This window comes from Pseudomonas sp. B20, from assembly GCF_020515755.1.
GTDB lineage: Bacteria > Pseudomonadota > Gammaproteobacteria > Pseudomonadales > Pseudomonadaceae > Aquipseudomonas > Aquipseudomonas syringae.
Genome location: NZ_JAHPJG010000021.1, coordinates 57,672 through 113,863, shown reverse-complemented (window position 1 = coordinate 113,863; position 56,192 = coordinate 57,672). Strand labels below are relative to the sequence as shown.

The window sequence follows — 56,192 nt, the reverse complement described above, 5'->3', positions numbered from 1 at the left end:
GGCCGGATGCCTATCTGTTCATCAGCACGCCACTGTGGTTCTACCCACAAGAAACTCAACAGACCGGCGATCTTGAGGAACACCTGATCGGCGTGCCTGCTTCGTCGATGATGGCGCTGTGTCCGCACCTGTATGCAGTCAATCAGCCGCTCATCGGCGGGTTCGTGTTCAGTCGCCGCAGCCTGGATTTCGTGGAGTTCTTCCAGCCCACAGCAGATAAATCGTTTTCGTATGAAAAAGGCATGCACGTCGCAAAGGCCGTCGGTATGAAACTCGACCCTAACGTTGCGTTCACTATGGATTGACCCTGTAACGTTTCCGCCGCCTGCGGGCGGCATGTCGGGTGAACAGCCATGAGGCACGTGCGACGGGTCCATGGCGAATGCCCGAGCGATATCAAAATACTGATTTATGACACTTTTATTTCAATGAAATCCGCGCTGTGCGATGCTGGCGCCAAGGCCCGTGGCCGACTAAAAGCTTAGGCTCTGTACGAAAAGTCGGCGAGCGAAGGTCAGGCGAGGCAAAAACAGGCGAGGAAGCGGAGTCTACGTGTTGTAAATGAGCATTCCGAGCCTGTTTTTAACGAAGCATCACCGAGCGCAGCCACTTTTCGTACAGAGCCTAGTAGAGCGCTACACCCATCCCCGCTCTCTACACGCTGCATCTTTCAATTCATCGCCTGTATGGGCAAACCTCAGGGGGCTTTTCGCATGCTGACCCTGCTCGATTTGCTATCTGCCGTCGCCCTGCTGATCTGGGGCACGCATATCGTGCGCACTGGCATCCTTCGTGTTTACGGTACACAACTTCGTCGTGTGCTCAGCCAGAACATGTCCAAACGACCGCTCGCGTTCATCGCCGGCATTCTGGTGACAGCGCTGGTACAGAGCAGTAACGCCACCGCCATGCTGGTGACATCGTTTGTCGGCCAGGGGCTGATGACGCTGACGCCTGCGCTGGTGATCATGCTTGGCGCCGATGTCGGCACCGCCTTGATGTCTCGCGTGCTGACTTTCGATCTGTCATGGCTGTCGCCGTTGCTGATCTTCCTTGGCGTAGTGTTTTTTCTGTCGCGCAAGCAGACCCGTGCCGGTCAACTGGGGCGGGTCGGTATCGGCCTGGGCCTGATCGTGCTGGCCTTGCAGTTGATCGTCGAGGCTGCCGCACCGATCACCCAGGCCGCAGGGGTCAAGGTGCTGTTCGCCTCGCTGACCGGCGACCTGCTGCTGGATGCGCTGGTGGGCGCCATGTTCGCGCTGATCTCCTATTCCAGTCTGGCGGCAGTGCTGCTGACGGCGACACTGGCGGGCACCGAAGTCATTGGCTTGCCGGTGGCGATCGGACTGGTGATCGGCGCCAACATCGGCAGCGGTCTGCTGGCCTTCCTCAGTACCAGCATGCAGAACGTTGCCGGTCGGCAGGTGGCGCTGGGCAGTCTGCTGTACAAGCTGTTCGGCCTGCTGCTGATATTTCCGGTGCTCGACCCGCTGGTTGCCTGGATCGACACGCTGGGCTTTCGCCCGCAGGAACTGGTCATCGGTTTTCACCTGCTCTACAACACGGTGCGCTGCCTGATCATGCTGCCAACCGTAGCCCCGATGGCGCGGTTGTGCTCGTATCTGCTGCCGCAGCAGAACGAAGTCGGCGGCCTGGCCAAGCCGCGTCACCTGGACCTGACCGCACTGTCGACACCCAGCCTCGCGCTGGCCAACGCGGTGCGTGAAACCCTGCGGATGGGCGATCTGATCGAGAGCATGCTCGCCTCTATGCTGGCGGTGCTGCGTGGCACACAGACGGCGGTGACTCAGGAAGTGCGCCGCCTCAACGACGACGTCGAAGCGCTGTACAGCGCAATCAAGCTGTACCTGGCGCAGATGCCGCGTGAAGACCTCGGCGAGCACGATAACCGGCGCTGGGCCGAGATCATCGAGCTGACCATCAACCTGGAACTGGCCAGCGGCCTGATCGAACGCATGCTGCGCAAGATCCAGCAGCAGAAGACGGCGCATCGCCGGTCGTTCTCTGAAGTTGGACTTGAAGAACTTGCCGATCTGCAGATTCAATTACAGTCGAACCTGCGCCTGGGCCTTTCGGTGTTCCTCAGCGGCGATCACGAAAGCGCGCGTCAGTTGTTGCGCGAAAAACGCCAGTTCAGGGCCGAGGAGCGACGCCTGGCGCACGCGCATGTCAGCCGCCTGCGCAACAAGGTGGTCCAGAGCATCGAAACCAGTTCGCTGCACCTGGAACTGATTGCCGACATGAAGCGTCTGAACTCGCTGTTTTGCAGCAGCGCCTACGTGGTGCTGGAAACCGCTGACACAGGTGCCTTGTCGAGCGAGGTCGAGGCCGACCGATCACTATGAACGTAAGGGCCGAGGTGAAGTCTGTTAAACATACCGGCCCGCCAGGAAAGCTGTTTTATGCGTTGCCTGCTGTTCGCTTGTCTGCTCCTCGGTTCACTCCCCTCATTCGCCCTTGACCGTCTTCAGGTCGAGGGCTACCTGCTGCCCAATGGTTTGCAAGTCATTCTCAAACCCGGTTACGACAAGGGTCACGTCGCCATCCGCCTGGTGGTGGGTATCGGCTTCGATGACTTCCCGTGCCAGGACAAGGAACTGCCGCATCTTCTGGAACACCTGCTGTTCAGCGGCGTGGATGACAGCGGTGAAGGGGGGCTGGAAGAGCGTATGCAGGCGCTGGGCGGCGAGTGGAATGCCTTCACCAGCAACGCCGACACCACCTTCGTCATCGAAGCGCCTGCGCGCAACCAGCGCAAGGTGCTCGACCTGCTGCTGGAGATCATGACCAAAACCGAGCTGAACCAGGCGCGGCTGGACGGCGTCAAACGCGTGGTCGAGCGTGAAGATGGCGGGCACTTCTCGCACTTGCAGCGCCTGCTTGACCGGCGTGATTCCGGGCGCAGCGCCAGCAGCCAGCTGGCGGTGGAAATGGGCCTCAAATGCGCCGAGCGTCCCGAGGTGGACGGCATCAAGCTGGAACACATCGAAGACATCTTCGCCAACTGGTACGCACCCAACAACATGACGCTGATTGTGGTGGGTGATCTGGACAAGCTGCTGCCAGCCTATCTGGAGCGCACCTACGGCAAGCTCGCACCCACCGACCCGATCGACCACCCGCCACTGGCGCAGGGCAGCGGCTCGGCCGAACCACGCCGCGAGCTTGAACGCGGCGGGCTGGGCGAGAGTGCCAAGCTGCACCTGATCTACCCCGAGCCGCAGCTCGACGACCAGCACGACGAAACCTGGGATCTGGTCAAAGCCTATCTGGACTGGACGCTCTACACTGAGCTGCGTCTGAAACATAGTTTGTCCTATGGCCCCTCCGCAGAGCGCGAAGTGTTCGGCGATGTCGGTTTTCTGAGCCTGAACGCCGATGTCGAGCGTGACGATGCCGATGAAGCCGAGCGCGACGTTCGCGCTCTGGTCGAGCGCCTGCAAAAAGACGGCATGCAGCCCGCTACGTTTGCGCGGCTGCAACAGCTCGCCATAGACCGGCAATCTTGGGCCACTCAAGGCAATAGTGCGCTGGCCGACTACTATTGGAGCGCGCTCAACGATTATGAAAACGGGCGCTTCGAGGATCCGGCCAAACGGATCAAGGCGGTGAAGCTGGAAACCGCCAATCAGGCGATGCGCCAGTTGCTTGCCCAGCCGGGTTACATGCGCATTGAAAAGCCGCTGTTCAGTTATGACGGTTTGTATTGGCTGATTGGCGGGGTACTGGGTTTCATCGCATTGCTGGCCCTGTGGCGCTGGCGTGCACGCAGCAAATAGAATCCTGACGCCGAACTGCACCCAGGGTGCAGGCTCCGCGCCGCGTTGTTACGCTGCGCGTTTTTTTGTATGAACAGAACCGAGTGACCCCTCCGATGCTTGACGTGAATCGCTATGTGACACCCGTGCTCAACTTGATGCAGCGCTATCCGGGGCTCATTGCAGCGTTTGGTTTCGTTTCCGGTATCGCCAGTTTCATTCTGGTCGATCGCCAGGCGGGGCTGGCCACCTGGATCGCGGTGGTGATGCTGATCAGCTGGCTGTGGCTGATGGTCGAAAACACCATGGTCGGGTTACTCAACAAGGCGCTGGGGCGCGAGATCCCGCAGGGTTTGCTGCGCTACGGCACGCAGATGATCCACCAGGAAAGCCTGTTCTTCGTGCTGCCATTCTTTTTCATCACCACCACCTGGAACAGTGGTCAGGCAGTGTTCACTGCGGTGCTCGGGGCCGCCGGGTTGATCTCGATCATCGACCCTCTCTACTACAAATGGCTGGCGCCCAGGCGCTGGCTGTTCATGACGCTGCACACACTGACGCTGTTCGCCGCACTGCTGACGGCGCTGCCGATCATCCTGCACCTGACCACCGCCGAGAGTTACAAGCTGGCCCTGGGCGTGGCGATGCTGCTGTCGGCGCCCAGCCTGATGTCGAACTTTCCGCTCAACACCTGGCGCAGCGCACTGGCCGTGATCAGCATCATCCTGGCCATCGGCGCGGCGGGCTGGTTGCTGCGCTCCTGGGTGCCGCCTGCGACGCTGTGGTTGACCGAAGTGGCGGTGAGCCCGGACTTCGATAACAAGAACCGTACGCCGGGCGACAGTATTTCGCTGATCAGCGCCAAGCAGCTGCGCAACGGCGGCCTGTATGCGTACACCGCCATCAATGCGCCGCGTGGCCTGGATGAGCGTATCTACCATGTGTGGTGGCATGAAGGCGAAGAGATGGACCGCATCGCGCTGGATATCCACGGCGGCCGCAAGGAAGGCTATCGCGCCTGGACACGCAAGCAGAACTTCCCGGAGGACGTGACAGGACGCTGGCAGGTGAGGGTGCTGACCGAGGACGGCCAGATGATCGGTGTGCTGCGTTTTGTCGTCACTGACGATGACCAGCCAGCAGTCAAGCGGCCTACCGGGCGGATAATCAAGCTCAAGCCGGGCGGCGACTCGGCCGACGAGACCACACCTGAGTCCGCACCGGCTGATGAGCCGAAGCAGGAGAAGCAGGAGGCTGCGCCGGCACCTGAGCAGCCTGCCCCCGCTGAGTCTGTGCCTCAGGCTCCGGCGCAGTAATATTTCAGGAGGCGGTCGCGCCGAAGAACCAGTAGCAGACGAAGATCGCGGCCACGACGCCGGAAAACTCGGCCAGCAGCGCGCAGCCCACCGCATGGCGAGCGCGCTGAATGCCCACGGCGCCGAAGTACACGGCAAGCACGTAGAACGTGGTCTCGGTGCTGCCCTGAATCGTGGCAGCGGCCAATGCAGCGAAGCTGTCCACGCCTTGGGTCTGCATGGTTTCGATCAACAGGGCACGGGCGGCGCTGCCCGAGAAGGGTTTGACCATCGCGGTCGGCAACGCATCGACGAAGCGCGTGTCCAGCCCCAGCCACTGCACCAGATGCCGAATGCCTTCCAGACCGAAGTCCAGCGCGCCGGATGCGCGCAGAACGCCCACCGCACAGAGCATGGCGACCAGATAAGGCAACAGGCTCTTGGCGACGTCGAAACCTTCCTTCGCACCTTCGACGAAGGCCTCGTAGACCAGCACCTTGCGCAGCGTGCCAATGATCAGAAACATCATGATCAGGCCGAACAGCGTGAGGTTGCCCAGAATCGACGACAGACCCGCAAGCGCAGCTGCCGACAACGTGCCGAGAAAGGCCATGAAGGTGCCCAGCAGCAGGGCGCCGGGGATGAGGTAGGCGAGCACCACCGGGTCCCACAGACGCAGACGCTGCATGAACGCGACCGACAGCAGGCCTACGATGGTCGAGACACTGGTGGCCAGCAGGATCGGCAGGAATACCAGGGTTGGGTCAGGCGCACCTTGCTGGGCGCGGTACATGAAGATCGTTACCGGCAGCAGGGTCAGGGATGAGGCGTTGAGCACCAGAAACAGGATCTGCGCGTTACTGGCGACGGTCTTGCTGGGGTTGAGCTCCTGCAGCGAGCGCATGGCCTTCAGGCCGATCGGCGTGGCGGCGTTGTCGAGCCCCAGCGCATTGGCGGCGAAGTTGAGGGTGATCAGCCCCAGCGCAGGGTGGCCGGGCGGCACTTCCGGCATCAAGCGCAGAAACAGCGGCCCGAGGACCTTGGCCAGCCAGTCGACGATGCCGGCCTTCTCGGCGATGCGCAAAAAGCCCAGCCATAGGGTCAGTGTGCCGAACAGCAGCACCATGACCTCGACCGACAGCTTGGCCATGGCAAAGATACTTTCGACCATCGCGGCAAAAATGCCGGCGTTGCCGCCTACCAGCCACTGCACCAGAGCGGAAATCGTCGCCACGACAAAAAAACCAAGCCACAGGCCATTGAGCATCGGATAAGTCCCCCACAAGAAGCGGGGATGATAGCGGCGGGGTGCGCTGGAGGGAAATCGGCAGGTGCTGAAAGAGTTGTAGGAACGAACGATAGGTGCACGAGAACACGGTCGTTTTGTGACGCTCTGCGGCGCACATTCAGGATAGGACGCAGAGCGTCCAGAACAGCATTCCCACGCGGAGCATGGGAACGATGAAACCTTGAGATCACTATCGTGCCAATGCTCTGCGTTGGCATGCAGGTCGTGACGCTCTGCGTCAAATATCCGTTGCGCTACGCACGCTCAGGACAGGACGCGGAGCGTCCAGAACGGCATTCCCACGCGGAGCATGGGAACGATGAAACCTTGAGATCACTATCGTGCCAATGCTCTGCGTTGGCATGCAGGTCGTGACGCTCTGCGTCACATATCCGTTGCGCTACGCACGCTCAGGACAGGACGCGGAGCGTCCAGAACGGCATTCCCACGCGGAGCATGGGAACGATGAAAACCTTGAGATTTCTATCGTGCCAATGCTCCGCGTCATCAGGGGCTGTGCGGGGTATGTTCAGCGCCCGGCCAGCAGTTCCTGGCCGCGAACGACGGCGGCGCGGACCTGTTCGGGGGCGGTGCCGCCGATGTGGTTACGGGCATTCACCGAGCCTTCCAGGGTCAGCACGGCGAAGACGTCCTGTTCGATCTGGTTGCTGAACTGACGCAGCTCTTCCAGGCTCATCTCTGCCAGGTCCTTGCCGGTTTCCACACCGTATTTCACCGCGTGACCAACGATTTCATGGCAGTCACGGAACGGCAGACCACGGCGGACCAGGTAGTCGGCCAGATCGGTGGCGGTCGAGAAACCGCGCAGCGCCGCTTCACGCATCATTGCGTGCCTGGGCTTGATCGCAGGGATCATGTCGGCGAACGCACGCAACGAATCACGCAGGGTGTCGGCGGCGTCGAACAGCGGTTCCTTGTCTTCCTGGTTGTCCTTGTTGTAAGCCAGCGGCTGGCCTTTCATCAGGGTCAGCAGGCCCATCAAGGCACCGAACACACGGCCGCTCTTGCCGCGAACCAGCTCAGGGACATCGGGGTTTTTCTTTTGCGGCATGATCGAGCTGCCGGTGCAGAAGCGGTCCGGCAGGTCGATGAACTGGAACTGCGCACTGGTCCACAGCACCAGCTCTTCCGAAAAGCGCGACAGGTGCATCATCGCGATGGACGCAGCCGAGCAGAATTCGATGGCGAAGTCGCGATCCGATACGCCGTCCAGCGAGTTGCCGCCCACCACGTCGAAGCCCAGCAGTGTGCAGGTCAGCTCGCGGTCGATCGGGTAGGTGGTGCCCGCCAGTGCCGCGCTGCCCAGAGGCATGCGGTTGAGACGCTTGCGGCAGTCGACCAGACGCTCGTAGTCGCGGCTGAGCATTTCGAACCAGGCCAGCATATGGTGACCGAATGTTACCGGCTGGGCCGTCTGCAAGTGGGTGAAACCGGGCATGATGGTTTCAGCTTCACGCTCGGCCTGGCCCAGCAGGCCTTGCTGCAGACGGGTGATTTCGCTGAGGATCAGGTCGATTTCGTCGCGCAGCCACAGACGGATATCGGTGGCGACCTGATCATTGCGGCTGCGACCGGTGTGCAGCTTCTTGCCGGTGATACCGATGCGGTCGGTCAGGCGTGCTTCAATGTTCATGTGCACGTCTTCCAGATCGACGCGCCAGTCGAACTGGCCAGCCTCGATCTCGGCCTGGATGGTGTTCAGGCCGTCAACGATGGTATCGCGCTCGGCGTCGGTCAGTACGCCCACCTTGGCCAGCATTGTGGCGTGGGCGATGGAGCCCATGATGTCGTGGCGATACAGGCGTTGATCGAAGGTGACGGAGGCGGTGAAACGCGCGACAAACGCGTCGACGGGTTCACTGAAGCGGCCGCCCCAGGACTGGTTGGTCTTGTCGGTGCTCATGGATTCGCTCGTTGCTGACTGAAAGTGACGTGCCCGATACCTGGCACAAGAACGAACGCGATGATAACAGGGTTGATGCATTTTTATCCCCGGACAGCTTGCCGCTGACAAGGCCAGGGCAGAGACTGGAGCCATGCGAATCGAACCTGTGAAACACGATGCCCGGCCCGCGCCCGGCAAAGACTTTTTCCTCCCTGAACTGTGCCTGCCGCAGGCATTGCTGGTGCTCGTCGTGCTGGCGGAGCTGCTGGTACTGGTTCTGGTGCTGGTAGAACCGATGCGCAGCGGCTTCGACTGGGTACGCCTGGCGTTGATGTCGCTGTTCGTGCAATGGATCGTGCTACTGTCCGCGGCGCTGCTGTGCGGGTTGCGGCCCTGGCTGGCGCGATTGACGCCGGGCCTGGCGGGCATGCTCAGCTGCCTTTTGGTGGTCGGCCTGACGCTGCTGTGCACAGCCGTCACCGATGTCTGTCAGCTTACCGGGCGAATTTCGGTCAGTGGCATGGTCGAGCGCTACCTGCGCTACTCGACGATCGCCCTGATCATGTCCGCCCTGATGCTGCGCTACTTCTATCTGCAGAGTCAGTGGCGCAAGCAGCAACAGGGCGAACTGCGCGCCAGGATCGAATCGCTGCAGGCGCGCATCCGCCCGCATTTCCTCTTCAACACACTCAACAGTATCGCCAGTCTGGTGGCCAGCAACCCGGTCAAGGCCGAGCAGGCGGTGCTGGATCTTTCGGACCTTTTTCGTGCCAGTCTGGCCAAGCCGGGCAGCCTGGTGACATGGGGTGAAGAGCTGGCATTGGCAAAACGATATTTATCGATTGAGCAATATCGTCTTGGCGAGCGTCTACAGTTGGACTGGAGGGTGAGCGCAATTCCCGATGACTTGCCAATCCCCCAGCTAACCTTGCAGCCATTACTTGAAAACGCTTTGATTTATGGCATTGCTCCGCGGGTCGAAGGGGGCGTTGTAACAGTCGAAGCGAACTATGAAGGGGGAGAGTTCATATTGAGCGTCAGCAATCCCTATGAAGAAGTTGCCAATCGGCAGACTTCCAACGGTACTCAGCAGGCTTTGACGAATATAGGCGCACGAATTGCGGCACTTTTTGGCCCGCACGCCAGTCTGAGCGTGGAGCGCCGTGACGGTCGTCACTACACCTGTCTACGCTATCCTTGTGCGAGACTCACGCAGGAAGCCAGAGCTATATGAATGTCCTGATCGTTGATGACGAACCCCTGGCCCGCGAGCGATTGAGCCGCATGGTCAATGAAATCGAGGGTTATCGAGTACTGGAACCCAGCGCTTCCAATGGCGAAGAAGCCTTGGCGCTGATCGAAACCCACAAACCGGACGTAGTGCTGCTCGATATCCGCATGCCGGGTCTCGATGGCCTCCAGGTCGCAGCGCGGCTGTGCGAGCGCGAAGCACCGCCTGCAGTGGTCTTTTGCACCGCCCATGATGAGTTCGCTCTGGAAGCTTTCCAGGTCAGTGCGGTGGGCTATCTGGTCAAGCCTGTGCGTTCCGAGCACCTTGTCGAAGCGTTGCGCAAAGCCGAGCGGCCGAACCGTGTGCAACTGGCGGCGTTGACCCGCCCGGCTGCCGAAAGCGGATCAGGGCCACGCAGCCACATCAGCGCGCGTACCCGCAAAGGCATCGAGCTGATTCCCCTGGATCAGGTGATCTACTTTATCGCCGATCACAAGTACGTGACCTTGCGCCACGAGGGCGGCGAAGTGCTGCTGGACGAACCGCTCAAGGCGCTGGAAGACGAGTTCGGCGACCGCTTCGTGCGCATTCACCGCAATGCGCTGGTGGCCCGCGAGCGAATAGAACGGTTGCAGCGCACCCCGCTGGGGCATTTCCAGCTGTTCCTCAGAGGGCTCAATGGCGATGCGTTGATCGTCAGCCGCCGCCACGTCGCCGGTGTCCGCAAAATGATGCAGCAGCTCTAGCGCTTCATCGCGCTGGAGCCTCTGCGCCCAGGCCGATGCATGGAACGGGGAGAATCCCGGATGCATGTGTTTTTCGGCGGGCCTGCGGGCAGCCTTTCCCATGCGCCCCTCAGGCACTGCCGATTGATTGATCGGCTTGGTGTCTGACGCAAGTTCCAATCAGCGCCGAAGCCGCCCTGACCAGGATTGAGCTGTTATTATCCGTGGCATTCACTCAGTACGGATTGTTCAATGTCCTCTCGCGAAATCCGCATCGCCACTCGCAAAAGCGCGCTGGCACTCTGGCAGGCAGAATACGTCAAGGCCCGCCTGGAACAGGCCCACCCCGGCCTGCTCGTGACGCTGGTGCCCATGGTCAGCCGTGGCGACAAACTGCTCGACTCCCCGCTGTCGAAAATCGGTGGCAAAGGCCTGTTCGTCAAGGAGCTGGAAACCGCGCTCCTGGAAAACAACGCCGACATCGCCGTGCACTCGATGAAAGACGTGCCAATGGACTTTCCACAAGGCCTGGGCCTGTTCTGCATCTGCGAGCGTGAAGACCCGCGCGATGCATTCGTTTCAAACACCTTTGCCAGCCTGGACCAGTTGCCGGCGGGCAGCATTGTCGGCACCTCCAGCCTGCGCCGTCAGGCCCAGTTGCTCGCGCGTCGACCCGATCTGCAGATCCGTTTCCTGCGCGGCAACGTCAATACCCGTCTGGCCAAGCTGGATGCCGGCGAATACGACGCCATCATCCTCGCTGCCGCTGGCCTGATCCGCCTGGGTTTCGAAGACCGCATCACCTCGGCGATCAGCGTCGATGACAGCCTGCCAGCCGGTGGCCAGGGCGCGGTGGGTATCGAATGCCGCAGCGTCGACGCCGAAATTCATGCGCTGCTTGCCCCTCTGCATCACGAAGACACCGCCGTGCGCGTAATTGCCGAGCGTTCGCTGAACAAGCACCTCAACGGTGGCTGTCAGGTGCCGATTGCCTGCTACGCCGTGCTGGAAGGCGATGACGTCTGGCTGCGCGGCCTGGTGGGCGATCCGTCCGGCAGCGTGTTGCTGCACGCGGATGCCCGGGCGCCTCAGACCTCCGCCCAGGCGTTGGGTGTGCAGGTGGCCGAAGCGCTGCTGGAGCAGGGCGCCGCCGACATCCTGAAAGCGGTCTACGGCGAGGCCAATAACGAATGAATGGCTGGCGTCTGCTGCTGACCCGCCCGGCCGAAGAGTCGGCAGGGCTGGCCAGGGTGCTGGCCGAGGACGGTATCTTCAGCAGCAGTCTGCCCTTGCTTGAAACCGAGCCGTTGCCCTTGACGCCTGCACAGCGTTCGATCATTTTCGAGCTGCTCAATTATTGTGCAGTGATCGTGGTCAGCAAACCTGCCGCGCGACTGGCCATCGAACTGATCGACGAAGTATGGCCGCAACCGCCCTTGCAACCCTGGTTCAGTGTGGGTTCAGCAACCGGGCAGATACTGCTCGATTACGGGCTTGATGCGAGCTGGCCGGAGCAGGGCGACGACAGCGAAGCCTTGCTTGAACTGCCGCGCCTCAAACAGGCGATTGCCGTACCGGGAAGCCGTGTGTTGATCATGCGCGGCGACGAGGGGCGCGAGCTGTTGGCCGAGCAACTGCGCGCGCTGGGGGTGGGCGTTGATTACCTGCCGCTGTATCGTCGCTATCTGCCGCAGCATGCGCCCGGCGCCCTGGCGCAACGTGTCGCGGTGGAACGCTTGAACGGGCTGGTGGTCAGCAGTGGGCAGGGTTTTGAACATTTGCTTCAGTTGGCGGGGGATTCATGGCCGGACCTGGCCGATCTGCCGCTGTTTGTACCGAGCCCCCGGGTTGCCAGCATTGCGCGGGCAGCCGGAGCAAGGACCGTTATTGATTGTCGTGGCGCCAGCGCCACGGCATTGCTGGCAGCGTTGCGGGAACAACCTCAGCCTGCCGTCAAGGCGTAATGATCGACACCCGTCGTTTACGCTATTACGCCAAAATGCAAAGGATGGGATACGTGAGCGAAACAGCCTTGCCTAAAGACGAAGAATCGGTGTTGAAAACGCCTGCATCCAAGCCTGAGCCAGTCCGCACCGAGCGCACCGGCAGCCGCAACAGTGGCCTGGTGTTCCTGGCCTTGCTGCTGGCAATTGCCGGTATCGCCGTCGCCGGCTGGGGAGTCTGGCAACTGCGCATGTTGCAGGCCGGGCACCAGCAACAGCGCGGACAGGTCGAGGACATCGCCGAGCAGACCCTGGTGCTGGCGCAGAATGACCAGCAACTGAGCGCACGCATCGCGCAATTCCCGCCCGCCAATCAGCTGGAAGACAGTCGACGTCTGGTCGCGCAACTGCAAGGCGATCAGCAACGCCTCAGCCAGCGACTCGAAACCGTACTGGGGGCGAGCCGCAAGGACTGGCGTCTGGCCGAGGCCGAGCATCTGCTGCGTCTGGCCAGCCTGCGCCTGTCAGCGCTGCAGGACATCAACAGTGCGCAGGCGCTGGTTCAGGGTGCAGACGAAATTCTGCGCGAGCAGGACGATCCGGGCTCCTTCGCGGCCCGCGAGCAACTGGCCAAGAGCCTTGCCGCCCTGCGCAGCGTCGAGCAACCGGACCGCACCGGGCTGTTTCTGCAACTGGCCGCTCTTCGTGAGCAGGCTGTGCAGCTCAACAAGCTGGCTCCCGAATACGAAGACAAGGGCGAGTCACTGTTGGGGCTGACCGCCGACAAGACCGAAACCAGCCGCTGGTCACAGTGGTGGAACGAGATCTCCCATTACTTCCGCATTGATTTCAACGCCGACAAGGACATCCGCCCGGTACTCGCCGGCCAGAGCCTTTCGCAGGTGCGTCTGGCCCTGAGCCTGGCGTTGGAGCAGGCGCAGTGGGCAGCGCTTAACGGCGAGCCCGAGGTTTATTCCAAGGCCATCACCGAAGCGCAGAGCGTTCTGAAAGCCAACTTCGATCAGGACGACCCACAGGGCAAGGCGCTCGGCCAAGGGCTTGATGCCGTTGCCAGCCAGCCGGTATCGGTGAAGACACCGGATCTGGCACCGACCCTGAGCGCCGTGCAGGCCTACCTTGAACGCCGTCACGCTGCCGGCCAGCCAGCCGAGGCGCAACAGGGGACCAGCCGATGAAGCGCTTCTATGTGCTGTTATTCATCGCGATCGCCGCTGCGGCGCTGATCGGGGTCGCCATCGCCGAGCATTCCGGCTATGTCCTGATCGCCTACCAGAACTTCCGCTATGAATCGAGCCTGTGGGCAACCTTGGCGTTGCTGGTCGTTGCACTGCTGGTGATCGCGCTGCTGAGGCTGCTGATCACCCTGTTGACGACCTCAGGCCGCGTGGTCAACCCATGGTCGCGCCGCAACCGTCGCCGTCGCGTGCAAATAGCTATCGAGCAAGGCCAGATGGATCTTGCCGAAGGCCGCTGGTCCAGCGCCCAGCGTCATCTGCAACGCGCGGCCGAAGCCGACACTCATCCGCTGCTCTACTACATCGGCGCCGCACGTGCTGCCAACGAGCAGGGTCGTTACGAAGATTGCGACGCGTTGCTGGAACGCGCGCTCGAGCGTCAGCCACAAGCCGAGCTGGCGATTGCACTGAATCACGCTCAACTGCAGCAGGACCGTGGCGACACTGAGGGTGCGCTGACCACACTGCTGGCCATGAAAGAGCGTCATCCGCACAACCCACAGGTGCTTCGTCAGCTGCAACGCTTGTATCAGCAACGTGGTGACTGGTCCGATGTGGTGCGCCTGATGCCGGAGCTGCGCAAGGACAAGGTCCTGCCACCCAAGGAACTGGCCGAGCTGGAACGCCGCGCCTGGGGCGAGAACCTGAGCCTGGCGGCGTACCGCGAAGGCATCGAAGGCGCACCGACCGGTCTGCCTTCACTGGAAAGCGCCTGGCAGGGACTGGGTTCTGCGCAACGCCAGGAGCCGCAACTGGTGCTGGCGTATGCCGATCAACTGCGCCGTCTGGGTGCCGAAGCCCAGGCTGAAGAGGTGCTTCGCAGCGCCCTCAAGCGCGAGTACAACAGCCATCTGGCGCGTCTGTACGGGCTGGTTCGCGGCAGTGACCCGCTGAAGCAGCTGCAAACGGCAGAAGGCTGGCTCAAGCACCATCCGGCTGATCCAAGCCTGTTGCTGAGCCTGGGACGTATCTGTCTGCAAGGCCGCCTGTGGGGCAAGGCGCGGGATTATCTGGAGAGCAGTCTGCGCATGGAACGCAATCCCGAAACCTGCGCCGAGCTGGCTCGTCTGCTGGGCCAACTGGGTGAGACGGATCGCAGCAATAAGCTGTTTCAGGAAGGCCTGGGCCTGCTCGACGAGCGACTCCTGTCGCGGCCCTTGCCGGTGCTGACCAAGACGTGAATCCGGCGGAGAGTCCTCGGTGAGGGCTCTCCGTGCTGCCTCGCCAGCCCGTCAGATCAATGCGTGAGAATCGTCCTACATATATGTGTAAAAGAACCACGCAGCGGTGTGTTCTTTTTCCTCGGTAAACAGCGACGCATCCGTACGCCGCCACCTTGAATGCGCCGCACCCTTTCCTCTACCGTAATCGTCTCGTCCTTTGTTACGGATTTGCCATGTATCTGGCTCGCACACGCTTCCTGTTTTTCCTGGCATCGCTGGCCTGTGCATCAATCATTGGCGTCGCCTTTTACCTGCAGCAAACTGTCGGTCTCGACCCTTGCGCCCTGTGCATGGTGCAACGGGCTGCATTCATCGTCTGTGGCGTGCTGGCGCTCTGTGCTGCCTGCCACGCCCCTGGCCCCATTGGCACGCGGCGCTACAGCCTGGCGCTTCTGCTGGTCGCCCTGGCCGGGCTTGCCACAGCAGGCGTACAAGTGTGGTTGCAAACCGCTTCGGCCGATCAATTGATACCTGTTATTACCAGACTGGAGCATGTATTGAGCCTGCTCTCTCTGGACATGTGCATCGACCGGCTGCGAAGCGACGCGCTGTTTTGCGCCGAAATCACCTGGACACTGTTCGGTATCAGCCTGCCGGAGTGGAGTCTGCTGGGATTTACGGGTCTGGCGCTGTTGCCGCTGTATCCTCTTTTCAGCGAATTCAGCCACTGGGTGGCGACCAGAGATCGGGGCGGCTATTAAACGCTTGTATGAACTTTATCTCCTGCGTACCTTGATGGCCTTGTCGAGCGGGCATAATCTGGGCCGCACGCGTCACTGGAAATATGCTGTCCTGACGCATTTATCAGGCCTGGTCCCGGCCAATCACCCGGACCGGCACAGGACTGCATGCCCCTGAAGGGAAGAGAGAAGACCATGCTGGAAAGTTGTCAGAATGCTCAGGAACGCTGGGGCGGAGTGAACAAGCTGATCGATCGCTGGCTTCAAAGCCGTCTCGAACTGGTCGAAGCCTACGATGCGCTGGGCGACACGCCCGAAGCGCTGGCAGCCGACCTCGAGGGCCTGCAGAACTTCTGCGGGATTCTTGTGGATTACGTCTCTGCCGGGCACTTTGAAGTCTACGAACAACTGGGTGATGAAGCCCGGGCGTTCAATGACGAGCGTGGGCTCGAACTGGCAGACACGATCTATCCACGTCTGGACGTCATCACCAAGTTTGCCCTGACGTTCAATGATCGCTGCGAAAAGGGCGACTGCTCGGATGCGGCAGTGGTAGCCCGGGAATTCAATCAGCTGGGGCAACTGCTGCACGAGCGTTTCGAGCTGGAAGACTGCCTGATCGAAGTGCTGCACAACTCGCACAAGGAAGAGATCGCCGCTCAGGCGTGACCTTGTTGGTGCAAGCGCGACACGCCAAGGGTGCTTATTGCACCCTTTCGCATGTCTGAACGCCGGCTTTACGCCCGCTTACTGTGAAACCGCAACCAGCTCGATTTCAAATACCAGCGGGGTAAACGGGTCGATCAGATCGCCAGCACCCTCGGCACCATAGGCTTGATCCGATGGGATCACCAGCCGCCACTTCGCGCCGGTCGGCATGTTCTGCAAGGCGCTGGTCCAGCCGCTGATCACACTGTCGAGTCGGAACCACTGGGGCTGGGTGCTCTGATCGAAGATCGTGCCGTCCGGCAAACGACCGACATAACGCACTTCAACCCGGCCATCGGCACTGGGCTTGGGGCCGGTACCCGGGGTCAGCTCGGTCATGAGAATGCCGTCAGCCAGCACCTTCACACCCGGTTTGGCCTTCTCGCTGTCCATGAACGTGCGCTCGGCCTTGAGGGCCGCCTCGGTCGGCGCGTCCGTACCGGCAGTCTCGGCCTGGGCGATAGCGGCGTCATGCTCGCGCAGAATCTGGTCGATGCGGTCCTGCTTGAGCGCCAGCGGCTTGCCCTGGTAAGCCTGCTGCAAGCCTTCTACCAACGCCTTGAGGTCCAGGTCAGGGACTTCCTGATGCAACCGTTCGCCAAGGCTTGCACCCAGACTGTAGGCAAGGTCATGGCCGTCACTGGACGCAGGTGGCGCCTCGGCGGCCTGAGCCAGGGGTAGCAAGAGGAACAACGACGTTAACAGGTAGCGCGACATTAATGCTCTCCGGCCTGGGAAGGCAGCGATTATGCCTGCGCCAGCGCGAGTAGTGACGAGTCTTGTGACGTGAATTTCACAATGCCTTTGCATCGTGTCGAGCAATCATTTCTCTCAGTATGCAACAGGGACCCATGGATGCTGTCAAGATGCCCTAGCGGCGATGCGCGCAGAAGCCTAGTATGAGCCGCAATTTCGTCACCCAGGAGGTAAGTCATGTCGGCCAAAAAGAAGCCAGTAAATACTCCGTTGCATTTGCTCCAACAATTATCGGGCAGCTTGCTTGAACATCTGGAAGACGCCTGTTCCCAAGCCTTGGCTGATGCAGAGAAACTGCTCGCCAAGCTCGAGAAACAACGCGGCAAGGCGCAGGAAAAACTGCACAACTCCCGCATCAAGCTGCAGGATGCTGCCACCGCCGGAAAATCCAAGGCGCAGGCCAAGGCCAAAGGTGCCGTGTCCGAGCTGGAAGAGTTGCTGGACGCTCTCAAGGATCGTCAGACCGAAACCCGCACTTACATCCTGCACCTCAAGCGTGATGCCCAGGAAAGCCTGAAACTGGCCCAGGGTATTGGCCGCGTGAAAGAGGCGGTCGGCAAGATCCTGACCACTCGCGACGCCAAGCCTGTCGCGCCTAAAGCCGCCGCCAAGGCACCTGTTGCCAAGACACCCGCTGCCAAAGCTCCCGCAAAAACCGCAGCCAAAGCGCCGGTTAAAGCGGCCGCCGCCAAGCCAGTCGCCAAAGCCGCAGCCAAGCCTTCCGCAGTTGCCAAGCCAGCGGTCAAAACCGCTGCTGCCAAGGCCCCGGCAAAAGCCGCCGCCAAACCGGCCGCTCGCACGACTGCAGCAGCCAAGCCTGTCGCAGCGAAGACAACTGCCGCCAAACCGGTTGCGGCCAAGCCTGCTGCAACCAAGGCGCCGGTTGCCAAGACCACCGCCAGCAGCGCTGCCAAACCAGCAGCAGCTAAAGCGGCGACCGCCAAACCTGCGGCAAAAGCGCCTGTGAAAGCGCCCGTCAAGGCCCCGGCCAAAGCACCTGCCAAGGCGCCTGTGAAAGCAGCAGCCAAGCCTGTCGCCAAACCTGCGGCCAAGCCTGCCGTGAAGCCAGCCGCCGCCAAACCGGCCACGCCAGCACCTGCGGCTGCTGCCAAGCCGACAACGCCTGCACCTGCTGCGCCAGCCGCCGCACCGGCAACACCTGCCAACGGCGCAACGCCAACCAGCGCTTCCTAAGTCTGGTCGACGGCAAGTCCAACCGCGATGCGCAGCACATGCAGCGCATCGCGGTTTTTTTCTGCATCCCCTTCGGCAAGTTCGAGCAGCCACTCCTCTGCATTCCTCGCCTCACCTGCCGGCCAATCCCCGGTCAGGGCCTCAAGCTTCATCATCAGACCCTGTTCGGCCTCCAGTTCCAGCGCCTTGACCTTCATCCGTAATGGGGTCAGCGACGCATCTTCAAGCGCCGCATTACGCCATTGGTTACGCAAATCCCGCAGCGGACGCACCACATCGTCATGCCAGGGTGTCGCCAACTGTTTTATTTGCGCAACTCGCTGAGCGTCGCATGCCACGTCGCGCGTGCCCAGCCACACCCCGCAAAGCACCATGCACACGTTGGCCCCGTTGGCTTGCAGCGTCAGACAAGCCTGTTCCACACCCGGCCGGGCGTAGAAATCGAGGGTGAAACTCCAGAGCGCTGAAGGCATAGTGATCCACCTGTTCAGGACGAAGCTGGTAGACTCCGCCGCCATTATGATTCGACTTCAAAGCCTTACCTTACAGCGTGGTCCGCAACGTCTGCTAGAAGACGCCGAGCTGACTCTGCACGCCGGCCATAAAGCCGGTCTGATCGGTGCCAATGGCGCCGGTAAATCCAGCCTGTTTGCCCTGCTGCGTGGAGAGCTGACGCCGGATGCCGGCGACTGCCTGCTGCCCGCCGACTGGCGTATCGCGCACATGCGCCAGGAGGTCGACACACTCGAACGCCTGGCCGTGGATTACGTGCTCGATGGCGACGAGCGCCTGCGGGAAGTACAGAGCTCGCTGGCCGAGGCCGAAGCCGCGCAGGACGGCGCCGCTCAGGCACGTCTGCATTCAGAGCTCGACAGCGCCGACGGTTACACCGCCGACGCACGCGCTCGCAAGCTGCTGGCCGGGCTGGGCTTCACCAACGAGCAGATGGAACGTCAGGTCGGCAGTTTCTCCGGTGGCTGGCGTATGCGCCTGAACCTGGCGCAGGCATTGATGTGCCCCTCGGACCTGCTGCTGCTCGACGAACCGACCAACCACTTGGACCTCGACGCCATTCTGTGGCTTGAAGACTGGCTCAAGAGTTACCCCGGCACCTTGCTGCTGATTTCCCACGACCGGGATTTTCTGGATGCCGTGGTCGATCACATCGCCCATGTCGAGCAACGCAAAATCACCCTCTATCGCGGCGGCTACAGCGCATTCGAGCGGGCCCGTGCCGAACGTCTGGCCCAGCAGCAACAGGCCTACGAGAAGCAGCAGGTGCAACGTGCGCACATGGAAAAGTACATCGCGCGCTTCAAGGCCCAGGCCACCAAGGCCCGTCAGGCACAAAGCCGGATCAAGGCGCTGGAGCGCATGGAAGAGCTGTCCGCCGCGCATGTCGACTCGCCGTTCAACTTCGTTTTCCGTGAGTCCGACAAGATCTCCAGCCCATTGCTGGACCTGTCCGACGCGCGCCTGGGTTACGGCGACAAGACCATCCTCGAGAAGGTCAAGCTGCAACTCACGCCCGGTGCACGCATCGGCCTGCTGGGTCCGAACGGCGCAGGCAAGTCGACGCTGATCAAAAACCTTGCCGGCGAGCTTGAGCCGCAAAGCGGCCGTCTGGTGCGTGGCGAAAACCTCACCGTGGGCTATTTTGCCCAGCATCAGCTCGACTCACTGGACGCCAAGGCGACGCCGTTGCTGCACTTGCAGCGCCTGGCACCGACCGAGCGTGAACAGACGCTGCGCGATTTCCTTGGCGGTTTCGACTTCCGTGGCGCGCGCCTGGATGAGCCGGTGCTGAATTTCTCCGGTGGCGAGAAAGCCCGCTTGGCGCTGGCACTGATCGCCTGGGAAAAGCCCAACCTGTTGCTGCTCGACGAACCGACCAACCACCTCGACCTGGAGATGCGCCTGGCGCTGACCATGGCCTTGCAGGAGTTCGGTGGCGCGGTACTGGTGGTGTCTCACGATCGGCACTTGCTCAAGAGCACGACCGATGACTTCCTGCTGGTGGCCGACGGCCGCGTACAGGAGTTCGACGGCGATCTGGATGACTACACGCGCTGGCTGGCCGATTACCGGCTGCGCAACGCGCCGGTCAGCAACACGCCCGTCAACGCCGACAAGACCGACAAGAAAGCCCAGCGCCAGCAGGCAGCGGCCTTGCGTCAGCAACTGGCGCCGCACAAGCGCGAAGCCGACAAGCTGGAGCGTGATCTGGGGCTGGTGAATGAAAAGCTCGCCAAGGTCGAAGAAGCACTGGCTGACAGCACCAACTACGAGGCGGCCAACAAGGACAAGCTGCGCGATCTGCTGGCCGAACAGGCGAAGCTGAAAGTGCGTGAATCCGAGCTGGAAGACGCCTGGATGCAAGCGCTGGAACTGCTGGAGTCAATGCAGGCCGAACTGGAAGCATTGTCGTGAGCGAGGCAGGCAAGTGATGGACATGTTGGGCTTGCCAGTATCCGCATACTGGCTTGAACCGCTGCTGGTGGGGGCGCAGATTCTGCTGATCCTGTTGGCCGGTTACGTACTGCAACGCATCGTCGGTGGTTTTCTGACCGGTCTGGGCGAGCGCTATCCGTTGCCGCCAGAATTGCTGGTCCCGGTTCGCGGCGGCCTGCGCTGGTTCATCATGGGCAGCGCCTTTGTCCTCGTTCTGGGCCGACTCGGTGTGTCGGCCACGGTGTTGTGGACGGCACTGTCCGGCTTCGTCGCCGTTGCGGCAGTTGCGTTCTTCGCCATGTGGAGCGTGCTGTCGAACCTGCTCTGCGCCATTCTGATCTTCACCATCGGCCCGTTCCGCATCGGTGACATGGTCGAGTTGGTCGATACGCTGGACAAGCCGGGCGTGAAGGGGCGGGTGGTCGCCATCAATCTGATGTTCACCACTCTGATCGAGACCCCGGAAGCCGGAGGCGCGCTGGTTCAGGTGCCCAACAGCCAGTTTTTCCAGAAGTCGGTGCGCCGCTGGCGTGGCAGCGATCTGTTTCCGCAGATGGTGGTTGCAAAGCAGCCGGATGAGCAGGACTAGAAATCGTTAGCGTTCCAAAGCAACCCGCATTAATTTACTGAGCATTCGACTTTGCTTGAGGTGCACGATGGCGCTTGAAACGTGGCTGGGCTTTTTTGCGGCCTGCTGGATTATCAGTCTGTCTCCCGGCGCGGGCGCCATCGCTTCGATGTCCTGCGGCCTGCAATACGGCTTCTTGCGTGGCTACTGGAATGCCCTGGGCTTGCAGATTGCGTTGGTGGCACAGATCGCCATTGTCGCGGCAGGTCTGGGTGCAGTGCTGGCGGCCTCCGATATGGCGTTCACGCTGATCAAATGGTTTGGCGTCGCGTATCTGGTCTATCTCGGCATCAAGCAATGGCGCGCCCTGCCAGCCGACCTGGCCGATGAATCTGCCGTGCGCCCGGTGGGCAAACCGATGACGCTGGTATTGCGTGGTTTTCTGGTGAATATCAGCAACCCCAAGGCGCTGATTTTCATTCTGGCGATCCTGCCACAGTTCATCGACACGGCCGCTCCGCTGCTCATCCAGTACGCGATCATCGCGGCGACCATGGTGGTGGTCGATCTGATCGTGATGGCGGGCTACACCGGGCTGGCCTCCAAAGTGCTGCGCCTGCTCAAGACGCCTCGCCAGCAACGTCGCATGAATCGCACCTTCGCCAGCCTGTTCGTGGGCGCGGCAGGTTTCCTCGCGACGTTGCATCGCGGTACGGCCTGAAACATGTCGCTTTCGAGCCCTGAGCAGACACTCGTTTTGCTCAGGGCAACCGAAGGCTGAATGTAAGATTCTGTAACAAAAATGGACCTCGACTATTGAGTAGTGCCGTTGCGGCGTTAACAATGCAACGCTTCGCATTCCCGTCGAGACTCTGCAATGCCCGTCCATTCTCGTTTTCTTGCCTGGTTACTGTTGCCGCTCCTGGCGCTGGGCAGCTGCATTGCGCTGGCCGACCCGGTCGAGGGTGCAGCCCAGGCGCTGCATCTGCTCGATTACCTGGGGGCCGATTATCCGGCGACCGTGGCGGACGGTAAGGTTGTGGACACCGTCAAATATCAGCAACAGGTCGATAACCTGGCTGCGTTGCAGGGCCTGGTCGTTGCCTTGCCACAGCGCGCCGAGCGTGATGCTCTGGAGCAGGCGGTAAACCAGCTGAAAAGCGCTGTGGCGGGTCGACAGGACGCTGCGCAGGTCACGCGTCAGGCGCGGCAGTTGAGTGCGAAGCTCGCGCTTGCCTATGAGGTCAGTCAGGCCCCGGCCATTACGCCGGACCCCGCCCGTGGCGCGCCCCTGTACGCTCAGCATTGTTCGGTGTGCCATGGCGAAAGCGGTGCAGGGGACGGGCCGGCAGGTATCGGCCTGGAACCGCCACCCTCGAACCTGCGGGATACCGCGCGGCTGGATCGCCTGAGTCTCTACGATCTCTACAACGCGACCGGGCTGGGTATTGCCGGCACCGATATGCCCGCGTTCGCCGACCAGCTGGACGATCGCCAGCGCTGGGACATCGCGACCTATATCGCCAGCTTCAGCGCACAACCTGTCGCCCAGCCTGCCAAGACCTTCAACCTCGCCGATCTGGCTCGCCAGACGCCGGCCGAAATCCAGGCTGCCGAAGGTCCGGACGCTACCGCCATCTTCCGTGCCCAGCGTGCGCAGCCACCTCAGGTACAGCGCGGCCCGGCGCAACTGCTGGATTACACCAGTGTAACGCTGGACAAGAGCCTGGCAGCCTACAAGGCCGGTGATCGCGAGCAGGCCTATGATTTGTCGGTCGCGGCGTATCTGGAGGGTTTCGAGCTGGTCGAAAGCTCGCTGGATAACGTCGACGCCAACGTGCGCAAAGACACTGAAAAGAGCCTGATGGCTTACCGGCAGTCCTTGCAGGACAGCATGCCGCTACCTCAGGTTGCGCAGAAGCTGGAAGCAGCCAAAGGCAAACTCAAGGAGTCGGCAGACCTGTTGGGCAGCGACGGCCTGAGCCTGTCACTGAGTTATATTTCGGGCCTGCTGATCTTGCTGCGTGAAGGGCTGGAAGCGATTCTGGTACTGGCGGCGATTCTGGCGTTTCTGCGCAACACCGGCCAGCAGTCTGCCGTCCGCAGCGTCAACATCGGCTGGGGCCTGGCGCTGCTGGCCGGGCTGGCCACCTGGGCGCTCGCGGCGTATGTCATCGACGTCAGCGGCGCACAACGGGAATTGCTGGAAGGCGCCACCGCGCTGTTCGCCAGTGTGATGGTGCTCTGGCTGGGGGTGTGGATGCACGACCGTCGTCACGCTGCTGCGTGGCAGGACTACATCAAAAGCAGCCTGGTCGGCGGCGGCGGTCGTTTCGGCTTCGCGCTGCTGGCGTTCTTCTCGGTGTATCGCGAGTTGTTCGAAGTCATCCTGTTCTACGAAACCCTGTGGCTACAGGCAGGCCCTGCCGGGCACGATGCCGTGCTGGCGGGTGGCGCCACGGCGCTGGTGCTGCTCGTGGGCCTGGCGTGGGTCATCCTGCGCGGTTCGGCGAAGCTGCCGCTGTCGCTGTTCTTCGGCATCAACGCTGCGCTGCTCTGCGCACTGTCCGTGGTGTTTGCCGGTCACGGCGTCAAGGCGCTGCAGGAGGCGGGCATACTCGGCACACGGCCGGTGCCGTTCTTCGAGTTCGACTGGCTGGGCATTCACGCCGACCTGTACTCGCTCGGCGCACAGGCGATCGCCCTGATCGCCATTGCAGCGCTGTACGGCAGAAGTCGTCTGGCCGAGAAGCGCAGGCTGCAGACGGCAGACTGACGTTTGCCTGCCAGGGACAAGTGGTGCTCGCCACTTGTCCCTGCTTCCCCCGTAGCATTGTTGCGATTCTGCGTCTTACCTTCCCGCCCTGTACAAAAAACCACCTGTTACTTCTGCCAGTAGACGCCCTTTTTCTTCAGGCCTAGTGTAGCGAAACGCCAACTCGGCTATCGGGTACTGGCGCATTTACCTGACGACGGGGTGGGTGATGGCCAAGTATGAGATTCGGTTGTGGGCTGAAGACATTGAGGAACATGACCATCCTGAAATAGCCATTGAATTTTACGAAAACGATGACCTGCAGGAACACGCCTGGGTCAGGCTGCACCCGCAGGGAAAACACAAGATTCGCGGCGAACTGGGCAGGGATGAGGAGGTGCTGACGGTTCTGGCGCTGGCCTTCAGGAAGAAGGTGTCTGAGTTGGCCGATTGGTGAAGTCTGATCCATGTATGCAACGAGATTTTATGTAAACAGCTGCCAGCACGCGTTGGTATACCGATATCTTTATTAATTAAAGAGGCTTGGAAAATGGCTAACTATGAAATCAGATTGTCTACTGATGAACTGATGGGTGACAGCAGTCCTGAAGTGATGGTGGTGTTCTGGGATAGCAAACTTAAACATGGCAAAGGGGACAAAGGGGGCACTGCATTCGCCAGCTTCGTTACATCTTCGGGTACAGGTAAGGGTTACGACACCGTACGAAGCGAGGTAGACGCCGATGGGGACGGCATGATGGATGCTCGGGACAACACGTTACTGATAGCACTCGCCAACGCATTTGTTGGAATAGATACACTGATAAAACACAAGAAAGTAAAGAGACCGAGTTGATCGCTATACGAGAAGAGGGGCGCTTGTGCGCCCCTGAACACGTTGGCTCGTATTGAAGTCACCCCAGATCAACCGGCTTCTTCAACTTCGGGTTCGGGAAGAACTGCACACCCTGAACCTTGGGATCAGCCGGTTTGACCAACGCCTTGTTGACCCGCGTACCCAACTCCTTCGGTATCGAAATACCCTGCTCGTTGAGCGTATCGCTGTAGCCGCAACTCACGCACTCGCGATGCGGCACGTCGTTTTCGTTCCACATCATCAGTTTGTCAGGCTCGCTACACGCCGGGCAAACCGCCCCGGCGATAAAGCGTTTCTTGGTAATGACTACCGGTGTATCGGTCATGCTGCCGCGTCCTCACTCAAGCCACTGTGACGCAACAATGCGTCAATCGACGGCTCGCGTCCGCGGAAGTCGACGAACAGCACCATCGGTGCCTGCGAACCGCCACGTGCCAGAATGGCTTCGCGGAAGGCGCGTCCGGTTTCAGCGTTGAGCACGCCATCTTCCTCGAATTTCGAGAACGCATCGGCGGACAGCACTTCAGCCCACTTGTAGCTGTAATAACCGGCTGCGTAACCGCCTGCGAAGATGTGCGCGAAGCTGTTCGGGAAGCGGTTGTAGGCAGGCGGACGCATCACCGAGACTTCATCACGAACGCCTTCCAGAACCTCAAGCACGCTGCGGCCATCACCGTGAGTGGCGTGCAGCTCGAAATCGAACATCGAGAACTCCAGCTGACGCACCATCATCAGGCCGGACTGAAAGTTCTTGGCAGCGAGCATCTTCTCCAGCAGATCCTGCGGCAGTGGCTCGCCGGTTTCGTAATGACCGGAGATCAGCGCCAGGCCTTCGGGCTCCCAGCACCAGTTTTCCATGAACTGGCTCGGCAACTCGACGGCGTCCCAGGCCACGCCATTGATACCGGATACACCGGCATGCTCGACGCGGGTCAGCAGGTGATGCAGGCCATGACCGAATTCGTGGAACAGCGTGGTGACTTCGTCGTGGGTCAGCAGCGCAGGCTTGCCGGCAACAGCAGGTGTGAAGTTACACACCAGATTGGCCACCGGGCTCTGCAACGTGCCTTGCGCCGTACGGCGACGGTCACGCGCGCCGTCCATCCAGGCACCACCACGCTTGTTGGCGCGGGCATACAAATCGAAGAAGAAGCGCCCGACGTGCTGACCGTTTTCCTTGATCTCGAACAGACGAACATCCGGGTGCCAGGTGTCGAAGCCTTTCTGCTCGGCAATCTCGATGCCGTACAGGCGTTGAACGATGGTGAACAGACCGTCGAGCACCTTATCGACAGGGAAGTAGGCACGCAGGATTTCCTGGGAAACGCTGTAGCGCTGCTCGCGCAGCTTCTCGCCGTAGAAACCGCTGTCCCAGCTTTGCAGATCCGGGCAGCCCTGTTCGGCGGCATAAGCCTTGAGCTGCTCCAGATCCTGGGCAGCAAAAGGCTTGCTGCGCTTGGCCAGGTCACGCAGGAAGCTCAGCACCTGATCGCTGGACTCGGCCATCTTGGTCGCCAGGCTCAGCTCGGCGTAGTTGGCATAGCCGAGCAATTGCGCGAGTTCCTGACGCAGGTCGAGGATCTGCTCCATGACCGGCGTGTTGTCGTTCTTGCCCGCATTCGGGCCTTGATCCGACGCGCGGGTGGCGTACGCCGCATAGACTTCCTCGCGCAATGCGCGGTCTTCGGCGTAGGTCATCACCGCGTAGTAGCTCGGGAATTCCAGCGTGATCAGATAGCCTTCCAGATCCTTTGCCTTGGCAGCGGCGGCCATCTGCTGTTTGGCAGAATCGGTCAGGCCGGCGAGGGCGGACTCATCGGCGACCAGCTTGGTCCAGGCCTGAGTGGCATCGAGCAGCTGGTTGGAAAACTGGCTGCCCAGCTCCGACAGTTTGCTCTGCACTTCGGCGTAACGCTTCTGCTGCTCGGGCGGCAGATCGATACCGGACAGGCGGAAGTCACGCAGCGACTGCTCCAGAATGGTCTTCTGGCCAACGTCGAAACTGGCGGCCTCGGGGCCATTGGCCAGGGCTTCATAGGCCTGGAACAGCGCGCGGTTCTGGCCCATCTCGGTGGAGTAGGCGCTCAAGGCCGGCAGGCACGATTCATACGCTTCGCGCAGTTCGGCGCTGTTGCACACGGCATTGAGGTGGCTGACGGGGCTCCAGGCAGCGCCCAGGCGGTCGTTCAGCTCGTCCATGGTCAGCACCAGCCCGGCCCAGGTCGGTGTCGAACCCTGTTTGGCGAGGATGTCGGCAATCGCGGCACGGTTATCCGCCAGGATCTGTTCGATAGCAGGTTTGACATGCTCGGCACGAATCGCCGAAAAGGGTGGCAGGTCGTACGATTGCAGAAGAGGGTTGTTCGCGCTCACGGTTTTGCACCTTGCCTTGAAGAAACACTCAGCCATCTTAATTACAATCGACGCCGACCGCAGCAACCAAACCCGCTCTACACGCCTATCACTGCCAAAGAAGGAGCCTATCGTGGCCATTCGCAAGTTTCAGGAGCACACCCCAGCCCTCGGCGAACGGGCCTTTGTCGATCATTCAGCGGTGGTTATCGGTGACGTCGAAATCGGCGCCGACAGCTCCGTCTGGCCGCTGACCGTGGTACGCGGCGACATGCACCGCATCCGCATCGGCGCCCGCACCAGCGTGCAGGACGGCAGCGTGCTGCACATCACCCACGCCGGCCCCTTCAACCCGGACGGTTTTCCGCTGCTGATCGGCGATGAAGTGACCATCGGTCACAAGGCCATGCTGCACGGCTGCACAATCGGCAATCGCATCCTGGTCGGCATGGGCACCACCATCATGGATGGCGCGGTTGTCGAAGACCAGGTGATCATCGGCGCCGGCAGCCTGGTGCCGCCGGGCAAAGTGCTGGAAAGCGGCTTTTTGTACGTCGGTCGCCCGGTCAAACAGGTGCGCGCACTCACCGAAAAGGAAATCGCCTTCTTCCCGTACAGCGCGACTAATTACGTGAAGCTCAAGGATCAGCACCTGGCTGAGGGGTTTGATAAGGGTTGAGGCCCGCTATTAATACTGCGCTCTACACTCAGTCGGCCTTCAATTCTGGCCGAAGGCCGTAGGAGCGAGCCGGGGCGACGCTTCGCTTGTTCGCGAAGACCGCGGTTCAAACGCCCTTTGTGTGGGCGCTGTACCGACCTCTTCGCGAGCAAGCTCGCTCTCACAGGAGCTTCAAGGCATCAACGCCCGCAGCGCCGCCTTGCGCGCCTCGACCGGCATCGCGCCCAACGTCTCCACAGCGCGATAAAACGCCTGCCAGTCGCCATTCACCTGCCTGAACAACGCCTCGAACGCTGGCACCCATTGATCGTAAAGACCAAAAGGCAGCAGTTTGGCGTTGTTCATCGGGCTGTTGATCCAGGCATCGAAACGCTTGTCGCCAGCCCACTGCTCATCCCGCAACGCCCGATAGTCACGGCGCATCCGCTCGAATGCTTCAGCCTTGCGCGCGCGCATCACCTCGGCCGACAGCGGCTGACGATAAAGCGCCTTGAGTCGCTCCCGGGTGTCGAGCACCAACCGGGTAAACTGATCACGCCGCGCCGACTGCGAAACACTCTCCGGCGGTAATCCCCGCGTCGCACGCCATTGCCGCGTACCTTCCTGCTCGACGAAACTGGCGTAGGACTCGTTGAACTCGGTGTCGTCCTTCACATAAAAACGCTGATGCGCCAACTCATGAAAAATCAGCGTGGCCAGACGCTCGTCACCCCAGCCCATCATCGAACTGAGAATCGGATCATTGAACCAACCCAGCGTCGAATAGGCTTCCACGCCACTCAAATACACATCCTTGCCCGCCTGGCGCTGCAACGCCGCCTCGCCACGCGCCCCGCCAGGGCTGTAATAACCGCGATACGCGACACACCCTGCAATCGGAAAACAATGCGTGACCGGCTCCAGCGAGAACTCATCCGTCGCGAACACATTCCACACCACATAAGGGCGGCCCAGATTCGCATACAGGCGGTAACTCTTGTTTTCCGGCAGATGCAAATGCTCACTGGCAAACGTGCGCGCCAACTGCGAACGGGCCAGATGCTCGCGCAAACCCGCATCCCGAGTCGGATCAGCCACGATCTTCTCCACCGGCTCGCGTGCCTGCAGCAACTGCCACTGCCCTTGAGCCAACTGGCCGTAGTAGGAAACGCTGGAGCAGCCGGCAAGCAGCGTGACGGCCATCAGCGTTAGCAGGTGGCGAAGGCGTGGCAGGGAGAATGTGGCCATGAAGGGAAGGGCTTTGGTGGCTTGAGTACGGTGATGTTATGCAGGAGGGGAGTGGGGATGTGCAACTGTTATGAGGATTGAAGGGTATGGAGACTCAAACCAAGGACGAGCTGGAACGTACCAGGCTGTGCGCCCGCGTAAAAAGCTATTTTCATTAGACACAAACAGAAAACCCACCGTGCAGGTGGGCTTTAGGTATTGCTATATCATCTGTCCGTGGGGGGAGGCATAAGCCAGCTAGGCCCTCGGCAAGTGGGCAGACTATAGGGAGATTTGCAGTTGTCGTCAATGTCAGCTTTAGAGGTCGCAAAGGCAATCAGATTATCCATTTCTTCTGCCCGGATTTCGACGTATGAAAACGCAGCGCGCGCGGTGGGCCGGGGTCTTGATGAGGCCGTCACCTTGTATGCCTGGAACGCCCTCGTCTCTGCAGCGTTCCTTACACCTCTACACCTGTGCGAGGTGATTGTTCGTAACGGTGTTGCAGACGCAATCGCTTCGGTTTACGGCCCCGAGTGGCCTTGGAGTCCCGGCTTCGAGCAGAGTTTGCCCAATGTTACAGGTCCGGTTTTCAAGCCAAAACAAGAGCTTGCAAGAGCCATACAGAAATGTGGCACAACCGGCGCAGTTATCGCAGAGTTGAAATTCGTCTTTTGGGAAAAAATGTTCACAAAACGGTTTGAAGGCCGTATCTGGGCTCCTTATCTGTACCGCTTTTTTCCAAACCTCGAAAAGTGCTTCACTGTATCTGCCCACCGAGCAAAGATCGCGGCTGATCTCGAACAAATCCGGTTGCTTCGAAATCGAATTGCTCATCATGAGCCAATCTTTTCACGAAACCTGAGAAGCGATTTTGCCGTTATCCAACGCTTGACCGAAACACGCTGCGCAGTTTCTGCAGACTGGATGAATGGCCAACAGCAGGTCATGTCAACGGTTGCCACTAAACCTTTTTAAACAGAGGTACACCTCGGTGCCAAACCGTCTTTTGATACTGATAACCGCATTCACTCTGGCCACCCTCGCCGGATGTGCCGGTCCCTTGCCTGCCGTCAATCCGGACATGGCGTGGGTCGACATGCGCACCATCACCGGCCAGTTGATCATGGGCGACAAGCTCGATGGCAAGAACACTTATGACGGGCGCTACTTTCAGGTCACGCCGGGCAGCCATGAGTTGCAGGTGCGTTATGACTATGAGTACCGCTCGGGCGGCATGGGGATGATCGGCGATGAGTACACCGAGATCACCTGTTACGTCAGTGTTCGTTACGACCACTTCGCTGCCGGGCAGCGTTATGTGCTGGAGGTACGCTCACTGGCGAACAGTGTCGATGCCTGGCTTTACGATGCAGAGCGCAAGGTGGTGGCCGAGGAGGAAGAAGAGGGCGGGGTGCACTGCATCTGATCAGCGTCCGTTGAGCTGATAGATAATCTTTTTCGTACCGTTGTCGCAACTGCCGACGATCATGCCTGGATCGGTGGCCTCGTCGTTTTTAACGATTTCCAGCGTGTAGGACGTGACGTTGTTGGCCTGGATCTTGGCTTCGATTTCAGCCTTGAGCTGTTCGCAGGATTTCGGTGCCGCCAAGGCGCTGGTTGCCAGCAGGGTGCAGGTCGCTGCCAGAATAAAACGTTTCATGCTCGACTCCTGATCATAATCAAACCATGCGTCAACCAACGCATGACCGATGAAGCAAGCCAGCTTTATACAGCAGATACAGGAGCGCACAAGGCGCCCCCGCAAGGCTGGCTGTGAATCAGCTCAGCAATGTCGCATCCAGGGTAATCTTGGCGTTCAGTACCTTGGAAACCGGGCAGCCTTCTTTGGCCTTTTTGGTCAGTTCGTCGAACTGATCCTGGGTGGCGCCTGGCACTTTGGCCTTGAGGGTCAAATGCACAGCGCTGATCGCGAAACCGCCTTCTACCTGATCCAGCGACACCTCAGCCTGAGTATCGATGCTTTCAGCCTTGAGGCCTGCGTCTCCGAGGATCATGGACAAGGCCATGGAGAAACAGCCTGCGTGGGCTGCACCGATCAGTTCTTCCGGGTTGGTGCCTTTGCCGCCTTCAAAACGTGCCTTGAAGCCGTAAGGTGCTTCGCGCAACACGCCGGTTTCCGTGGAGATGCTGCCGATACCGCTTTTCAGATCACCTTCCCAGTGGGCGGATGCTTTCTTGACGATGCTCATGGTGGCTCCTTTTGGAATGAATTTGGATCGTTGCTGTTACAGCATTCTGAGGATAGACGGCTCTGGAAAGTTCAACCGTCGGAAAGACCTACCGTTTCAGTAGGTTTTTCTACACTGCCCCATTGAAAAGCCGGACTTGCGCCCGCACTGCTGTTTCATCGTGGGCAGCTCCAGCAGCCGGCCCATCACAATTCGAGGAGCTACCCCGGCCTATGAAACGTCTGGCAGATGTAAAAATTTCCACCCTTGATCTGGTGCCGGTACGCCACGACAAAGGGCCCGCCGAATCGCTGCGCAACTCGCTCAACCTCGCCCAGCATGTCGAAAAGCTCGGTTACAACCGCTTCTGGGTGGCCGAGCACCACAACATGGACGGCATCGCCAGTTCAGCGACCGCGGTGCTGCTCGCCTACCTGGCAGGCGGCACGTCGACCATTCGTGTCGGGTCGGGCGGGATCATGCTGCCCAACCACGCGCCGCTGGTGATTGCCGAGCAGTTCGGCACCCTGGCCAGCCTGTATCCCGGCCGCATCGACCTGGGGCTGGGCCGCGCACCGGGCTCCGACCAGATGACTGCGCGTGCCTTGCGCCGCGAGCGCTCCGGCAGTGCCGATGACTTTCCGGACGATGTCACCGAGCTGATGGAATATTTGGGCCCGCGCACGCCTGATCAAAAAGTGATCGCCGTACCCGGTTCAAATACCAACGTGCCGATCTGGCTGCTCGGCTCGAGCCTGTTCAGCGCCCAGCTGGCAGGCATGCGCGGCTTGCCGTATGCCTTCGCCTCGCACTTTGCACCGCGTTACATGCACGAGGCGATTCGCGTGTATCGCAATCACTTCCAGCCATCGGAAGTGCTCGACAAGCCTTACGTGATGCTCGGCGTGCCCCTGTCGGCAGCCGACACGGACGAGCATGCCGAATACCTGGCGACATCGGTCTATCAGCGCATTCTGGCGCTGATGCGTGGGCACAGCCTGATGCAGCGTCCGCCTGTCGAATCGATGGACGGTCTGTGGTTGCCACACGAGCGTGAGGCCGTAGCAAGCTTCCTCGGGCTGGCGATGGTGGGCGGCCCGGACAAGATCCGCGCCAAGCTGGACGTGCTGCTCGAGCAGACCGACGCCGATGAGTTGATCTTCACCTGCGACATGTACGAGCACGAGGATCGACTGCGGTCTTACGAGATCCTCGCGCAGGTCGCACACGGCTAAGCGATTTTCCGAATCGAAAAAAACCAGCCACACACAGAATCGCCCCGGACTGGATGACAGTCCGGGGCGATTCTGTTCGTGAAACCTGCAAACGGGATTAACCGGGCGAACCGGCCTGAGCCGGGCCCGGTTGGCAATCAACCGCGCTGGTAAACGATTTCCTTGGTGCCGCCTTCGCAGGTGCCGACCACTTGCTTGTCGGCTGCGCTGCCTTTCTCGACCACTTCCAGCGTGTAGGACGTTACGCCCTTCGCCTGGAGTCTGGCATCGAGTTCACTTTTCAACTCTTCACATGGCTTGCCTGCCGCGAGAGCAGTGCCTGCAATGCTCAGCAAGCCTACAGCCAACAAAAACTTCTTCATGGGTAATCCCTCTCGTACGGCCAAATGAAGACGCCATCGGAACAGGCGCCCATTGAAATCCCCACGCTCACACAGCGAACGCGTGGCCACATCTGCGTGTAGCGCAAGTTATGGCAATCGGCCAGCCGAAAGGTTCAGATCACCCTCAGCTGTTGGTGATGCGGAAGCCCACTTTCAACGTCACCTGGAAGTGCGCGACTTTGCCGTTTTCGATATGGCCGCGGGTTTCAGTCACTTCGAACCATTCCATCAGGTCGAGGCTTTTGCTGGCTTCGGCCAGGGCATTGTTGATGGCGTCTTCGATGGTGGTCGTGGAAGAGCCTACGATTTCAACTTTCTTGTACGTGTGATGATCCGACATGGCAGTTCTCCTGAGGTCTGAAAAAGACGCGATATAGAGCGCGCTCCCTGCTTCTGTCAGGGGAAGGCGCGCAAAAGTTCAGACCTTTGCAAAAATCCCATCGCACTTTCCAAAAAGCCCGGAGTCCGAAACAACACGCCCACTCATCATTGCAGGAGAAACACCATGGCTACTACGTCACTTCGCAAAGCCTCGTTGCAGAGTATGGAAGCTGAAATCGAGAGCCTTCTGAAGTCCCTCGAGGGCCTGAAAGCCGATGCTACCGACGAGTCGCGCAAGACTCTGAAGAATCTGAAAGCCAACGCTGAAAGCGCGCTGAGCCACTCGCGCAGCCTGCTCAGCGATGTCTACGAAGACGTCAAAGAGAAAACACGCGAAAACGCACTGGCAACCCGTGACTACGCTCAGGAACACCCTTGGACCACCGCTGGCGTTGCGGTAGGTGCCATCGGCCTGATCGCTGCCTACATGCTGTTCAAGCGCGGTAACTGATCAGTTTCTGATCGGTTCCCCGGACCGCTTCAGCTCATTTTTTAACCACTGAGCAAGCTGCTGCGCCCGTCCATCGGCCGCACGTCTGGGTACCCAAAGCGCCAGCTGCGCCGGGGTTTCACTGAACCCCCAAGGCGCAGCCAGGCGACCGGCTTTCAGGTCATCGATGACCAGAGGTTCCGGCGCAATCGCGATGCCAAGGCCCGCCACGGCCGCCTCCAGCAAATAATACAAATGCTCGAAACCCTGCCCGTAATGCAATGACTGCGGGTCGATACCGTTCTGCTGCGCCCAGCTTGGCCACGCCTGCGGACGCGATGTGGTTTGCAGCAATGATTCTTCCAGCAACGCCTCGACAGGTGCATCGCACAGCCGCTCGAATCGCGCGAAGCGTGGGCTCAACACCGGTCCGATCCGCTCGCTTGCCAGTTCGAATACCTGCATGTCTGCAGGCCACGGCGGCTCGGCAAAGATCAACAGGGCATCAAGCCCTGGCCGACGCGGGTCAAGATCACCTTCGCCTGCCGACAAGTGCAGACGCAGGTCCGGCAGCTCGGCATTCAGGCGGCTCAAGCGCGGGATAAACCAGCGCGCCAGCAGGCTCCCCGAGCACCCCAGCACGAACGGTGCATCTGCGCTGCCCTTGCTCAACTCTGCGCACACGCCGCGCAGCCGGTCGAACGCCTCGCCGCTGACATCGCGTAGGCGAATACCTGCATCTGTGAGTTTCAAGCCTCGTCCGTCCTTGCTGAACAGGCTTACACCCAGGTGCTCTTCAAGCACTTTCAATTGGCGACTGACAGCGCCATGCGTCACGTTCAACTGTTCAGCCGCCTGACTGACACTGCCAAGCCGGGCGGTGCTTTCAAAGGCGCGCAATGCATTGAGGGGAGGGAGGTCGCGGCTCATGATCTGTGAGTTTTCCTGACAGGTTGCAGCGATCTTATCGGTTTTCATCCGGCCTTGCGCTGGTTAAAGTGGACCCATTGCCAATACGGCTCAACCTATTCGCCCAATACTGCAACTGGAGCACTTCATGACCCAGACCAATTTCCGCAGCGGCCCCGACGCCAACGGCCTGTTCGGCTCATTCGGCGGCCGCTACGTGGCTGAAACCCTGATGCCGCTGGTGCTCGACCTCAACCGCGAGTACGAAGCCGCCAAGGTCGACCCGGAATTCATCAAAGAAATGGCCTACTTTCAGCGCGATTACGTGGGCCGTCCGAACCCGCTGTACTTCGCCGAGCGCCTGACCGAGTTCTGCGGCGGCGCGAAGATCTACTTCAAGCGCGAAGAGCTCAATCACACCGGCGCGCACAAGATCAACAACTGCATCGGCCAGGTGCTGCTGGCCAAGCGCATGGGCAAAAAACGCCTGATCGCAGAAACCGGCGCCGGCATGCACGGCGTTGCCACTGCTACGGTTGCTGCACGTTTCGGCCTGCCTTGTGTGATCTACATGGGTGCTACCGACATCGAGCGTCAGCAGGCCAACGTGTTCCGCATGAGGCTGCTGGGCGCTGAAATCGTTCCGGTCACTTCCGGCACCGGCACCCTGAAAGATGCGATGAACGAAGCGCTGCGTGACTGGGTGACCAACGTTGAAGACACCTTCTACCTGATCGGCACCGTGGCAGGCCCGCACCCTTACCCGGCGATGGTCCGTGATTTCCAGGCCATCATCGGCAAGGAAACCAAAGAGCAGATGCTGGAGAAGGAAGGTCGTCTGCCGGACAGCCTGGTCGCCTGTGTCGGCGGCGGTTCCAACGCCATGGGCCTGTTCCATCCGTTCCTGGATGACGCCAGCGTGGAAATCATCGGCGTTGAAGCGGGCGGTCACGGCGTCAGCACCGACAAGCACGCGGCCAGCCTGAACGGCGGCGTACCGGGCGTGCTGCACGGCAACCGTACCTACCTGCTGCAGGACGGCGACGGACAAATCACCGATGCGCACTCGATCTCTGCCGGTCTGGACTACCCGGGCATAGGCCCGGAACACGCATTCCTGCACGAAGTGAAGCGCGTCGAGTACGTCAGCATCACCGATGATGAAGCGCTGGACGCTTTCCATCAGTGCTGCCTGCTCGAAGGCATTATCCCGGCGCTGGAAACCGCTCACGCCCTGGCCGAAGCCATGAAGCGTGCGACCAACCTGCGCGACGATCACCTGATGGTCGTGTGCCTGTCCGGGCGCGGTGACAAAGACATGCAAACCGTCATGAACCACATGGCCGCCGCCGAACACACTCAGGAGCAGCTGGTATGAGCCGTCTAGAACATCGTTTCGCCCAGCTTAAAACCGAAGGTCGTGCGGCGCTGGTCACCTTCATCACCGCCGGTGACCCTGGCTACGACACTTCGCTGAAAGTCCTGAAGGGCCTGCCTGCGGCGGGTGCTGACGTGATCGAGCTGGGTATGCCGTTCACCGATCCGATGGCCGACGGCGTGGCGATTCAGCTGGCGACCCTGCGTGCTCTGGACGCTGGCCAGACCTTGCAGAAAACCCTGCAGATGGTCAGCGAATTCCGTGTCGACGATCAAACCACACCGATTGTGCTGATGGGTTACTACAACCCTATCCACCGCTTTGGCGTCGAAGCCTTCGTGGCGCAGGCAAAAGAAGCAGGCGTTGACGGTCTGATCATCGTTGACCTGCCACCCGAGCACGACGCCGAGCTGGCGACGCCTGCACAGGCGTCCGGCATCGACTTCATCCGTCTGACCACGCCGACCACCGACGATGCGCGTCTGCCGCGTGTGCTGGAGCGTAGCTCCGGGTTCGTCTACTACGTGTCGGTTGCCGGTGTGACCGGTGCTGGCTCGGCCACCACCGAGCACGTCACTGAAGCCATCGCTCGCTTGCGCCGCCACACCGATCTGCCGATCAGCGTCGGTTTCGGTATCCGCACCCCCGAGCAGGCCGCGGCGATTGCGCGTCTGGCAGACGGCGTGGTCGTGGGCTCGGCCTTCGTCGACAAGATCGCCAGCGCCGAGTCGCCGGAGCACGCCATCGACGGCGTACTGACGCTGTGCGCGGCACTGGCCGAGGGCGTACGTAGCGCTCGTCGCTGAGGGTAAAGTTTCTGATACAGAGGAATCAAAGCCTGAGCGGCGGCTCTATGTAGCAAGACACAAGGGGTTCATGACCAACGTCATGAACCCCTTTTTGCTGCATCGCGTGAAGCCGAGGAAGCACCATGAAACTGCCAAACCGTTTTATCACCGGACTGGGTATCTTGATGATCAGCGCCAGTCCGCTGCTGCAAGCTGCACCACCTGATCAGCGTGGTGATGGCCCGGACGACAACCGTGGCGTTCAACAGCCGGGGCCGCAGAACAATGGCGGGCATAACGAGCGTGGCAATGACCGTGGACCGGGCAATGACAATGGCAGGGGTCCCGACAAAGGCCCGGCCAACCAGCCAGGCAGACAGGCGCATCAGGACAACCGCGGCGGCAACCGCCCACCGCAGGATTTCGGCCCGGTACGCGAGACCTTCCAGCAACACCGCGACGTCATCGGCCGGGGCCAGCCACTGCCGCCGGGCGTACACATCGCCAAGGGCCGTCCGTTGCCACCTGGTTACGGCAAACGCCTGGACAGCCGCTCGCTGCAATACCTGCCACATTATGACGGCTACGAATGGCGCCGCCTGGGCACCGACGTCGTGCTGATCGCCGTGGGTTCGGGGATTGTGTACGCGATTCTGGATGGTGTGTTGAATTGATGGGGTGCTGACGTCCTTGAATGAGCGGCGACGCGCAAATGTGTGACACGGGGCGTCACGCAAGGCATTCCTCATCGTTATACACAAGTCCGCTTTTGATTCTGGCCGAAGGCCGTGGAAGCGAACCGGGCGACGCTTCGCTTGTTCGCGAAAGGGCCAGTATAATCACCGAAAATGCATCGTCTGAAATACCGTCTTCGCGAACAAGTTCGCTCCCACGCCCTTCGGGCAGAAGCCTGAAAGCGCTGCATTCCCGGTTCTGTGTATAAAAGTGAGCACTACAGCGTGGTAGCGCCGCTCCGGAGGGTCTGCATCCGTCCCTGAAGCGCGGCTCAGCTCAACCCTGCTTCTGGTTAACCCGCGCCAAAAACGTCATCAGCGCCCCTGACACAAAATCCGGATTTTCCAGATTGGCGATATGCCCGGCCTCAGGCACCAGCAAGTAGGGGCAGCCGATCAGGTTCGCCATTTCACGCGTCTCCTCGGGCGGGCGCGGGATGTCTGCATCGCCACACATCACCAGCGTGGTGTCGGCATTCAGTTGCTCGATCAACCCGAGCCGGTCATCACGACCAAAAATCATCCTTCCCAGTGGTACCACGGACTGACGCAACTGCTCGGCATTCATGCCGGCAAGCGCTGTACGAAACGACGTGTACACAGGCGACTGCGGATCAATCCCGGGGCGGAAGAAGATCGGTACAACGATATCCAGCAGCGGCTCAGGAAAGCTCCCGACGTCTTCCAGCTTGTCGAGCAACGAGAAATAGTAGGCTTTCTTGGCCTCGGTCTCTTTGCCCAGATAGGTATCCATCAGCACCAGCCCGGTGATGCGCTCTGGTGCGAGCAGCGCAGCGATTGCGCCCCACATACCGCCGACCGACAGCCCGACGATGCTGCAACGCTCGATATTCAAATGATCCAGCAGCGCCAGCGCATGCCGCGCCAGGTCATCGAGATTGCGCGTGCCCTCAGGAAACCCGCTGGAATCGCCATGACCCCACAGATCCGGCACGATCACCCGATACTGGCTGGCCAGGGTATCAATCTGCGCACTCCACATCGCCTTGTCCCAGAGATAGCTGTGACCGAGCAATACCACCGGGCCCGTGCCCTGGTCGGAATAGTGAAGTGTCTTACCGTCGATGAGTAGATCCGGCATTTCTGATGATCCTATGTTCTGGTCTTTCAGCATTCGGTTCAATCGCCCATGGCAGGCAGCTCATGAGGTTGAAGCGTATACGTGACCATTTTGTTGATGTGCGCGCGGTGATGGACCGAGTGGTCACTTTTCAGCGCGGCAATATTACACCGCAATCGACGGCAATGGCCTACCCGCCAGCGAAACCCCGCTCAACGCCTGCTCGCTGGCCAGCCAGTCCACGAACTGCTGAACGATCTGCACGCGGCGTTTGCGCTGCGGCAGGACCACGTAATAGCCCTGACCTGAAATCGCCGCGCCGGCGATTGGGCGACAGAGCAGGCCCTGATCGAGCAGGTCGTCGACCAGGTGACGCCAGCCGATGGCGATGCCTTGTCCGCCGATGGCCGCCTGGATCAGCAGGGTGTAGTTGTCGAAGCGCAACTGGCCGGGCGCGGGGACCTGGGGGATGTCCAGCGCGCGGAATACGCCCGCCCAGTCGAACCAGTGGTTGATGCTTTCGCCACGCAGGTGCAGGAGTGGAAAGTCGCGCAGCGCATCGTTGGGCAGCGGCGTCTGGCGCCCGGCGAGCAATTGCGGGCTGCACACCGGGAAAACCTCTTCGCTGAACAGCCAGTGGCTTTCGCCCTGTTTGAAGCGCCCGTCACCGAACAGCACGGCAACGTCGATGTCGGCGCGTAACATGCTGTGGGTACGCTCGCTGGTGACCAGGCTGACGTCCACGTCCGGGTTGACCTTGTGGAAACGATGCAGACGCGGCATCAGCCAGTAGGCGGCGAAGGCGAAGTCGGTCGCCACTTGAAGCACTTCGTGCTGGTGGTGTTCGGTGATCGCTATCAATCCGCTGTCGATGGATTGCAGTCCGGCCTGCACATGGCTGAACAACACTTCACCGGCGTCGGTCAATTCGATGCCACGGTAGATGCGGTCGAACAGGCGTGTAGCGAGTTGCTCTTCGAGGCGCTTGATCTGCTGGCTGACAGCGGGCTGTGTCGTGCCCAGTTCGAGGGCTGCCGCGGTGAAGCTGCGCAAGCGCGCCGCGACCTCAAAGGCACGCAGCAGGTCAAGTGACACATCGCCGAAAGATTCAAACATTAGCTGAGCTTATCCTAGGCATTGCTGTGTATGGGCTTTACCCTGAAACGTATGGACTCCATTCTCATACCCGGCACTTTCGCATAACTTTTCACAATGGGACGCAGCGATTACATGAAGCGCAAAAATATTCTGTTCATCATGGCCGATCAAATGGCCGCGCCAATGTTGCCGTTTTACGCCCGGTCCCCGATTCTGATGCCGAACCTGAGCCGCATGGCTGCCAACGGCGTAGTGTTCGACTCGGCGTATTGCAACAGCCCGCTATGCGCACCGTCGCGCTTCACCCTGGTCAGCGGCCAGTTGCCGAGCAGGATCGGCGCGTACGACAACGCAGCCGACTTCCCGGCCGACATCCCCACCTATGCCCATTACCTGCGTGCGCTGGGTTACAAGACCGCCCTCGCAGGCAAAATGCATTTCTGCGGACCGGATCAACTGCACGGCTACGAAGAACGTCTGACCAGTGACATCTACCCGGCCGACTACGGCTGGTCGGTCAATTGGGACGAGCCGGACGTGCGGCCAAGCTGGTATCACAACATGTCATCGGTGTTGCAGGCCGGTCCGTGCATTCGCACCAACCAGCTGGATTTCGATGAAGAAGTGCTGTTCAAGTCCCAGCAGTATCTGTACGACCACGTGCGCCAGGACGGTGATGCGCCGTTCTGCCTGACCGTTTCCATGACTCATCCTCATGATCCGTACACCATTCCCATGCCGTTCTGGGACCTGTACGCCGACGAAGAGATCCCGATGCCGCCGCCGCACGCCAATCAGGCCGCGCTGGACCCGCATTCGCAGCGGCTGCTCAAGGTCTACGACCTGTGGGACAAGCCCATGCCGACCGACAAGATTCGTGATGCGCGCCGCGCCTACTTCGGTGCGTGCAGCTACATTGACCTCAACGTCGGCAAGCTGATGCAGACGCTCGATGAAGTCGGGCTGGCGGAAGACACCATCGTGGTGTTCTCCGGCGATCACGGCGACATGCTGGGCGAGAAGGGCCTCTGGTACAAAATGCACTGGTTCGAAATGGCCTCGCGCGTGCCGCTGGTGGTGTACGCGCCGGGGCAATTCAAGCCGGGAAGGGTCAGCGCTTCGGTGTCGACTGCCGACTTGCTGCCGACCTTCGTCGAAATGGCCAAAGGCAAACTGGACGCCGGTTTGCCATTGGACGGACGCTCGCTGATGCCGCATTTGAAACGCAAGGGCGGGCACGATGAGGTCTTCGGCGAGTACATGGCCGAAGGCACCACCAGCCCGCTGATGATGATCCGTCGTGGCGCGTACAAATTCATCTATTCGGAACAGGACCCGTGCCTGCTGTTCGATGTGAAGAAGGACCCGAAAGAGCAGAAGGACCTGAGCCAGTCACCCACCCATGAAAAGCTGTTCACTGAATTCCTGGCCGAAGCTCGGGCCAAGTGGGACATCCCGGCGATACACCAACAGGTGCTCGCCAGCCAGCGCAGAAGGCGCTTCGTCGCCAAATCGCTGGCAACCGGCAAGCTGAAGAGTTGGGATCACCAGCCACTGGTCGACGCCAGTCAGCAGTACATGCGCAACCACATTGATCTGGACGATCTGGAGCGCAAGGCACGTTTTCCGCAACCTTGACCCTGCCCACACCAAAAAAACCAAAGGGGTACATCAATGAAGAAGTTATCCACAGCCGTTGCGGTCGCGGTCATGACCCTCGGCAGCCTTGCAGCGCAGGCAGAGGACGCCAGTTGCAGTACCGTGAAGATGGCCGATCCCGGCTGGAGTGACATTGCGGCCACCAACGCTATTACCAGCGTGGTACTCGAGGGCCTGGGCTACACGCCCAAGGTCGATACCCTGGCCGTGCCGATTGCCTATGGCGGTTTGAAAGACGGCAAGCTCGATTTGTTTCTGGGTAACTGGATGCCGGCGCAGCAGGGCTTTTACGACAAGTTCGTGGCCACCGGTGATGTGACGCAACTGGCGAAAAACCTGGAGGGCACCGAATTCACCCTGGCCGTGCCGGATTACGTCTGGGAAGCGGGTGTGCATAACTTTGCCGACCTGAATAAATTCGCTGACAAGTTCGACAAGAAGATCTACGGCATCGGTTCCGGCGCACCTGCCAACCTGTCGTTGCAGGAGATCATCAAGAAAAACGAATTCGATCTGGGCAAATGGAAACTGGTGGAATCCAGCGAGACCGCGATGCTGGCCGAGGTCAATCGCAACGTGAAGAAAAAGGCCTTTGTGGTGTTCCTCGGCTGGACGCCGCACCCGATGAACGTGCAGATCAAGGGCATGCACTACCTCAAGGGCGGCGAGAAATATTTCGGCGACACCGGCTCGGTCTTCACCCTGACCCGCAAGGGTTATGCTCAAGCCTGCCCGAACGTCGGCAAGCTGCTGACCAATCTGAGCTTCACCCTGGACATGGAAAACAGCATCATGGCCGAGGTGGTCAACAAGAAGGTCAGCAACAGCGAGGCGGCGAAGGCCTGGATCAAGGCCAACCCGGCGGTGCTGGACAAGTGGCTGGAGGGTGTACAGACCGTTGATGGCAAGGACGGTCTGGCGACGGTGAAGGCCAGGTTGTAGGCGTAAAGCCTTGAGTGCGCTGCGTGGCGAAGGTCTGTGACGCGCAGCGTCACCCAAGGCATTCCTACGCTGGAGCGTGGGGAACGATAGCCATCCAACTATCGTGCCCATGCTCCGCGTGCCGTTCTGGACGCTCTGCGTCCTCTACGTTCAATTCACCCGAGGGACCGATGCGCTGGCTCAATCGCCATAAATTTCTACCCTTTCTCGCCTGGCTGCCGCAGCAGAATCGCGTCAGCGTCGGGCGTGATGCGCTGGTGGGCCTGAGTGGCGCCATTCTGGCGCTGCCGCAATCCATCGCTTACGCACTGATCGCCGGGCTACCGCCTGAGTACGGTCTGTACGCTGCGATTGTTCCAGTCCTCGTGGCCTGTCTGTGGGGATCGTCCTGGCACCTGATCTGCGGGCCGACTGCGGCTATATCCATCGTGCTGTATGCCAGTGTCAGTCCGCTCGCCGTCCCGGCCAGTCAGGACTACATCATGTTGATCCTGCTGCTGACCTTCATCGCCGGTGTGTTTCAATTGTTGCTGGGGATGATGCGCTTCGGTGCGCTGGTAAATTTCGTTTCGCATTCGGTAGTGCTGGGTTTCACGCTGGGCGCTGCGGTGGTGATTGCGCTGGGGCAGATGCCCAATCTGTTGGGCATCGATCTGCCGAGTCAGACCACCGCCCTCAAAAGCCTGACCGCCGTGCTCGAGCATTGGCGTGAAGTCGATCTGTCTTCGCTGATGCTCGGTCTGTTGACCCTGGCACTGGGCATCGGACTCAAGCTTCTGGCGCCTCGCTGGCCGACGCTATTGATCGCACTGGTATCGAGCAGCCTGCTGGTGTGGCTGTGGCCGGCGATGTTCGGCCATGTCCGTGTGGTCAGCGCCTTCGTCGGCCATCTGCCGCCCTTCAGCCCATTGCCGCTGGACCTCGAACTGATCCTCAAGCTGCTGCCGACCGCCGTGGCGGTGGGCATGCTCGGGCTGGTCAACAGCCTGTCGATTGCCCGCTCGCTGTCGGCTCGTTCGCAGCAGATGCTCAATGCCAATCAGGAAGTGCGTGCCCAGGGGCTGTCGAACATGGTCGGCTCGCTGTTCTCCGGCTACCTGTCAGCCGGGTCTTTTACCCGTGCGGCATTGAGTTACGAGGCAGGTGCGCGCTCGCCGCTGGCGGGGGTGTTTTCTGCGTTGTGGGTGGCGTTGTTCGCCGTCGCCGGTGCCTCGTTGATATCGCACATTCCGATCCCGGCCATGGCCGCCTCAATTCTGCTGATCTGTTGGGGACTGGTGGATCGCCGAGGCATTCGTGCGCTGTTCCGCGTCAGCCGCGCCGAGTTTTTCGTGATGGCGCTGACCTGTCTGGCCACCTTGTTGCTGGAGCTGCAAACCGCGATCTACGCCGGTGTCCTTGCCTCGCTGTTCTTCTACCTCAAGCGCACCTCGCAACCGCGCGTCCAGCAATGGCGCGAGGGCGACGAGGAGGTCCTGCGGGTCGGCGGATCGATCTTCTTCGGCGCCAGCCACTACCTGCAGACCCGCCTGCAACGTACCGAAGGTCTGCGAGTGGTGATCGATGCGCAGCAGATCAACTTCATCGATTACTCAGGCGTGGAGATGCTTCATCAGGAAGCCAGACGTCTGGGCCGGCAGGGCAGAGTGCTGGTCCTGCGCAATGCCAGGCCGCAGGTAATCGAAGAACTGCACAAGCTGGAAGGGGCGGAGAAGTGCCCGATTCAGTTTGAGGATTGAGTTGTAACTCATCGCCGCGACGCTCTGCGTTCTACAAAGGTCCCGATAAGCCCGTAGATTTGGCTTCTGCCCGAAGGGCGTGGGAGCGAACTTTGTTCGCGAAAGGGCAGGTATAATCGCCGAAAATTCATCATCTGAAATACCGCCTTCGCGAACAAGCGAAGCGTCGCCCGGTTCGCTTCCACGGCCTTCGGCCAGAATCAAAAGCGGACTTGTGTATAACTCGGAGCATTGGCACGATAGTCCGCAGATAGCCGATCAACCCGCAGCCAGCAATCTGCGCAACTCCGCCAGCACCGGAGCCGACTCCGGACGCACACCGCGCCACAGCAGGAAGGCTTCTGCCGCCTGCTCGACCAGCATGCCCAGACCATCCACCGCCTGCGCCGCGCCGTGCTCGGTTGCCCAACGGCAAAAAGCAGTGGGCTCGTTGCTGTACATCATGTCGTAGCAGAAGGTCACTCCCGGCTGGATGAGGCTGGGCGCAATCGGTGGCAGCTCTCCGGCCAGACTGGCAGAGGTGGCGTTGATGATCACGTCCACCGGCTCTTCAAGCCAGTCGAAGCTGCTGGCGAATACCGGCCCGAGGTCGGCGAACTCCTGCGCCAGTCGCTCGGCTTTCTCGACCGTACGATTGGCGATCACCAACGCAGCGGGCTGTTGCGCAAGCAATGGCTCCAGCGCGCCACGCACCGCGCCGCCTGCGCCCAGCAACAGAATGCGCTGACCACGCAGGCTGCGCGCGCAGTTGACCGTCAGATCACGTACCAGCCCCGCACCGTCAGTGTTATCACCCAGCAGAGTACCGTCGACGAGCTTGCTCAGGGTGTTGACCGCCCCGGCGCGCTGCGCACGTTGGGTGAGGCTGTCGGCCAGGCGCCAGGCTTCTTCCTTGAACGGTACGGTGACGTTGGCGCCACGCCCGACCAGGAAAAACGCCTGAGCGAACGCGGTGAAATCATCCAGCGGTGCCAGCGAGGTTTGGTAATCCAGCGTTTGCCCGGTTTGCTCGGCAAACAGGCGATGAATCAACGGCGACTTGCTATGGCCGATGGGATTACCGAAGACGACGTACTGGTCCATCAGTTTTCCGCCAGCCAGTCGCGGTCGGTCAGGAAATACTCGGTCAGGCGCGCCTCTTCGCTGCCCGGCGCAGCCTTCCAGTCATAACCCCAGCGCACTTGCGGCGGCAGCGACATGAGGATCGATTCGGTACGCCCACCCGATTGCAGACCGAACAACGTGCCGCGGTCATACACCAGGTTGAACTCGACGTAGCGACCACGACGAAATTCCTGAAACTCACGCTGCTGCACCGTATAGGCCGCTGCCTTGCGCCGCCGGACGATCGGCAGATACGCATTGATGAACGCATCACCGATGGCACGAATGAAGGCGAAGCTGGTGTCGAAATCCCACTGGTTCACGTCATCGAAAAACAGACCGCCGATGCCGCGCGGCTCGTCGCGGTGCTTGAGGTGGAAGTAGCTGTCGCACCAGGCCTTGTAACGCGGGTAAACATCATCGCCGAAGGGCGCGCAGGCGCGCTCGGCAACCCGGTGCCAGTGCACGCAGTCTTCCTCGACGCCGTAATAGGGCGTCAGGTCGAAACCGCCACCGAACCACCAGACGGCCTCTTCACCTTCCTTCTCTGCAATGAAGAAGCGCACGTTGGCGTGGGACGTCGGCACATGCGGGTTGTGCGGATGGATCACCAGCGAAACGCCCAGCGCCTCGAAACCACGCCCGGCCAGTTCAGGCCGATGAGCGCTGGCAGACGGCGGCAGATTGCTGCCGAAAACGTGGGAAAAGTTGACACCGCCTTTCTCGATGACCGTGCCATTCTCGATCACCCGCGTGCGACCACCGCCGCCCGCCGGACGCGTCCAGGCATCTTCCATGAAGTGTGCGCTGCCATCTTCCTGTTCAAGCGCAGTGCAGATACGGTCTTGCAGGTCGAGCAGGTAGGCTTTTACGGCCTCGGTACGGGTACTCATGAGGATCCCTTACGGCTGACGTCAAACGGCTGAGCCCCCGCAGCAAAAGAGGCGCAGGCAAATTGGCGCGTAGCATACCATCGGCGGCGCGGGCTGGCAGTTGACGAAGGTCCGGGGAAGGAGTCCGATGGGGGCTTTCGTGGCTTGTTTTAACCATCAAGGAGAGAGCACATGGCAAAGCGTATCCAGTTCAGCGCTGTCGGAGGACCCGAGGTTCTTGAATATGTCGATTTCGAGCCGGAGGCTCCGGGGCCGCAGGCGGTGGTGGTGCGTAACAAGGCCATTGGCCTGAATTTCATCGATACCTATTACCGCAGCGGGCTGTATCCGGCGCCGTCGCTGCCTTCCGGCCTCGGTGCCGAAGGGGCGGGGGTGGTCGAGGCGGTGGGGGCCGAGGTGACGCGCTTCAAGGTCGGTGATCGTGTCGCTTACGGCACCGGGCCGCTGGGGGCGTACAGCGAAGTGCACGTGCTGCCTGAAGCGAATCTGGTGAAGCTGGCTGACTCGATCAGTTTCGAGCAGGCCGCAGCCCTGATGCTCAAGGGCCTGACGGTGCAGTATCTGCTGCGTCAGACGTATCAGGTAAAGCCGGGCGAGATCATTCTGTTTCACGCCGCTGCGGGCGGCGTGGGCTCGCTGGCCTGCCAATGGGTCAAGGCGCTGGGCGCCAAACTGATCGGCACGGTCAGTTCGCCGGAGAAGGCCGCTCACGCCAAGGCGCTGGGTGCCTGGGAAACCATCGATTACAGTCACGAAGACGTCGCCAGGCGCGTGCTGGAGCTGACTGACGGCAAGAAATGCCCGGTGGTCTACGACGGGGTGGGCCAGGACACCTGGCTAACGTCGCTCGACTGCGTGGCGCCACGCGGGCTGGTGGTGAGCTTCGGCAATGCGTCCGGGCCGGTCTCGGGCGTGAATCTCGGGATTCTGGCGCAAAAGGGTTCGGTGTATGTCACTCGCCCGACGCTGGGCTCTTACGCCAACAATGCGCAGAACCTGCAGGCCATGGCTGACGAGCTGTTCGACATGCTCGCCAGCGGCAAGCTCAAGGTCGACGGCATTCAGCAGTACGCCCTGAAGGACGCCGCCAAGGCGCAGACCGAGCTGTCGGCCCGGCGCACCACTGGCTCGACCATTCTGATCCCTTGATCGTCTACCACTGAACCCGCGCTGTGTGCGCCAGCGTCAGCCGGCGCGCACGATCTGCGCAGTCGCGATATCGCGTATCACGCTGGGGTTTCGACGGCCGCCCAGGCTGCCGCCGAGAACCCCGTCGATCTGCCCGCGGAAGTACTGCTCGACGCGCAATCTCGAACGCGCGGCAGGGCGACCCGCCGGGTTGGCGGAGGTGGAGATCAACGGACCGACCAGCGCGCACAGTTCACGCACAGTAGGGTGATCGGTAACACGCAGCGCCACGGTTTCGTGAATGCCGGTGATCCACTCGGGCAGCAGGTTCTGATGCGGTACCAGCCAGGTGTTGGGCCCAGGCCAGGTGCTGGCCATGCGGTCGAGCCACAATTCGGGGAAGTCTTCGAACAGGAAGTCGAACTGGCGAATGTTGTCGGCAATCAGGATCAGGCCTTTTTCCACCGGCCGTGACTTGATCGCCAGCAGACGATAGACCGCTTCTTCATCCCATGGATCGCACCCCAGCCCCCAGACTGCCTCGGTCGGGTAGGCAATCACCGCACCGGCTCGAATATCCTGAGCGGCTTGTTGCACTCGCCAACTGCTGACCATTGTTTGTCTCTCCACTGAATCTTGGGGGCAGTTTAACCTCAGGGCGCTCTGGCGAACCATCGTCCTGCTTCACAGCTTATGCGTCCGTCCAGTTCCAGCTCGGTCAGGCCTGCCAATATCTTGGGCAACGGCCAGCCGCATGACGCCGACAGGCCCTCGCTGGTGTGCGGTGCGGCGTGCAGCAGCGCCAACAGTGGATGATCGCAAGGGGCAGGCTTCGCCGGCGTGACAGGGTCGATGCCGGGCGCAACACGTTTCCAGTGCTGCAGGCCTTCAAGAATGTGCTCGACGGTCTCGACCAGTGTCGCGCCGTCACGTATCAACTGATGACAGCCCTTGGCGCCAGGGTGATGAATCGAGCCGGGTATCGCGTACACCTCTCGTCCATGCTCCGCGGCCAGTCGCGCGGTAATCAACGAGCCGCTGGCGACACTGGCCTCGACCACCAGTATGCCCAGCGACAGGCCGCTGATGATTCGGTTACGTCGCGGGAAGTTGCTGGCCTGCGGTTCGGCGTCCAGCGGGAACTCGGAAATCACTGCGCCGCCCTGGGCCGCCATCTGCGCGGCAAGGGCGCGATGCTGCTGTGGATAAAGTTTTTCGAGCCCGGTGCCAAGCACGCCGATTGTAAGCCCACCGACATCCAATGCGCCCTGATGCGCGGCGCCGTCAATACCTCGTGCCAGGCCGCTGGTGATCACAAAACCGGCAGCCGCCAGGCTGCGCGCAAAAGCGCTGGCGGTGTCCAGCCCGGGTCGGGAGGCGCGACGACTGCCGACCATTCCCAACTGCGGACGCTCGAGGATCGAGGGTCGCCGGCAATGAAGATCAGCGGAGGTGGATCAGCGATCTGCGCCAGCAATGCGGGGTAGCCAGGGTCGTCCCACATCAGCAAATGCTGGCCCGGACGCTCCAGCCAGGCCAGTGCGGCACTGGCGCCATCACGTACTAAAGGGTCACGACGCGCCTCGGCACAGGCACCAGGAATGCCCAGTGCACGCCATGCGCTGGCCGGCGCACTGAGCGCCGACGAGGCCGAACCGAAGGCTTCAATCAGCCTGGAAAAGCGTTTCGGCCCTATCTCGGGCAAGCGGTGCATGCGCAAACGCGCTTCCAGCTCTGCGGGCGAAGAGGGGGCATTTTCGAACAATGGCATGAGATCGTCCCTGATCCATCGTGCATCCCGAATGATGCACAAACCTGTGGATAACTCTGTTGACAACAATTTGATAAGTGTCTGGTTCGTCACACAAATCCGTGTCAGATCTGAAACATGCGTCTACGGGTTGCGAACCTTGTCCATGATGGCCAAAGATCGGTTGGCTTGCAGGACCAAGGCGTAACTAAGCTTGTCGTAGGTACGGAAAACCATCAGCAGGCCGGCCCGTTCGTCGGGGATTTTTACCAGCTCACCAGTGATTCGGTCGCGCACGGTTTCGCTGGTCTTGTAGATCGCCAGCACGTTGCCCTCAGTCAGGCCGTCGCGTTTGCCCTTGTCGAGCGTGACCACATCCAGCACGCTGACCTGAGTGACGCCGCGTGGCACATCCAGAATCAAACCTTCTATCGGCGCCTGCGGAGCGCTGGGCAAAAACGTCGAGTTGATGGCCCGCTCTTCGCTGCTGAACAAACGATCGCCCAGACGCACTTCCTGCGTGGAGCGCTGCAGAATCAGGGTCGAGACGTCACCTTCGGTGGCAACCACCTCGGCGCTACCGACATCATCGGCGTTGATACCCAGTACTTCCTTGGTCTCTGGATCAATGTAGGTCTTGCCCTGACGGAAGATGCCGTAGACGCTGTGCGACGGGTCAAGCGCGCCCCGTGCATAGGCGCGATCACCGTTGCCACTGAGCACGCGCTCGGCATTGCCCGCAACGATGTAGGGCGCTTTTTCGAACTGCTCGACGCTGTCGACAATCCGATTGTTGATCAGGAATGCGTTGATCGCGCCCAACGGAATGCTCGGAATGGCTTCGACCATCGGCGTACTGCGCACAAGCGGTGACAATTTGATGGTGCCGCGCGACTCGCCGCGATTGAGCGTCACACGCGGCTGACCATCGACCCAGGTCAGCGCAAGGGTGTCACCAGGGTAGATCAGGTCGGGATCATGGACTTGCGGATTGGCCCGCCAGATCTCGCGCCATTTCCACGGTTCACGCAAGAACTTGCCGGAAATATCCCAGAGTGTGTCCCCGGCGACAACGGTGTAGCTCTGCGGATAGCCTTCCCTGAGTTGCACTTGCGCCTGCGCAAGACCGCTGGCAGTCAGCAGCAGCAGGGCGAGTAGTGATTTCCTCATGCGGTGAATCCCTTTATCATGTTGCCTCACGCGAACCCTAGAGTCCTGTCCTGGGCTGCCTGCCTTGAACTCCCGGGCCCGGCACCCAACATTGACTTTACCTTAACAGTGCAGCTCTTACGTATATGGCCATTCTAAACATCCTCGAATTTCCCGATTCGCGCCTGCGCACCATCGCCAAACCTGTGGCGATGGTAGACGAAGGCATTCGCCAGTTGGTCGACGACATGTTTGAAACCATGTACGAAGCGCCAGGTATCGGCCTGGCCGCGACTCAGGTCAATGTCCACAAGCGCGTGGTCGTCATGGACCTGAGCGAAGACCGCAGCGAACCGATGGTCCTCATCAATCCTGAAATCGAAAAACTGACCGATGAAATGGATCAGTATCAGGAAGGCTGCCTGTCGGTCCCCGGTTTCTACGAGAACGTCGACCGTCCGCAAAAGGTCCGCGTCAAGGCGCTGGACCGTGACGGCAAGCCTTACGAACTGGTTGCCGAGGGCCTGCTCGCCATCTGTATCCAGCATGAATGCGATCACCTGAACGGCAAGCTGTTCGTCGATTACCTGTCCAACCTCAAGCGTGACCGGATCAAGAAGAAGCTCGAAAAGCAGCACAAGCTCAACGCCTGATCCGTCGTTACCCCAAAAGGCCTGAACAGGCCTTTTTTTATAATGAGAACTGCATGACTGAGCCACTGCGCATCGTCTTCGCCGGCACCCCGGAATTCGCCGCCGAACACCTCAAGGCCCTGCTCGACAGCCCTCACCAGATCGTTGCCGTGTACACCCAGCCCGATCGCCCGGCCGGTCGTGGACAAAAGCTGATGCCCAGCCCGGTCAAGCAACTGGCGCTGCAACACGACGTACCGGTCATGCAGCCGCCCACACTGCGCGATCCTGCTGCGCAGGCTGAACTGGCAGCGCTGCAACCGGATTTGATGGTGGTCGTCGCCTACGGCCTGATCCTGCCGCAAGTGGTGCTGGATATTCCGCGCCTGGGCTGCATCAACAGCCATGCGTCGCTGCTGCCGCGCTGGCGCGGCGCCGCGCCGATTCAGCGCGCGGTGCAGGCCGGTGATGCAGAGAGCGGCGTAACCGTGATGCGCATGGAAGCGGGCCTGGACACCGGGCCGATGCTGCTCAAGGCCGTTACCCCGATTACCGCGCAGGACACGGGCGGCACGCTGCATGATCGCCTGGCCGAACTCGGTCCGCCTGCTGTGTTGCAGGCCATTGCCGGTCTGGCAGACGGTTCGCTGGTCGGCGAGGTTCAGGATGACAGCCTGGCCAACTACGCCCACAAACTGAACAAGGACGAAGCGCGTCTGGACTGGACACGTCCGGCCGATGAGCTTGAGCGCCTGGTCCGCGCCTTCAACCCCTGGCCGATCTGTCACAGCACGCTGAACCAGGAAACCCTGAAAGTCCTGGCCGCCGATGTGGCCGAAGGGCAGGGCGCGCCGGGGACGATTCTTGGCGCCAGCAAGGATGGACTTATCGTCGCCTGCGGGCAGAACGCGCTGCGCCTGACCCGTCTGCAATTGCCGGGCGGCAAGCCACTGAACTTCACCGACCTGTTCAACAGCCGCCGCGAGAAGTTTGCCATCGGCACGGTGCTGGGCCAATGAACCCGCGTCTGGCCGCCGCCAAGGCACTGGCTGCCGTGCTCAGCGGCAAGGCCTCGCTGAACAGCTCGTTGCCTACTCAACTGGACAAGGTCGAGGTGCGTGATCGTGGCCTGACGCAGGACCTGGCATTCGGCACCGCGCGCTGGCAGCCACGCCTGTCGGCACTGGCGGCCAAGCTGCTGCAAAAGCCCTTCAAGGCCGCCGACGCCGACGTTGAAGCCTTGTTGCTGGTCGGCCTTTATCAGCTGTTCTACAGCCGCATTCCGGCCCACGCCGCCATCGGTGAAACCGTGGGCTGCGCCGACAAGTTGAAAAAGCCCTGGGCCAAAGGCTTGCTCAACGCCGTGCTGCGCAATGCGCAACGTGATGGCGAGGCGCTGCTGATCGAGCTGGAGCACGACCCGGTGGTGCGTACGGCCCACCCGCGCTGGCTGCAGAAAGCCCTGAAAGCCGCCTGGCCGGAACAGTGGGAAGCCATCTGCGCGGCCAACAATGCGCACCCGCCGATGATCTTGCGCGTCAACCGACGCCACAACCGTCGCGATCAATACCTCGAACTGCTCAACACTGCAGGCCTGCAGGCCAGTGCGTGCACCTTCAGTCAGGACGGCATCCTCCTCGCCGAGCCGTGCGATGTGCGCTCGCTGCCCGGTTTTGCCGAAGGCTGGATCAGCGTGCAGGACGAAGCCGCGCAACTGGCCGCCGACCTGCTGGAGCTGGCCCCCGGGCAACGGGTACTCGATGCCTGCTGCGCACCGGGCGGCAAGACCTGCCATTTGCTGGAAGTGCAGCCGCAACTGAGCGGCGTGGTGGCGGTGGATCTGGAAGCCAAGCGTCTGGTGCGCGTGCGTGAAAACCTCGATCGCCTGGGTCTGGATGCCGAGCTGATTGCCGCCGATGCACGCGAGACAGCGCAGTGGTGGGACGGCAAACCGTTCCAGCGCATCCTGCTCGACGCACCGTGCTCGGCGACCGGCGTGATTCGTCGTCATCCGGACATCAAACTGACTCGTCAGGCAGATGACATCGCCGCGCTGGCGGCCTTGCAGGGCGAGCTGCTCGACGCGTTGTGGCCTACGCTGCAGGTAGGCGGCATGCTGGTGTACGCGACCTGCTCGACACTGCCGACCGAAAACACCGACGTCATCGAGGCGTTTCTGGCGCGTACCTCCGGAGCCAGAGAGCTGGACATCGCCGGGCAGGCCGGACAGCCGCCCGCGGGTATCAAGCAAGCCCATGGTCGCCAGCTGCTGGCCCAGCAAGGCGGCCACGACGGTTTCTACTACGCCAAACTGATCAAGATCGCGGCGGCGCGGGAGTAAGCGCGTGAAAATCATCATTCTGGGTGCAGGCCAGGTAGGCGGTACGCTGGCCGAGCATCTGGCGGGCGAAGCCAACGACATCACCGTGGTCGACACTGACGGCGACCGGTTGCGCGATCTGGGCGACCGCCTTGACATCCGCACCGTGCAGGGCAAAGGCTCCTACCCGGCGGTGTTGCGTCAGGCCGGCGCGGACGACGCCGACATGCTGGTCGCGGTGACCAGCAGCGACGAAGCCAACATGATCGCCTGTCAGGTGGCTCACACGCTGTTCCACACGCCGACCAAGATTGCGCGCATCCGTGAAGCGGCGTACCTGACACGCGCAGGCCTGTTCGATAAAAACGCGATCCCGGTCGACGTGCTGATCAGTCCGGAGCAGGTCGTCACCAACTACATCAAGCGTCTGATCGAGTACCCCGGTGCGCTGCAGGTGATCGACTTCGCCGAAGGCAAAGCGCAACTGGTCGCGGTCAAAGCCTACTACGGCGGCGCGCTGGTCGGTCAACCGCTGCGCCAGCTACGAGCGCATATGCCGAATGTCGAAACGCGCATCGCGGCGATCTACCGCCGCGACCGGGCGATACTGCCGAATGGCGACACGGTCATCGAGGCCGACGACGAGGTGTTCTTCATCGCCGCCAAGGCTGATATTCGCGCCGTGATGGGCGAGCTACGGCGCCTGGACGAGAACTACAAACGTATCGTCATCGCCGGTGGCGGCAACATCGGCGAGCGGCTGGCTGAGGCCATCGAAAGCCGCTATCAGGTGAAGATCATCGAAGTGAGCCCGGCGCGCTGCCGCTATCTGTCGGAGCACCTGGACAGCACGGTGGTGCTGCAGGGCAGCTCATCGGACCGCGACCTGCTGCTGGAAGAAAACATCGGCAACACCGACCTGTTCCTGGCGCTGACCAACGACGATGAAGCCAACATCATGTCGTCGCTGCTGGCCAAGCGTCTGGGCGCACGCAAGGTGATGACGCTGATCAATAACCCGGCCTATGTCGATCTGGTGCAGGGTGGCGAAATCGACGTTGCGGTCAGCCCGCAACTGGCGACCATCGGCACGCTGCTGGCCCACGTGCGCCGCGGCGATATCGTCAGCGTGCATTCGCTGCGACGCGGTGCAGCCGAAGCCATCGAGATCGTCGCTCACGGCGACTCGAAATCCAGCAAGGTCGTCGGCCGCGCCATCAAGGACATCAACCTGCCGACCGGCACGGCAATCGGCGCAGTGATCCGCGACGAACAGGTGCTTATCGCCCATGACATCACCGTGATCGAGTCCGGTGACCATGTGATCATGTTCCTTGTGGACAAGAAATGCATTCGCGATGTCGAGCGGCTGTTTCAGGTCGGCCTGAGCTTTTTCTGAACCGCTCCTGAACAGGGTATGACCCTGACTGAACCTCTTGCCGACGCGCCCTGTCGGCAACGCTCGTCGACTCGGGCGAATTCTCTCTGAGCCCGTGTATCTCAGACACACGAGCTTCATGCCTTCACGGGCTTTATGAGAGAGAACACACCCATGTCCGAATCGGAAAATTCCCCGGCCCCGCTTCAGGGATCACAGACCGACGGCACGCCGGCGGGTGGCTGGCCCGCGCTCAGTGCGGTCAACAAGCACCTGTTGCACCAGCATGTGCTGATCAAGGGCAACCGCACGCTGATGTCCATGAACAAGCCTGGCGGCTTCGACTGCCCCAGTTGCTCCTGGCCAGACCCAAAGAAGCCGCACACCTTTGAATACTGCGAGAACGGTGCCAAGGCACTGGCCTGGGAATCGACCAAGAAACGCGTGACCCCTGAGTTCTTCGCCCGGCATACGGTCAGCGAACTGGCGACCTGGAGCGATCACCAGCTGGAAGCAGAAGGCCGTATTACCGAGCCGATGCGCTACGACGCTGCCAGTGACAAATACCTGCCCGTCACCTGGGACGAGGCGTTCGCCGAGATCGGCGCAGAGCTGCGCGGCCTGAGCGACCCGTGGAAGCTGGAGCTGTACACCTCCGGGCGCACGTCGAACGAAGCCGCCTTTCTGTATCAGCTGTTCGGTCGCCTGTACGGCATGGCCAACTTTCCTGACTGCTCGAACATGTGCCATGAGACCACCACAGCGGCGCTGCCCGAGTCGATCGGGGTCGGCAAAGGCACCACGACGCTGGAAGATTTCGAGAACGCCGACGCGATTTTTATCATCGGCCAGAACCCCGGGACCAACAGCCCGCGCATGATGTCCGAGCTGCACGCCGCCGCGCGCCGGGGCGCGAGCATCATCTCCTTCAACCCGCTGCGGGAGAGGGCGCTGGTACGTTTTGCGGCGCCGCAGGACCCGCGCGACATGCTCAGTCTGCATGGGGTGGAAATCAGCTCGCAGTACCATCAGGTCAGGATCGGCGGCGACATGATCGCCCTGCAAGGCGTTTGCAAAGCCGTGATCGAAGCTGATGACGTGGCGCAGCGTGAAAACCTGCCGCGTGTACTCGATGTGGCGTTCATTGAAGAACACACCCATGGTTTTGAGCAGTACGCCGATTATTGCCGGCAGTTGCCCTGGGACATCATCGAGCGCCATTCTGGTTTGACGCGTCAGGCCATCGAAGAGGTGGCTGCGGTTTATAAGCGCTCGAAGGGGGTCATCTGCTGCTGGGGGATGGGCGTCACTCAGCACAAGCGTGGTGGTGATGCCACGCAGCAGATCATCAACCTGCTGCTGTTGCGCGGCAACATCGGCAAGCTCGGCGCGGGGGCTTGCCCGGTACGTGGACACTCCAACGTACAGGGCGACAGGACGATGGGCATCTATGAAAAGGCCGGCGAACCGTTTCTGGCCAGCATGAGCAAGGTGTTCGGTTTCGAAGCGTCCCGAAAAAAAGGCCATGCCGTGGCCGAGACCTGCGAAGCCCTGCTGCGTGGCGAGGTGGAGGCGCTCATCTCCATGGGCGGCAATTTCTTCCGCGCCATCCCGGACACCGATGTGATCTGCCCGACCGTCAGCCGCCTGAAAATGACGGTGCTGGTCAACACCAAGCTCAACCGCAGCGCGACAGTCCATGGCCAGAAGGCCTTTCTGCTGCCGTGCGTGGCGCGTTCGGAGCGCGACCTGCAGAACGGCCTGGCGCAAACCATTACGGTGGAGGACTCGATGTCGATGGTGCATGGTTCGACCGGCATGCTGGAGCCTGCGTCGAAACATCTGATTTCCGAAATCGCCATCATTGCCGGTATCGCCAAAGCGACGCTTGCGCCCAATCCCAAGGTGGACTGGGACAGCTATGTGGGCGACTACGCCAGGATTCGCGACAAGATCGAAGAAGTGCTGCCCGAACAGTTCTATGACTTCAATCAGCGCATCCTCGAACCTGGAGGGT

At 60.9% G+C, this 56,192-nt stretch carries 54 protein-coding genes and 1 pseudogene (2 of these 55 cut by a window edge); 36 read left to right on the top strand and 19 right to left on the bottom strand.

The window, feature by feature from the left end; genetic code table 11:
* The 4 genes from LIX91_RS20220 to LIX91_RS20205 form a co-directional block, all read left to right on the top strand.
* On the top strand, positions 1 to 305 hold the final stretch of the coding sequence (locus tag LIX91_RS20220; protein WP_003413849.1) for a class I SAM-dependent methyltransferase. 415 nt of this gene lie to the left of the window's left edge; only the last 305 of its 720 coding nucleotides appear in the window; the start codon falls outside the window, past its left edge; it ends in the stop codon at positions 303 to 305.
* Between the two features lie 408 nt (positions 306 to 713).
* Positions 714 to 2,366, top strand: coding sequence for a Na/Pi cotransporter family protein (locus LIX91_RS20215; protein WP_226489037.1), 1,653 nt, complete (start codon positions 714 to 716; stop codon positions 2,364 to 2,366).
* Between the two features lie 57 nt (positions 2,367 to 2,423).
* Positions 2,424 to 3,800 (top strand): M16 family metallopeptidase, encoded by a 1,377-nt coding sequence (locus tag LIX91_RS20210; RefSeq protein ID WP_003413842.1) that lies wholly within the window; start codon positions 2,424 to 2,426, stop codon positions 3,798 to 3,800.
* A 95-nt stretch (positions 3,801 to 3,895) separates the two neighbouring features.
* Positions 3,896 to 5,095 carry a DUF5924 family protein gene (locus tag LIX91_RS20205; protein ID WP_226489036.1) on the top strand — a complete coding sequence of 400 codons (1,200 nt, stop codon included), beginning with the start codon at positions 3,896 to 3,898 and terminating at the stop codon, positions 5,093 to 5,095.
* A gap of 4 nt (positions 5,096 to 5,099) precedes the next feature.
* On the opposite strand, the gene LIX91_RS20200 is transcribed toward LIX91_RS20205, so the two are convergent.
* Positions 5,100 to 6,341 (bottom strand): nucleoside recognition domain-containing protein, encoded by a 1,242-nt coding sequence (locus tag LIX91_RS20200; RefSeq protein ID WP_003413838.1) that lies wholly within the window; start codon positions 6,339 to 6,341, stop codon positions 5,100 to 5,102.
* A gap of 550 nt (positions 6,342 to 6,891) precedes the next feature.
* Positions 6,892 to 8,286 carry an argininosuccinate lyase gene (argH, locus tag LIX91_RS20195; RefSeq protein ID WP_003340027.1) on the bottom strand — a complete coding sequence of 465 codons (1,395 nt, stop codon included), beginning with the start codon at positions 8,284 to 8,286 and terminating at the stop codon, positions 6,892 to 6,894.
* Positions 8,287 to 8,419: 133 nt separating this feature from the next.
* Here argH and LIX91_RS20190 point away from each other — a divergent pair, with 133 nt between their 5' ends.
* The 8 genes from LIX91_RS20190 (at position 8,420) to LIX91_RS20155 (ending at position 15,995) form a co-directional block, all read left to right on the top strand.
* A complete protein-coding gene (locus LIX91_RS20190; RefSeq protein ID WP_003318424.1) occupies positions 8,420 to 9,502 on the top strand; it encodes a sensor histidine kinase in 1,083 nt (360 codons plus the stop codon).
* Positions 9,499 to 10,245, top strand: a complete 747-nt coding sequence (locus LIX91_RS20185) for a LytR/AlgR family response regulator transcription factor (protein ID WP_002551374.1) — start codon at positions 9,499 to 9,501, stop codon at positions 10,243 to 10,245. Before LIX91_RS20190 ends, LIX91_RS20185 begins: the two co-directional genes overlap by 4 nt.
* Positions 10,246 to 10,476: 231 nt before the next feature.
* The gene (gene hemC, locus LIX91_RS20180) at positions 10,477 to 11,418 is read left to right on the top strand and encodes a hydroxymethylbilane synthase (RefSeq protein WP_003318426.1); all 942 of its coding nucleotides are present in this window, start codon (positions 10,477 to 10,479) and stop codon (positions 11,416 to 11,418) included.
* A complete protein-coding gene (locus tag LIX91_RS20175) occupies positions 11,415 to 12,188 on the top strand; it encodes a uroporphyrinogen-III synthase (RefSeq protein WP_046269502.1) in 774 nt (257 codons plus the stop codon). Before hemC ends, LIX91_RS20175 begins: the two co-directional genes overlap by 4 nt.
* A 53-nt stretch (positions 12,189 to 12,241) precedes the next feature.
* Positions 12,242 to 13,363, top strand: coding sequence for a uroporphyrinogen-III C-methyltransferase (locus LIX91_RS20170; protein ID WP_003413835.1), 1,122 nt, complete (start codon positions 12,242 to 12,244; stop codon positions 13,361 to 13,363).
* On the top strand, positions 13,360 to 14,604 hold the full coding sequence (locus LIX91_RS20165) for a heme biosynthesis protein HemY (protein ID WP_004408794.1): 1,245 nt from the start codon (positions 13,360 to 13,362) through the stop codon (positions 14,602 to 14,604). The genes LIX91_RS20170 and LIX91_RS20165 overlap by 4 nt, the downstream gene beginning before the upstream one ends.
* Before the next feature lie 215 nt (positions 14,605 to 14,819).
* A complete protein-coding gene (locus LIX91_RS20160) occupies positions 14,820 to 15,347 on the top strand; it encodes a disulfide bond formation protein B (RefSeq protein ID WP_226489035.1) in 528 nt (175 codons plus the stop codon).
* Between the two features lie 174 nt (positions 15,348 to 15,521).
* Positions 15,522 to 15,995, top strand: coding sequence for an Rsd/AlgQ family anti-sigma factor (locus LIX91_RS20155; RefSeq protein ID WP_003340038.1), 474 nt, complete (start codon positions 15,522 to 15,524; stop codon positions 15,993 to 15,995).
* Positions 15,996 to 16,073: 78 nt separating this feature from the next.
* Here LIX91_RS20155 and LIX91_RS20150 read toward each other — a convergent pair whose 3' ends face one another.
* Positions 16,074 to 16,751, bottom strand: a complete 678-nt coding sequence (locus LIX91_RS20150) for an FKBP-type peptidyl-prolyl cis-trans isomerase (RefSeq protein ID WP_024660927.1) — start codon at positions 16,749 to 16,751, stop codon at positions 16,074 to 16,076.
* 216 nt (positions 16,752 to 16,967) lie between these two features.
* On the opposite strand from LIX91_RS20150, the gene LIX91_RS20145 reads away from it, so the two are divergent.
* Complete coding sequence (locus LIX91_RS20145; protein WP_226489034.1) at positions 16,968 to 17,984, top strand: AlgP family protein; 1,017 nt, start codon at positions 16,968 to 16,970, stop codon at positions 17,982 to 17,984.
* On the opposite strand, the gene LIX91_RS20140 is transcribed toward LIX91_RS20145, so the two are convergent.
* Complete coding sequence (locus LIX91_RS20140; protein ID WP_004403515.1) at positions 17,981 to 18,457, bottom strand: TIGR02444 family protein; 477 nt, start codon at positions 18,455 to 18,457, stop codon at positions 17,981 to 17,983. The genes LIX91_RS20145 and LIX91_RS20140 overlap by 4 nt on opposite strands.
* 46 nt (positions 18,458 to 18,503) lie before the next feature.
* Between LIX91_RS20140 and LIX91_RS20135 the strand changes: the two genes are divergently transcribed.
* The 6 genes from LIX91_RS20135 to LIX91_RS20110 all read left to right on the top strand — a co-directional run bounded on the left by LIX91_RS20135 (position 18,504) and on the right by LIX91_RS20110 (position 24,614).
* Positions 18,504 to 20,414, top strand: coding sequence for an ATP-binding cassette domain-containing protein (locus LIX91_RS20135; protein WP_003413824.1), 1,911 nt, complete (start codon positions 18,504 to 18,506; stop codon positions 20,412 to 20,414).
* A gap of 16 nt (positions 20,415 to 20,430) precedes the next feature.
* Positions 20,431 to 21,024, top strand: coding sequence for a mechanosensitive ion channel family protein (locus LIX91_RS20130; RefSeq protein WP_003421571.1), 594 nt, complete (start codon positions 20,431 to 20,433; stop codon positions 21,022 to 21,024).
* Between the two features lie 67 nt (positions 21,025 to 21,091).
* A complete protein-coding gene (locus tag LIX91_RS20125) occupies positions 21,092 to 21,724 on the top strand; it encodes a LysE family transporter (protein WP_003413821.1) in 633 nt (210 codons plus the stop codon).
* Between the two features lie 156 nt (positions 21,725 to 21,880).
* Entirely contained in the window at positions 21,881 to 23,779 is a 1,899-nt protein-coding gene (locus LIX91_RS20120) for a cytochrome c/FTR1 family iron permease (protein ID WP_226489033.1), read from the top strand.
* 208 nt (positions 23,780 to 23,987) lie between these two features.
* The gene (locus LIX91_RS20115) at positions 23,988 to 24,215 is read left to right on the top strand and encodes a hypothetical protein (RefSeq protein ID WP_032702501.1); all 228 of its coding nucleotides are present in this window, start codon (positions 23,988 to 23,990) and stop codon (positions 24,213 to 24,215) included.
* A 93-nt stretch (positions 24,216 to 24,308) separates the two neighbouring features.
* The gene (locus tag LIX91_RS20110) at positions 24,309 to 24,614 is read left to right on the top strand and encodes a hypothetical protein (protein ID WP_032697467.1); all 306 of its coding nucleotides are present in this window, start codon (positions 24,309 to 24,311) and stop codon (positions 24,612 to 24,614) included.
* Positions 24,615 to 24,672: 58 nt separating this feature from the next.
* On the opposite strand, the gene LIX91_RS20105 is transcribed toward LIX91_RS20110, so the two are convergent.
* Together LIX91_RS20105 and prlC are read right to left on the bottom strand one after the other, a co-directional pair.
* A complete protein-coding gene (locus tag LIX91_RS20105; RefSeq protein WP_032697465.1) occupies positions 24,673 to 24,960 on the bottom strand; it encodes a YheV family putative zinc ribbon protein in 288 nt (95 codons plus the stop codon).
* On the bottom strand, positions 24,957 to 27,044 hold the full coding sequence (gene prlC, locus LIX91_RS20100) for an oligopeptidase A (RefSeq protein ID WP_226489032.1): 2,088 nt from the start codon (positions 27,042 to 27,044) through the stop codon (positions 24,957 to 24,959). Before prlC ends, LIX91_RS20105 begins: the two co-directional genes overlap by 4 nt.
* A gap of 76 nt (positions 27,045 to 27,120) precedes the next feature.
* Between prlC and LIX91_RS20095 the strand changes: the two genes are divergently transcribed.
* On the top strand, positions 27,121 to 27,666 hold the full coding sequence (locus LIX91_RS20095) for a gamma carbonic anhydrase family protein (RefSeq protein WP_003413811.1): 546 nt from the start codon (positions 27,121 to 27,123) through the stop codon (positions 27,664 to 27,666).
* A gap of 171 nt (positions 27,667 to 27,837) precedes the next feature.
* Here LIX91_RS20095 and LIX91_RS20090 read toward each other — a convergent pair whose 3' ends face one another.
* The gene (locus LIX91_RS20090) at positions 27,838 to 28,893 is read right to left on the bottom strand and encodes an aminopeptidase (protein ID WP_226489031.1); all 1,056 of its coding nucleotides are present in this window, start codon (positions 28,891 to 28,893) and stop codon (positions 27,838 to 27,840) included.
* A 288-nt stretch (positions 28,894 to 29,181) separates the two neighbouring features.
* Here LIX91_RS20090 and LIX91_RS20085 point away from each other — a divergent pair, with 288 nt between their 5' ends.
* On the top strand, positions 29,182 to 29,850 hold the full coding sequence (locus tag LIX91_RS20085; RefSeq protein ID WP_226489044.1) for a hypothetical protein: 669 nt from the start codon (positions 29,182 to 29,184) through the stop codon (positions 29,848 to 29,850).
* 85 nt (positions 29,851 to 29,935) lie between these two features.
* Complete coding sequence (locus LIX91_RS20080; RefSeq protein WP_004408777.1) at positions 29,936 to 30,301, top strand: hypothetical protein; 366 nt, start codon at positions 29,936 to 29,938, stop codon at positions 30,299 to 30,301.
* On the opposite strand, the gene LIX91_RS20075 is transcribed toward LIX91_RS20080, so the two are convergent.
* Together LIX91_RS20075 and LIX91_RS20070 are read right to left on the bottom strand one after the other, a co-directional pair.
* The gene (locus LIX91_RS20075) at positions 30,302 to 30,535 is read right to left on the bottom strand and encodes a DUF1161 domain-containing protein (RefSeq protein WP_226489030.1); all 234 of its coding nucleotides are present in this window, start codon (positions 30,533 to 30,535) and stop codon (positions 30,302 to 30,304) included. It abuts the gene before it with no gap.
* A 118-nt stretch (positions 30,536 to 30,653) separates the two neighbouring features.
* Complete coding sequence (locus tag LIX91_RS20070) at positions 30,654 to 31,085, bottom strand: OsmC family protein (protein ID WP_029571825.1); 432 nt, start codon at positions 31,083 to 31,085, stop codon at positions 30,654 to 30,656.
* A gap of 212 nt (positions 31,086 to 31,297) precedes the next feature.
* Between LIX91_RS20070 and LIX91_RS20065 the strand changes: the two genes are divergently transcribed.
* Complete coding sequence (locus LIX91_RS20065; RefSeq protein WP_003413807.1) at positions 31,298 to 32,299, top strand: LLM class flavin-dependent oxidoreductase; 1,002 nt, start codon at positions 31,298 to 31,300, stop codon at positions 32,297 to 32,299.
* Positions 32,300 to 32,436: 137 nt separating this feature from the next.
* Here the strand turns inward: LIX91_RS20065 and LIX91_RS20060 are convergent, their stop codons facing one another.
* Positions 32,437 to 32,661: a DUF1161 domain-containing protein gene (locus LIX91_RS20060; RefSeq protein ID WP_003318454.1), complete on the bottom strand. Its 225-nt coding sequence runs from the start codon at positions 32,659 to 32,661 to the stop codon at positions 32,437 to 32,439.
* Positions 32,662 to 32,806: 145 nt separating this feature from the next.
* Positions 32,807 to 33,022, bottom strand: a complete 216-nt coding sequence (locus LIX91_RS20055; protein WP_003318455.1) for a dodecin — start codon at positions 33,020 to 33,022, stop codon at positions 32,807 to 32,809.
* Positions 33,023 to 33,187: 165 nt separating this feature from the next.
* Between LIX91_RS20055 and LIX91_RS20050 the strand changes: the two genes are divergently transcribed.
* A complete protein-coding gene (locus LIX91_RS20050; protein WP_003318456.1) occupies positions 33,188 to 33,514 on the top strand; it encodes a YqjD family protein in 327 nt (108 codons plus the stop codon).
* On the opposite strand, the gene LIX91_RS20045 is transcribed toward LIX91_RS20050, so the two are convergent.
* Positions 33,515 to 34,471 (bottom strand): LysR family transcriptional regulator, encoded by a 957-nt coding sequence (locus tag LIX91_RS20045; RefSeq protein ID WP_317135437.1) that lies wholly within the window; start codon positions 34,469 to 34,471, stop codon positions 33,515 to 33,517.
* Between the two features lie 79 nt (positions 34,472 to 34,550).
* Here LIX91_RS20045 and trpB point away from each other — a divergent pair, with 79 nt between their 5' ends.
* The 3 genes from trpB to LIX91_RS20030 all read left to right on the top strand — a co-directional run bounded on the left by trpB (position 34,551) and on the right by LIX91_RS20030 (position 37,242).
* Complete coding sequence (trpB, locus tag LIX91_RS20040; protein ID WP_003318458.1) at positions 34,551 to 35,780, top strand: tryptophan synthase subunit beta; 1,230 nt, start codon at positions 34,551 to 34,553, stop codon at positions 35,778 to 35,780.
* The gene (gene trpA / locus LIX91_RS20035) at positions 35,777 to 36,586 is read left to right on the top strand and encodes a tryptophan synthase subunit alpha (RefSeq protein ID WP_003318459.1); all 810 of its coding nucleotides are present in this window, start codon (positions 35,777 to 35,779) and stop codon (positions 36,584 to 36,586) included. The genes trpB and trpA overlap by 4 nt, the downstream gene beginning before the upstream one ends.
* A gap of 125 nt (positions 36,587 to 36,711) precedes the next feature.
* Positions 36,712 to 37,242, top strand: a complete 531-nt coding sequence (locus tag LIX91_RS20030; RefSeq protein WP_003413804.1) for an anti-virulence regulator CigR family protein — start codon at positions 36,712 to 36,714, stop codon at positions 37,240 to 37,242.
* Between the two features lie 337 nt (positions 37,243 to 37,579).
* On the opposite strand, the gene LIX91_RS20025 is transcribed toward LIX91_RS20030, so the two are convergent.
* Together LIX91_RS20025 and LIX91_RS20020 are read right to left on the bottom strand one after the other, a co-directional pair.
* Positions 37,580 to 38,404: an alpha/beta fold hydrolase gene (locus tag LIX91_RS20025; protein ID WP_226489028.1), complete on the bottom strand. Its 825-nt coding sequence runs from the start codon at positions 38,402 to 38,404 to the stop codon at positions 37,580 to 37,582.
* 144 nt (positions 38,405 to 38,548) lie between these two features.
* A complete protein-coding gene (locus tag LIX91_RS20020) occupies positions 38,549 to 39,499 on the bottom strand; it encodes a choline sulfate utilization transcriptional regulator (RefSeq protein ID WP_046235664.1) in 951 nt (316 codons plus the stop codon).
* A gap of 114 nt (positions 39,500 to 39,613) precedes the next feature.
* Here LIX91_RS20020 and betC point away from each other — a divergent pair, with 114 nt between their 5' ends.
* From betC to LIX91_RS20005, 3 genes are all read left to right on the top strand, one after another.
* Entirely contained in the window at positions 39,614 to 41,119 is a 1,506-nt protein-coding gene (betC, locus tag LIX91_RS20015; RefSeq protein ID WP_032702505.1) for a choline-sulfatase, read from the top strand.
* 36 nt (positions 41,120 to 41,155) lie between these two features.
* Positions 41,156 to 42,082: a choline ABC transporter substrate-binding protein gene (locus LIX91_RS20010; RefSeq protein ID WP_226489027.1), complete on the top strand. Its 927-nt coding sequence runs from the start codon at positions 41,156 to 41,158 to the stop codon at positions 42,080 to 42,082.
* Between the two features lie 170 nt (positions 42,083 to 42,252).
* Positions 42,253 to 43,821, top strand: coding sequence for a SulP family inorganic anion transporter (locus LIX91_RS20005; protein WP_226489026.1), 1,569 nt, complete (start codon positions 42,253 to 42,255; stop codon positions 43,819 to 43,821).
* Positions 43,822 to 44,079: 258 nt separating this feature from the next.
* Here the strand turns inward: LIX91_RS20005 and aroE are convergent, their stop codons facing one another.
* Positions 44,080 to 44,904, bottom strand: coding sequence for a shikimate dehydrogenase (gene aroE / locus LIX91_RS20000; protein WP_226489025.1), 825 nt, complete (start codon positions 44,902 to 44,904; stop codon positions 44,080 to 44,082).
* The gene (hemF, locus tag LIX91_RS19995) at positions 44,904 to 45,818 is read right to left on the bottom strand and encodes an oxygen-dependent coproporphyrinogen oxidase (protein WP_003421541.1); all 915 of its coding nucleotides are present in this window, start codon (positions 45,816 to 45,818) and stop codon (positions 44,904 to 44,906) included. Before hemF ends, aroE begins: the two co-directional genes overlap by 1 nt.
* Positions 45,819 to 45,989: 171 nt before the next feature.
* Between hemF and LIX91_RS19990 the strand changes: the two genes are divergently transcribed.
* Entirely contained in the window at positions 45,990 to 46,967 is a 978-nt protein-coding gene (locus LIX91_RS19990; RefSeq protein ID WP_003413794.1) for an NADPH:quinone reductase, read from the top strand.
* A gap of 36 nt (positions 46,968 to 47,003) precedes the next feature.
* Here LIX91_RS19990 and LIX91_RS19985 read toward each other — a convergent pair whose 3' ends face one another.
* From LIX91_RS19985 to LIX91_RS19975, 3 genes and pseudogenes are all read right to left on the bottom strand, one after another.
* Complete coding sequence (locus LIX91_RS19985) at positions 47,004 to 47,561, bottom strand: L-threonylcarbamoyladenylate synthase (RefSeq protein WP_003340101.1); 558 nt, start codon at positions 47,559 to 47,561, stop codon at positions 47,004 to 47,006.
* Between the two features lie 38 nt (positions 47,562 to 47,599).
* Positions 47,600 to 48,717 (bottom strand): annotated as a pseudogene (dprA, locus tag LIX91_RS19980) (DNA-processing protein DprA).
* A gap of 123 nt (positions 48,718 to 48,840) precedes the next feature.
* Positions 48,841 to 49,866, bottom strand: coding sequence for a LysM peptidoglycan-binding domain-containing protein (locus tag LIX91_RS19975; protein ID WP_226489024.1), 1,026 nt, complete (start codon positions 49,864 to 49,866; stop codon positions 48,841 to 48,843).
* A 125-nt stretch (positions 49,867 to 49,991) separates the two neighbouring features.
* Here LIX91_RS19975 and def point away from each other — a divergent pair, with 125 nt between their 5' ends.
* The 5 genes from def to LIX91_RS19950 form a co-directional block, all read left to right on the top strand.
* On the top strand, positions 49,992 to 50,498 hold the full coding sequence (def, locus tag LIX91_RS19970) for a peptide deformylase (RefSeq protein WP_003318474.1): 507 nt from the start codon (positions 49,992 to 49,994) through the stop codon (positions 50,496 to 50,498).
* Positions 50,499 to 50,551: 53 nt separating this feature from the next.
* Complete coding sequence (fmt, locus tag LIX91_RS19965) at positions 50,552 to 51,496, top strand: methionyl-tRNA formyltransferase (protein ID WP_100073113.1); 945 nt, start codon at positions 50,552 to 50,554, stop codon at positions 51,494 to 51,496.
* Positions 51,493 to 52,818, top strand: coding sequence for a 16S rRNA (cytosine(967)-C(5))-methyltransferase RsmB (gene rsmB / locus LIX91_RS19960; RefSeq protein WP_100073114.1), 1,326 nt, complete (start codon positions 51,493 to 51,495; stop codon positions 52,816 to 52,818). Before fmt ends, rsmB begins: the two co-directional genes overlap by 4 nt.
* A 4-nt stretch (positions 52,819 to 52,822) precedes the next feature.
* Entirely contained in the window at positions 52,823 to 54,196 is a 1,374-nt protein-coding gene (gene trkA, locus LIX91_RS19955) for a Trk system potassium transporter TrkA (protein ID WP_003413782.1), read from the top strand.
* Between the two features lie 153 nt (positions 54,197 to 54,349).
* Positions 54,350 to 56,192, top strand: the 5' portion of a protein-coding gene (locus LIX91_RS19950; RefSeq protein ID WP_226489023.1) for an FdhF/YdeP family oxidoreductase. Its footprint extends 521 nt past the window's final position; only the first 1,843 of its 2,364 coding nucleotides appear in the window; it begins with the start codon at positions 54,350 to 54,352; its stop codon lies beyond the right edge, outside the window.

Bases quoted from the DNA above. Each gene is read 5' to 3' on its own strand.
- trpA (WP_003318459.1), top strand. From the start codon at position 35,777: ATGAGCCGTCTAGAACATCGTTTCGCCCAGCTTAAAACCGAAGGTCGT.
- LIX91_RS20160 (WP_226489035.1), top strand. From the start codon at position 14,820: ATGTATCTGGCTCGCACACGCTTCCTGTTTTTCCTGGCATCGCTGGCC.
- prlC (WP_226489032.1), bottom strand. From the start codon at position 27,044: ATGGCTGAGTGTTTCTTCAAGGCAAGGTGCAAAACCGTGAGCGCGAAC.
- LIX91_RS19985 (WP_003340101.1), bottom strand. From the start codon at position 47,561: ATGGTCAGCAGTTGGCGAGTGCAACAAGCCGCTCAGGATATTCGAGCC.
- argH (WP_003340027.1), bottom strand. From the start codon at position 8,286: ATGAGCACCGACAAGACCAACCAGTCCTGGGGCGGCCGCTTCAGTGAA.
- LIX91_RS20145 (WP_226489034.1), top strand. From the start codon at position 16,968: ATGTCGGCCAAAAAGAAGCCAGTAAATACTCCGTTGCATTTGCTCCAA.
- hemF (WP_003421541.1), bottom strand. From the start codon at position 45,818: ATGAGTACCCGTACCGAGGCCGTAAAAGCCTACCTGCTCGACCTGCAA.
- LIX91_RS20025 (WP_226489028.1), bottom strand. From the start codon at position 38,404: ATGCCGGATCTACTCATCGACGGTAAGACACTTCACTATTCCGACCAG.
- LIX91_RS20010 (WP_226489027.1), top strand. From the start codon at position 41,156: ATGAAGAAGTTATCCACAGCCGTTGCGGTCGCGGTCATGACCCTCGGC.
- LIX91_RS20005 (WP_226489026.1), top strand. From the start codon at position 42,253: ATGCGCTGGCTCAATCGCCATAAATTTCTACCCTTTCTCGCCTGGCTG.
- hemC (WP_003318426.1), top strand. From the start codon at position 10,477: ATGTCCTCTCGCGAAATCCGCATCGCCACTCGCAAAAGCGCGCTGGCA.
- LIX91_RS20155 (WP_003340038.1), top strand. From the start codon at position 15,522: ATGCTGGAAAGTTGTCAGAATGCTCAGGAACGCTGGGGCGGAGTGAAC.
- LIX91_RS20085 (WP_226489044.1), top strand. From the start codon at position 29,182: ATGTCAGCTTTAGAGGTCGCAAAGGCAATCAGATTATCCATTTCTTCT.
- LIX91_RS20190 (WP_003318424.1), top strand. From the start codon at position 8,420: ATGCGAATCGAACCTGTGAAACACGATGCCCGGCCCGCGCCCGGCAAA.
- LIX91_RS20050 (WP_003318456.1), top strand. From the start codon at position 33,188: ATGGCTACTACGTCACTTCGCAAAGCCTCGTTGCAGAGTATGGAAGCT.
- LIX91_RS20200 (WP_003413838.1), bottom strand. From the start codon at position 6,341: ATGCTCAATGGCCTGTGGCTTGGTTTTTTTGTCGTGGCGACGATTTCC.
- LIX91_RS20110 (WP_032697467.1), top strand. From the start codon at position 24,309: ATGGCTAACTATGAAATCAGATTGTCTACTGATGAACTGATGGGTGAC.
- LIX91_RS20130 (WP_003421571.1), top strand. From the start codon at position 20,431: ATGGACATGTTGGGCTTGCCAGTATCCGCATACTGGCTTGAACCGCTG.
- LIX91_RS20070 (WP_029571825.1), bottom strand. From the start codon at position 31,085: ATGAGCATCGTCAAGAAAGCATCCGCCCACTGGGAAGGTGATCTGAAA.
- LIX91_RS20210 (WP_003413842.1), top strand. From the start codon at position 2,424: ATGCGTTGCCTGCTGTTCGCTTGTCTGCTCCTCGGTTCACTCCCCTCA.
- LIX91_RS20205 (WP_226489036.1), top strand. From the start codon at position 3,896: ATGCTTGACGTGAATCGCTATGTGACACCCGTGCTCAACTTGATGCAG.
- aroE (WP_226489025.1), bottom strand. From the start codon at position 44,904: ATGGACCAGTACGTCGTCTTCGGTAATCCCATCGGCCATAGCAAGTCG.
- LIX91_RS20165 (WP_004408794.1), top strand. From the start codon at position 13,360: ATGAAGCGCTTCTATGTGCTGTTATTCATCGCGATCGCCGCTGCGGCG.
- LIX91_RS20090 (WP_226489031.1), bottom strand. From the start codon at position 28,893: ATGGCCACATTCTCCCTGCCACGCCTTCGCCACCTGCTAACGCTGATG.
- LIX91_RS20175 (WP_046269502.1), top strand. From the start codon at position 11,415: ATGAATGGCTGGCGTCTGCTGCTGACCCGCCCGGCCGAAGAGTCGGCA.
- LIX91_RS19975 (WP_226489024.1), bottom strand. From the start codon at position 49,866: ATGAGGAAATCACTACTCGCCCTGCTGCTGCTGACTGCCAGCGGTCTT.
- LIX91_RS20125 (WP_003413821.1), top strand. From the start codon at position 21,092: ATGGCGCTTGAAACGTGGCTGGGCTTTTTTGCGGCCTGCTGGATTATC.
- LIX91_RS20065 (WP_003413807.1), top strand. From the start codon at position 31,298: ATGAAACGTCTGGCAGATGTAAAAATTTCCACCCTTGATCTGGTGCCG.
- LIX91_RS20075 (WP_226489030.1), bottom strand. From the start codon at position 30,535: ATGAAACGTTTTATTCTGGCAGCGACCTGCACCCTGCTGGCAACCAGC.
- LIX91_RS20185 (WP_002551374.1), top strand. From the start codon at position 9,499: ATGAATGTCCTGATCGTTGATGACGAACCCCTGGCCCGCGAGCGATTG.
- LIX91_RS20120 (WP_226489033.1), top strand. From the start codon at position 21,881: ATGCCCGTCCATTCTCGTTTTCTTGCCTGGTTACTGTTGCCGCTCCTG.
- LIX91_RS20140 (WP_004403515.1), bottom strand. From the start codon at position 18,457: ATGCCTTCAGCGCTCTGGAGTTTCACCCTCGATTTCTACGCCCGGCCG.
- LIX91_RS20215 (WP_226489037.1), top strand. From the start codon at position 714: ATGCTGACCCTGCTCGATTTGCTATCTGCCGTCGCCCTGCTGATCTGG.
- LIX91_RS20030 (WP_003413804.1), top strand. From the start codon at position 36,712: ATGAAACTGCCAAACCGTTTTATCACCGGACTGGGTATCTTGATGATC.
- LIX91_RS20060 (WP_003318454.1), bottom strand. From the start codon at position 32,661: ATGAAGAAGTTTTTGTTGGCTGTAGGCTTGCTGAGCATTGCAGGCACT.
- LIX91_RS20115 (WP_032702501.1), top strand. From the start codon at position 23,988: ATGGCCAAGTATGAGATTCGGTTGTGGGCTGAAGACATTGAGGAACAT.
- def (WP_003318474.1), top strand. From the start codon at position 49,992: ATGGCCATTCTAAACATCCTCGAATTTCCCGATTCGCGCCTGCGCACC.
- LIX91_RS20045 (WP_317135437.1), bottom strand. From the start codon at position 34,471: ATGAAAACCGATAAGATCGCTGCAACCTGTCAGGAAAACTCACAGATC.
- LIX91_RS20135 (WP_003413824.1), top strand. From the start codon at position 18,504: ATGATTCGACTTCAAAGCCTTACCTTACAGCGTGGTCCGCAACGTCTG.
- LIX91_RS20055 (WP_003318455.1), bottom strand. From the start codon at position 33,022: ATGTCGGATCATCACACGTACAAGAAAGTTGAAATCGTAGGCTCTTCC.
- LIX91_RS19990 (WP_003413794.1), top strand. From the start codon at position 45,990: ATGGCAAAGCGTATCCAGTTCAGCGCTGTCGGAGGACCCGAGGTTCTT.
- rsmB (WP_100073114.1), top strand. From the start codon at position 51,493: ATGAACCCGCGTCTGGCCGCCGCCAAGGCACTGGCTGCCGTGCTCAGC.
- LIX91_RS20150 (WP_024660927.1), bottom strand. From the start codon at position 16,751: ATGTCGCGCTACCTGTTAACGTCGTTGTTCCTCTTGCTACCCCTGGCT.
- LIX91_RS20105 (WP_032697465.1), bottom strand. From the start codon at position 24,960: ATGACCGATACACCGGTAGTCATTACCAAGAAACGCTTTATCGCCGGG.
- betC (WP_032702505.1), top strand. From the start codon at position 39,614: ATGAAGCGCAAAAATATTCTGTTCATCATGGCCGATCAAATGGCCGCG.
- fmt (WP_100073113.1), top strand. From the start codon at position 50,552: ATGACTGAGCCACTGCGCATCGTCTTCGCCGGCACCCCGGAATTCGCC.
- LIX91_RS20020 (WP_046235664.1), bottom strand. From the start codon at position 39,499: ATGTTTGAATCTTTCGGCGATGTGTCACTTGACCTGCTGCGTGCCTTT.
- trpB (WP_003318458.1), top strand. From the start codon at position 34,551: ATGACCCAGACCAATTTCCGCAGCGGCCCCGACGCCAACGGCCTGTTC.